Raw genomic sequence first — 55,179 nt, forward strand, 5'->3', positions numbered from 1 at the left:
TGACATATGGCCCGTTACAGAAGCGGAAGTTGACGGACAGCCGGGTGTTGCAGAGGGCGATGCGAATGACCCAAGTAGGTCGGTCGTAAGTCTCCAGGATCGACCCAACGAAATACCCTGCCAAGCGATCGGCGTCACGTTGCTCCATCGGAAATAGGATGGGACCTATTACTGTCGCGGTTTTACCCCACTTCCAAGAATGGCAGGCATGGGGACCTGGAAGCGGTCCCCCTTTCGGAATAGCTGATCCATTCCTTCAGCGACGGCGACGTTGAAGCCAGCTTCGTAACCCTCGGACACCGCGTTCCATCCGCTTCGCTCAAACTCTCGAAAGGCGTCCGGCTGGTTCGACACCTGAATTGGCATATCCCGCCCCCTATCAGGGTTTCATTGTCGCGTTTCGAAGATATCACCAACCTCTAGCGGACAGAAGCCGGGAGGTATCGGTGACTTCGGAAGGGCGAATGACCGTTCCTGGCCCTTCGCGTCGTTTGCTGCGCCAGCACAAAGGTGGTCGCTATCGGAGCGAAGCGGACATGATCGGAATTTATGAGCATGCGTCCCAGAGTGTCATCCGGCTTTGAACGTCGGTTGTTGGCTCCAGAAGCCGAACTCTTGCCGATCAATGCTTCTGACTCAAAGACGGATTTCGATATCCAAGTATCGCTTCAATCGTAGCTGGTCACCAAAAGGCCGGAAACCTCCTCCAGGTGAACGGCCGGATGCAAGGTTCCGAGCAGCCCGACAATGACGATGATACCCAGTCCGAGTGTTGTCTCGATCGCACTGTTGCGGATCAGCTGACGAAGCGCGACGGACGATTGTTCGTTTCCAGTGGAGGCAAGCTGCGGCGTCAAGCGAAAGCGGTTGATCGCAGCGAAGGCGAGCATCACGGCGAAGAGCGCCAGTTTGAGCATCAGCACGCGCCCATATTCGGTGGCGACGAGCCCATGCAGCGAGCCGACCAGAATGGCGGCGTTGACAACGCCGCTGAGCAGGATGGTTGCCACGCTGATGATCCCGAGCGTCGAAAACCGTTCGGTGGCATCGCGGACGAGCGGCATGTTTTCGCGGACCTGGGGAATAGCCAGGAAAGTGATCAGTGACACCAGGCCGCCGATCCAGGCTGCCGCAGCAACCGCGTGCAACGCATCGGCTGCGAGATGCAGATAGCCGGTGAGGCCAACGGTCGAGCCGGCATGGCCGGTCCAGGCAAGGCTGCCGGCAAGCGCGATCGCCGCCGCGACCCCCAGCCATTGGGCGGCCACCGCGCGGTCTGAGATGAGGCAGGTCGCCAGGCAGATCGCAAGACCCGCGCGGATGGTCGTCACCTCACCGAACTGGGTTTCGTTGACGACCTTCGATAGCACGTCTGCGGTCAGGGCCTCGTTGAGCGGCATTCCGCTCATCGACGCTGCCTGCAGCAGCAGCCAAATCGCGCCCGAGATCACCGAGAGGACGAGACAGGCCCAGATCTGCCGCCGCGTCCGGCTCCGGAACGGAAGTGCCGCCGCGGTGTGGTCCTGCAAGACCGGCATGGCGATGAAGCGGCCGAAAATGACGCTTCCGACCGTTATCGCCGTTGCCGCGAAGTGCACGGCGCGCGTCGCGATCAGCGGCGCTGCTGCTGCGGACCAATCCATCGCGATTCGGCCCTATGGGCCGACCTGGAAGGTGAAGCTCCCATCGGTCGTGTGGGTGTCTGCGGAAAGCACGTGCCAATTGACGTGATAGGTCCCGACACCGCCGCCTTTCAGTGAGACCGATATCTGGTTGCCGTTCACGCGTGCCTTTCCGGCATCGACCCGCTGCCCGGACGGACCGGTGACCGTTATCGTACTGAATGCGGCCTCCAGCTTCTGGGTGAAGGTGAGCGTCACCTCGCGCGGCGGCGTAGCCACCTTGTTGCCGACGCGCGGCTCGGCACGATCGAGAAAGGCGTGGGCGTCTGCCTTGCCGGCGGCAAGCAACAGCAAAACCGCGATGATCAGGGATGAGCGTCGCATGATCAATTCCTCGCAAAGGGGCTAGCGGGCTGCACCGGCCCGCCGAAGATCGGTTTGCCGATGCCGCGGGGATCGATGTCGTCGAGATAAAGATGAAGCTGGGCGATCACGCCGATATGCGTGCCGCTCTGCCGATTGATCGGGATCAGCGCCTCGACGCCGAGCTGATAGGTGTTTCCAACCCAGAGAACGCCGGGGTTGATGGTCCCGGTCGTCAGCGTGCCCGACGTCAGCGTGTTCGCGACCGGGGTCTGCAGCGTGGCCTCAACCAGGGGGATCAGATGATTGAAGACGTCAGGGAGACCGAGATCGACGACCGCGGATTTCAGATAGGGCATGCTGTACTGGATGGTGCCACCCCAGTTCAGCACCCTCGGGTGAAATTCGGTATCTACGGTCAAGTCACCAGTATCGGGATCGACACCGAGGGTCGTGGTGGATCGCCTTCCGGGTATGGCGTAGCCAACCTGTCCGGTGACCGCGATGGGGCGCAGCCATGACAACGTGTCGGGCAGGTCGCCAAAGCCTTTGCCGAAGAAGACGGTCGGCGTGTAGGTGTTGAACGGATCGGCTCCGACGCTGGCGGCGCCGGTGCCGCCCCATTCGATGCTCAGCCCGACCGACATGACGAATTCGTGCACGGGGTCCTTGAAGAGCCGATACTTGAAGGTGGTGTCGAGGTTCTGAAACCCGTGGGCGCCGATGCCGTTGGGGCCGCCCGGTGGGCTGAAGACACTGTAGGTCGAGCCGATCGAGATCGCGAACGCCTCGGTGATCCGCTTGGTAAATTCGCCGGAGAAGTCGCGCTGCCGGAATGACGGATCGTCGCCGGTGTTGAAGCTCGACACTGTCGGCAGTGAAAGCTCGTCATTCACACCGGGATCGTCGATGCTGAGGGTCGCCGGAAAGAAGCGGTTGCCGACGATCTCGTGGGCGCTGCTGCCAGAGAGAGGAACGAGCGCGACGGCGAGCCCCGATAAGGCTGCGCGCGCGTGACGGATGAGCATGGGAAGCTCCGCGGGCGTTGATGTGTAAAGGTCTCACCGGCCGGTGGCCGCGCGGCTTTACGACAGAAACGGCGGAGCGCGCGCCTGAGCCTCGGAAGCGGCTCCCGGACCGGACAGGCACGGCGCAAAATCCTGCCAGGCGACCTGGCGCGTCACGCGATCGACCGCGATCGCGGCTGATGTCTGTGGGGGATCGATCGGGGCGCCGGTCTGCAGCACGCTGCAGGCGGCGCAGCAGCCACCGTGCGCGCGGTGGCCGATCTGATCGTCCTGGCCGGTCCCTTGTGCCGCACCGCCGTGGCAGATGACCGCGCCTGCAAGCGGATCGGAGGCCGCAAGGCTTGCCGCCCAGCATGCGCCGATCGGTGCAAAGATCTGCACCAGAAGGGCAACCAGGACTACAGGTAGAAAACTCTTCAGCTGTCGGCGCATCGGTCCATCCTGCGACAATCTATCGCGAGGGAGAGCCGCCGTCGAGCCAAGTGACAATGCCGAGGCGCCGGAGGGAGGGGGACTGACGATTTCATGGAGTGTGTTGTGCGTCGGCAACGGTGCGCATTCGCGCGCCATGGTAGGCCTGAGGCGGGAATCCAGATGGCGCGGTTCGTTCTCAAACGACGGGTGGGCAGGGTGGCCGCATTCATTGCGGCCTATGCCCTCGTGTTCAATGTGGTCCTCACCAGCCTGCTCGCCGCCAGCATTTCCCCCACGCTCGCGGATGCGGGCCATGTGCTGTGCTTCAGCAGTGTGAGCGCCGATGCGGCGCAAGGTGATGCGGGCAAGAGCGGACAGAAGGCCGCGATCCATTGTCCGCTCTGTGTCGGACATCACGTCACCGGCACGCTTCCTCCGCCGCAGCCGGTCCTCGGCGATCGTGCCTACGTCCAGCTTCGCACCGTGCGCGCGTTCGAAGCACGGTTTGTCGCGCGCTACCGGTCGTACGACCACCAATCTCGCGGACCTCCCGTTCTGACCTGACCACCTGCGCAAGCCATTCGTCAGTTCAATCGGGAATTCCATCATGTCATCCGCTATCCGGCGGCTGCGCGGCTATGTGCTCGCCAGCTCCGCCATCATTCTGGTTTCACCTGCCAACGCGCAGTCAAATTCGCAACAAGGGCTGCCGCCCGTCACGGTCGAAGCGCCGCAACAGACCCGCGCGACGACCGCGCGTCCGCCGCAAAATGCCACGCGTTCGGCGCGCGCGGTTCGCCCGGCTCGGGCACCGGCCGCGCCCGTTCAGCCCGTGGCAGACCAGGGCAACGGCTCACGCGCCGCCTTGGCGGTGCTGTCAGCGCAGCAGGCGCTCAAAGAGATCAACAACACCCCGGGCGGCGTCGCGCTCGTCCCGGCCGAGGCCTATCGGAACTCGACGGTCGCCAACACCATTAAGGACATCCTGGACTATGTGCCCGGCGTATTCGCGCAGCCGAAATGGGGCGACGATACGCGGCTGTCGATCCGCGGCTCCGGCCTGTCGCGCAATTTCCATCTGCGCGGCATCCAGCTCTACATGGACGGCATTCCGATCAACACCTCGGACGGCTACGGCGATTTCCAGGAGATCGACCCGACGGCGTACAAATATGTCGAGGTCTACAAGGGCGGCAACGCGCTGCAGTTCGGCGCGAACTCGCTCGGTGGTGCGGTCAACTTCGTCACGCCCACGGGGCGCGATCCATATCCCAACGGCGTCTCGGTGGATTTCGGCGCGTTCAACACCCGTCGGCTGCAAGCCAATGTCGGTGGCGCGAACGGGCCCTGGGACGGCTTCGTCACGGCATCCACGCAAGCCTCCGACGGCTTTCGCGATCACAGTTTTGGGTCGAGCAACCGCGTCAGCGCCAATGTCGGCTACCAGATCTCGCCCGACGTCGAGACCCGGTTCTATCTGAACGCCAACGAGGTGCGGCAGCGCATCCCCGGCAGCGTCGATCGGACGACCGCGCTGACGTCACCGACCGCGGCCGCGCCCTTCAACGTCATCAATGATTGGCAGCGCAACATCGACACGGTGCGGGTCGCGAACAAGACGACGATCCGTTTCGAAGACACAAAGCTCGAATTCGGCGCGTTCGGGGTCGACCGGCATCTGATGCATCCGATCTTCCAATGGCTCGATTACCGCTACAAGGACTATGGCGGCTTCGCCAAGGTGACCGACGACCGGGTGATCGGCGGCTTCCGCAACCGTTTCGTCGCCGGCTTCAACATCCTCAACGGCAGCATCGACGCGCAGCAATTCGTGAATATCGGCGGCTTCAAGGGGACGCCGACGTCATCATTGCTGCAGAAGCCGGAGAACTATTCGGCGTTTGCGGAGAACTCGTTCTACTTCGTGCCCAACGTCGCCTTCATCGCCGGCACGCAATATCTGTTCGCGGCGCGCGACCAGCAGGTCAATTTCTCGACCAATGGCGACGTCAATGGTCGCAGCACGTTCAGTCTGTGGAGCCCCAAGGTCGGCTTGCTGTGGCAGGTCGATCCGACCTGGCAGGTGTTCGGCAACGTCTCGCGCAGCGCGGAGGTGCCGAGCTTCGGCGAGAGCGTCAGCCCCAACTTCCTCAATCCAACCCTGCCGAACATCCCGTTCTTCCTGATCAAGCCGCAGGTCGCCACGACCTACGAGATCAGCACGCGGATGAAGCGGCCCGATTACGCCTGGGAGATCGCGCTCTATCGCTCTGATATCACCGACGAGCTCTTGTGCCTGTACAGCGCGTTCGGCAATTGCAACGTCACCAACGCCAACAAAACCGTCCATCAGGGCATCGAAGCTGGTGCCGGTGCCGCGATCTTCCGCGATATCTTCGTGAGCGGAGCCGCGCCGGACCATATCTGGCTCAACCTGGCCTATACGCTGAACGATTTCCGCTTCGACAATGATCCGGTGTTCCACAACAACGTCCTGCCGGGCGCGCCGCGCCACTTTGTCCGCGCGGAGCTGTTGTACAAGCATCCGAACGGGATCTATTTCGGGCCCAATCTCGAGTGGGTGCCGCAGGCCTATTTCGTCGACAGCGCCAACACGCTGATGACCTCGGCCTATGCGATCTGGGGCCTCAAGGCCGGCTTCGACAATGGCGGTCCGTTCTCGGGCTACATCGAAGCGCGCAACATCGCCAACAAGGCCTATATCGCAAGCGCAAGCATCATCGACCGGGCGACCGCGACGTCGCCGCTGTTCGAGCCCGGCACGGGCAGGGCGATCTACGCCGGTGTGAGGTACCGATGGTGAGGACGATCATGATTGCCGCACCAATTGCCCGCATCGACTTCGGCCTGACGATCGCGGCCAGGTTGGCCGGCGAGGACGTCGCCAAGCGCATCCAGCTTCTGATCGAATACGACCCGAAGCCGCCATTCGACGCCGGTTCGCCGGAACAGGCCGGTGCGGGCCTCGCCAATGACGTCGTGATGCGGCGGAAGACGCTGATCGATGAGGCAGCGGAGGTCGCGCGATCGGCCGGAGCGGCTTTCCGGCGGCCGTAAGGGGCTCCCCGAGGGGGTGGGGCAGGCCGCCGGCACCCCCTCGCAACATCAGGCCATCCCCACCATATCTGGCATAATTGCGCTGCGCCGACCGCAATCGCTTGGCCTTGAGGGGGCGATGTGGTAACGCTCGGGGACCGCTTCGACCGCCACTCGTGACCGCCCGCATCCTCACCTAAAGGCTTGCGGCGGTGGAGATATTTCGACGATGACCACTTCGCCCAAGAACGCCGCGACTACCGCTTCCGCGCCCGACTCCTTCTTCACGGCGAGCCTTGCTGAGGCCGATCCGGAGATCGCCGCCGCGATCAAGGGCGAACTTGGCCGTCAACGCCACGAGATCGAGCTGATCGCCTCCGAGAACATCGTCAGCCGCGCCGTGCTGGAGGCGCAGGGCTCGGTGATGACCAACAAATACGCGGAAGGCTATCCGGGCGCGCGCTACTATGGCGGTTGCGAGTGGGTCGACGTCGCCGAGAACCTCGCGATCGACCGCGCCAAGAAGCTGTTCGGCGCCGGCTTTGCCAACGTCCAGCCGAACTCCGGCAGCCAGATGAACCAGGCGGTGTTCCTGGCGCTGCTGCAGCCCGGCGACACCTTCATGGGCCTCGACCTCGCCGCCGGCGGCCATCTCACCCATGGCTCGCCGGTCAACATGTCCGGCAAGTGGTTCAAGGCCGTGCACTACACCGTGCGCCGCGAGGACCAGATCATCGACATGGACGCGGTGGCGAAGCAGGCCGAGCAGGTGAAGCCGAAGCTGATCGTCGCCGGCGGCTCGGCCTATTCGCGCGCCTGGGACTTCAAGCGCTTCCGCGAGATCGCCGACTCGGTCGGCGCCTACCTGCTGGTCGACATGGCGCATTTCGCCGGCCTCGTCGCCGGCGGCGTGCACGCCTCGCCGGTGCCCTATGCCCACGTCACCACGACCACCACGCACAAGTCGCTGCGCGGTCCGCGCGGCGGGTTGATGCTGTGGAATGACGAGACGCTGACCAAGAAGCTGAACTCGGCGATCTTCCCCGGCCTGCAGGGCGGCCCGCTGATGCATGTGATCGCCGCCAAGGCGGTGGCATTTGGCGAAGCGCTGCGGCCGGACTTCAAGATCTACGCCAAGAACGTCGTCGAGAACGCCAAGGCGCTCGCCGAGACGCTGCGCGGCCACGGCTTCGACATCGTTTCCGGCGGCACCGACAACCATCTGATGCTGGTCGACCTGCGTCCGAAGGGGCTGAAGGGCAACGTCTCTGAGAAGGCGCTGGTGCGCGCCGCCATCACCTGCAACAAGAACGGCATTCCGTTCGACCCCGAAACCCCGTTCGTCACCTCGGGTCTGCGTCTCGGCACCCCGGCGGCGACCACGCGCGGCTTCGGTGTTGCCGAATTCAAGCAGGTCGGCGGCATGATCGCCGAGGTGCTGAACGCGCTCGCGCAATCGCCGGACGGCAAGGCGCCGCTGGTGGAGGCCGCGATCAAGGAGCGCGTGAAGGCCCTGACCGATCGCTTCCCGATCTATCAATAGGGTTTGCTGTAGAGGTCCCGTTGGATGCGTTGTCCGAGCTGCAACAGTCTTGATACGCAGGTGAAGGACTCGCGTCCGACCGAGGATTCCGCCGTGATCCGCAGGCGGCGCGTCTGCATCGCCTGCAACTTCCGCTTCACCACGTTCGAGCGGGTGCAGCTGCGCGAACTCACCGTCATCAAGCGCAACGGCCGCCGCGTGCCGTTCGACCGCGACAAGCTGGTGCGCTCGCTGCAGATCTCGCTGCGCAAGCGCCCGGTTGATTCCGAGCGGCTGGAGAAGATGGTGTCCGCGATCGTGCGCGAGCTCGAAAGCGGCGGCGAGGCCGAGGTGTCCTCGGAGGCGATCGGCGAGATCGTGATGGAGCATCTGCGCCAGCTCGACGACGTTGCCTATGTCCGCTTCGCCTCGGTCTACCGCAATTTCCGCGAGGCCAAGGACTTCGAGGCGGTGCTCGATGAGCTGACCGGCGAAGAAGATCCGCGGCTCGCGACGCTACGCAAATGATCTTCCGCATCCTGGAAGACCAGTTCGCGCAAAAATCCAAAGCGACGAAGGCGGCGGATCTGCGCTTCATGCAGCTTGCGCTCGCGCTCGGCCGGCGCGGGCCCGGGCGTACCTGCCCCAATCCGGCGGTCGGCGCCGTGATCGTCAAGGACGGCGTGATCGTCGGCCGCGGCTGGACGCAACCGGGCGGCCGGCCGCATGCCGAGGTCGAGGCACTCAGGCGCGCCGGCGAGGCCGCCCGCGGCGCCACGCTCTATGTCACCCTGGAACCCTGTTCGCATTTCGGCCGCTCGCCGCCCTGCGCCGATGCGGTGGTCGCCGCGGGTCTTGCGCGCGTGGTGTCGGCGATCGAGGACCCCAATCCGGAGGTCGCCGGGCAGGGGCACGCCAGGCTGCGCGCCGCCGGGATCGCGGTCGATGTCGGACTGTGTGCGGCGGAAGCTGCGCATGACCATGCCGGTCACTTCCGCCGGATCCGCGACAAGCGCCCGCATGTGATCCTGAAGCTCGCGGTGTCCGCCGACGACAGGATCGCTGCCGCCGGCTACCGGCCGGTCGCGATCACGGGCGATGCCGCCCGGACCCGCGTGCATCTGCTGCGCGCGCAGTGCGATGCGATCCTGGTCGGGATCGGTACCGTCAAGGCGGACGATCCGCTCCTGACCTGTCGCCTGCCGGGCATGGCGGGGCGATCGCCGGTGCGGGTGGTGCTGGACCGCGCGCTGCGGATGCCGGGGAACAGCCGGCTGGTGCGTTCCGCGCGCCAGACGCCGCTGTGGGTGATGACCTCTGATGTCGCCGAGGCGCCTGCGGCGATGAAGCTCGGGGCCGCCGGTGCCGAGGTGATCCGCGTCGCCTCGACCTCGACGCCGCCGGGCCTGGAGCTGCCGGCCGTGCTGCATGCGCTGGCCGACAGGGGCATCACGCGGCTGATGGTCGAGGGCGGGGCGCGGGTCGCAGGATCTTTCATCGCATCCGACCTGGTCGACGAAATCTGGCTGTTGCGCGGACCTGATACGGTCGGTGCCGACGGTGTTCCCGCGCTGGACGCATTGCCGCTGACCGCAATCACGCAGTCGCAGGCCTTCAGGCTTCGTGCTAGCGAGACGCTCGGAAAAGATATTTTGACCGTCTACGATCGTTCGTAGGTCGTCATGGCCGGGCTTGTCCCGGCCATCCACGACTTGCTTTGTCGTTCGTGGCCAAGACGTGGATGCCCGGGGCATAGGCGAGCGGAAGCGACGCCGTCCTTCGGACGGCTATGCCCGGGCATGACGAAGTGAGAGGTTTGTTGTGTTTACCGGAATAGTCACCGACGTCGGTGAGATCACCAGCCTGAAGCCGGTCGCGCAGGGGCAATTGCACCGGATGCGGATTGCCTGCGACTACGACCAGACCACGATCGCCGATGGCGCCTCGATCGCCTGCAACGGCGTCTGCCTCACGGTGGTCGCCTCGGGCACGTCAGACGGCAAGACCTGGTTCGATGTCGACGCCGCGGCGGAGACGCTCGGCATGACCACGGCGAAGCACTGGGTCGCTGGAACCCGCCTCAACCTCGAGCGCGCGCTCAAGATCGGTGACGAGCTCGGCGGCCACATCGTGGCAGGCCATGCCGACGGGATTGTGACCATTTCGAAGCGCGATGACCTGCCTGACATGGCGCGCTTCGAGCTCAAGACCACCCGCGAGCTTGCACGTTTCATCGCCGCCAAAGGCTCGATCACGCTGGACGGCGTGTCCTTGACCGTGAATACGGTCGATGACGTCATCTTTTCGGTGCTGATCATCCCGCATACGCTTCAAGTGACGACCCTGAGCGGCTGGAAGGCGGGCAGTGAGGTCAATATCGAGGTCGATCTGATGGCCCGCTACGCGGCGCGGCTCTCGGAAATGAAATAGCGACAACGACAAATGTGTCATACGCGGGCTTGACCCGCGTATCCATCCTCTTAACACAATGGGCCCCCGGCACGATGGACTGCCGGGGCAAGCCCGGCAATGACGACGAAGGTAGACTATGGCTGACGCGCGGCGCGCACCCCTGAAGGACCAGACCGACGTAACAGGCGCGCGCGCGCTGATCGTCGAGGCACGGTTCTATGACGACATCCAGGACGCGCTGTTGGAAGGCGCAGTTGCCGAGTTGAAGGCCGCCGGCGTCTCCCATGACGTGATCACGGTGACCGGCGCACTCGAGATCCCGGCGGCGATCGCGATCGCGATCGATGCGGCGGAAGCGAACGGCAGGCCGTATGATGCGGCGATTGCGCTCGGCTGCGTCGTGCGCGGCGACACCATCCATTTCGAGATCGTCTCGATGGAGTCCTCGCGCGGTCTGATGGATCTGGCGGTGAGCCGGAAATTCCCGCTCGGTAATGGCATCATCACCGTCAACACCGAGGAGCAGGCGTGGGCGCGGGCGCGCGCCAGCGAGTTGAACAAGGGCGGCGACGCCGCGCGCGCCGCGCTTGCGGTGCTGCGCATCAAGCGCCGGCTGACAAAGGCCTGACCATGGCTGAGAACAAGAAACCCCTGAAAGGCCCCGACCGCAAAGCCAACCGGCGCGGCGCAGCAAGGCTCGCGGCCGTGCAGGCGCTCTACCAGATGGATATCGCCGGCGCCGGGTTGAACGACATCTTCGCCGAGTTCGAGAGCTACTGGCTCGGCAACGAGGTCGAGGGCGAGAAATACCTGCCGGCCGAGGCCGCGTTCTTCCGCGACGTCGTCTCCGGCGTGGTGCGCGACCAGGCCAAGCTCGATCCCTTGATCGACGAGGCGCTCTCGAAGGGCTGGCCGCTGAAGCGGATCGACGCGATCCTGCGCGCCGTGCTGCGTGCCGGCTCCTACGAGCTCGAGCATCGCAAGGACGTGCCCGGCCGCGTCGTCGTGTCGGAATATGTCGACGTCGCGCACGCTTTCGTCGAGCAGGACGAGACCGGCATGGTCAACGCCGTGCTCGACCAGATCGCGCGCCAGTTCCGCGGCGACGAGTTCGTGCGGGGTAGTTAGAGCGATGCCACTCTCCGTAGCCGTCACCCCAGCGATGAGCGCAAAGCGCTCACGCTCGAGGTGCCGTAGCGCAGCGGAGGCCTCGAAGGGCGGCGGCGTGGCTCAGTGGTTGCGCCTCGGCCGCGCATCCTTCGAGGCTCGCAAGGGCTCGCACCTCAGGATGACGGGTCGATGACCGCGGCCAACAAACCGCTTTCCGCCGAAGACTCCCTTATCGCGCGCTATTTCAAGCCGCTTGCGACCGATCCGGGCGCGTTCAATCTCGATGACGACGCCGCCGCCCTGAAGGGGGCGGGCGAGGACATCGTGGTCACGACGGATGCGATCGTCGAGGGTGTGCATTTCCTCCCCAATGATCCGCCCGACACGCTGGCGCGCAAGGCGCTGCGGGTGAACCTCTCCGACATCGCGGCGAAGGGCGCGACACCCGCGGGCTTCGTGCTGACGCTGGCGCTGCGCGGCGCGGACGAGGCCTGGCTGAAGCCATTCGCCGAGGCGCTCGGCGCGGATGCCGCCCACTATGGCTGTCCGCTGCTCGGCGGCGATACCGTCTCGACGCCGGGGCCGCTGATGATCTCGATCACCGCGTTCGGGCGGGTGCCGCAGGGCAAGATGATCCACCGCTCCGGCGCCAAGGCGGGGGACCGGGTGGTGGTCACCGGGACCATCGGCGATGCCGCGCTCGGGCTCGACGTGCTCAAGGGGGGAGTTGCCGCCGGTGCGCTGGTCGCGGACGCCGGCGCCCGCGACGCGCTCGCCGCCCGTTACCGCGTGCCGCAGCCGCGCAATGCGCTGGCGCTCGCGGTGCGCGAGCATGCCAGCGCGGCCATGGACGTGTCGGATGGGCTTGCCGGCGATCTGGCAAAGCTCTGCGCAGCCTCCGGCGTGTCTGCTATCATCGATGTCCCGAGCGTCCCGCTTTCGCAGCCGGCGTCGGCCTTGGTGGCACGCAAGGTGGTCGGCTTCGATGCGCTGATCACCGGCGGCGACGATTACGAGCTGCTGTGTGCGATTCCCGACAACCGCCTGGCGTCCTTCACCTCGGCCGCCCGCCGCGCAGGGATTGCCGTGACTGCGATCGGCGGCATCATCGCCGGCTCGTCGCCGCCGAGCTTCCTCGACGGGCAGGGCAGGGAACTGACGCTTCAGCGGCTGTCCTACAGCCATTTCTAGGATTCGGTCCAAAAGCCCCGATTCGCTTGCCAAATTCCTGCCGAAATCGCCGCTTTCGGCCGTTGGTGCCGTTGCGCAGGGGTAACGATTTTGGCAAGGTCGCGCCCGATTTGAGGCCATCCCTTTTTGGGGAGGGATGATCCTCATGAAAAAAAGCGCCTGCCGCATCGAGCGGCACAAAAAGGCGCGGGGGTTACATCAAGGATCTGAGGCAACATTCAATGACAGCATTATGGGTGATTGTGCTCTGCGGGGCGCTTTCCATCGTTTACGCAATCTGGGCGACCTCGTCGGTCTTGAACGCGGATGCGGGCAATCCGCGCATGCAGGAGATCGCCGCCGCCGTGCGCGAAGGCGCGCAGGCCTATCTGCGCCGCCAGTACACCACGATCGGCATGGTCGGCGTCGTGATCTTCATCCTGCTCGCCTATTTCCTCGGCATGCAGGTCGCGATCGGCTTTGCGATCGGCGCCGTGCTGTCGGGCGCGGCCGGCTTCATCGGCATGAACGTCTCGGTGCGCGCCAACGTCCGCACCGCGCAGGCGGCGACCACCTCGCTCGCTGGCGGCCTCGAACTCGCCTTCAAGGCGGGCGCGATCACCGGCCTGCTGGTCGCCGGCCTCGCGCTGCTCGGCGTCACCATCTACTTCATGATCCTGGTCAAGTTCATGGGGCTCGCGGCGGATAGCCGCACGGTCGTCGACGCGATGGTGGCGCTCGGCTTCGGCGCCTCGCTGATCTCGATCTTCGCCCGTCTCGGCGGCGGTATCTTCACCAAGGGTGCGGACGTCGGCGGCGATCTCGTCGGCAAGGTCGAGGCCGGCATCCCCGAGGACGATCCGCGCAACCCGGCCACCATCGCCGACAACGTCGGCGACAATGTCGGCGACTGCGCCGGCATGGCGGCCGACCTGTTCGAGACCTATGCGGTGACCGCGGTCGCCACCATGGTGCTCGCGGCGATCTTCTTCGCCAAAACTCCGATCCTGGTGAACATGATGACGCTGCCGCTCGCGATCGGCGGTATCTGCATCATCACATCGATCATCGGCACCTTCTTCGTCAAGCTCGGCGCCAACCAGTCGATCATGGGCGCGCTGTACAAGGGCCTGATCGCCACCGGCGTGCTGTCGCTGGTCGGCGTCGCCGGCGCCATCAACTGGCTGATCGGCTTCGGCAAGCTCGACGGCGTCGAGTACACTGGCATGGCGCTGTTCTGGTGCGGCGTGGTCGGCCTGGTCGTCACCGGCCTGATCATCTGGATCACCGAGTACTACACCGGCACCGACTTCCGCCCGGTGAAGTCGATCGCCTCCGCCTCCGTCACCGGTCACGGCACCAACGTGATCCAGGGCCTCGCGGTCTCGATGGAAGCGACCGCGCTGCCCGCGATCGTCATCATCGCCGGCATCCTCGTCACCTACAGCCTTGCCGGCCTGTTCGGCATCGCGATCGCGACCGCCACCATGCTGGCGCTGGCCGGCATGATCGTGGCGCTCGACGCCTTCGGCCCGGTCACCGACAACGCCGGCGGCATCGCCGAAATGGCGGGACTGCCCAAGGAGGTGCGTAAGTCGACCGACGCGCTGGATGCGGTCGGCAACACCACCAAGGCGGTGACCAAGGGCTACGCGATCGGCTCGGCCGGTCTCGGCGCGCTGGTGCTGTTTGCGGCCTATAATCAGGACCTCAAATTCTTCATCGCCGACTCCAACGCCCACGCGTACTTCAAGGGCGTCAACCCGGACTTCTCGCTCAATAACCCCTACGTCGTGGTGGGCCTGCTGTTCGGCGGTCTGCTGCCGTATCTGTTCGGCGCGATGGGTATGACGGCGGTGGGACGTGCCGCCGGTGCGATCGTCGAGGAGGTCCGTCGCCAGTTCCGCGAGAAGCCCGGCATCATGCAGGGCACCGACAAGCCGGACTACGGTAAGGCGGTCGATCTGCTGACCAAGGCGGCGATCAAGGAGATGATCATCCCGTCGCTGCTGCCGGTGCTGTCGCCGATCGTGGTCTACTTCCTGATCTACGCGATCGCGGGCGGCGGCGCGGCCGGCAAGTCGGCGGCATTCTCCGCCGTCGGCGCCATGCTGCTCGGCGTGATCGTCACCGGCCTGTTCGTCGCGATCTCGATGACCTCGGGCGGCGGTGCTTGGGACAACGCCAAGAAGTACATCGAGGACGGCCACTACGGCGGCAAGGGGTCTGACGCCCACAAGTCCGCGGTGACCGGCGACACCGTCGGCGATCCCTACAAGGACACGGCGGGCCCGGCGGTGAACCCGATGATCAAGATCACCAACATCGTGGCGCTGCTGCTGCTGGCGATCCTCGCGCACTGAGCGGCGCGACAAGGCCAAGAACAGAAACCCCGCGGTGCGAGCCGCGGGGTTTTCTATTTTGGGCGGCGCGAGAATCTTACCGCGTCATTGCGAGGAGCTCGCGACAAAATTGCGAAGCTATTTTGCGCTGAAGCGACGAAGCAATCCATCGCGCCGCAAGTGGAGAAATGGATTGCTTCGGTTCGCTCGCAATGACGGTGGAAGCTATTTCACCTCCATCTGCAAGCCTTCCTTCTCGATAATGGCGGCGAATTTCCTAGTTTCCGCCTCGACGAAATCGGAGAACTGCTGCGGCGTGCCGTAGTCGGCGCGGGCGCCCATGCCACTGATGTTCTTCTTGATGTCGTCGCGCTCCAGGAGTGCCTTGACCTGCCGGTTGAGCTCGTCGAGCACGGGTGCCGGCGCCGTCTTCGGCAGGAACACGCCGAACCAGCTCGACACGTCGAATTTGGCAAGCTCGGCCGCGCCGTCGCGCATGGTCGGCAAATTGGGCGCGGAATCGCTGCGCTCCGGCGTGGTGACGCAGAGGCCGTTGAGCTTGCCGTCCAAGACCTGCGGCAGCGAGGGATAGAGGTTGTCGAACAGGATCTGGATGTCGCCGGCAAGCCCCGCCTGCAGCGCCGGGCCGGCGCCGCGGAACGGCACATGCGTCATCTTCAGCCCGGTCAGTTGCAGGAACCAGGCGCCGGTGAGGTGGGGGCTCTGTCCGGTGCCGGACGAGCCATAAGTCAGCTTGTCGGGGTTCTTCTGCAGGAACGCGATCAACTCGGGGATCGACTTGAGGCCGGTGGAGGGATGCGCCGAAACGATGTTCGGAATCCGGATCATGTTGGAGACCGGCTGCAGCTGGTCGGCCTTGTAGGTCAGGTTCCTGAAGATGCTGTAGGCGATCGCATTCGGTCCGGGATTGCCGATCAGGATGGTGTGGCCGTCGCCCTTGCTACGGGCGACCTCGGCGGTGCCGATGGTGCCACCTGCGCCGGAGCGGTTTTCCACGATCACCGACTGGCCCCAGATTGGCTGCAGGTGTGCCGCCAACAGGCGTCCCATCACGTCGGTCGAACCGCCCGCTGCCGCCGGCACGATGAGCCGCACGGTTTCGGTCGGCCGCCAGTCGCCGGCCCCGAGGCTTGCGCGCGGCAGGATGGCTGCGGCGGAGAGCGCCGTCGCGCCCGACAATACCGTACGGCGGGAAAATCGTTTACTGCTCATGCGCTTACCCCCTGCTCATGTGTCGTTTTGCGAGCAAGCGTAGAAAGCGCTTGCGACGCGGGCAAGCGGCGACTTGGCGCAGGCGAACCGCCTTTAGTTGAAGCTGAGCAGCTTGAACAGCGGCGTCAGGTAGGACATTTCCTGACCCGAGGTTGGCGTGGTGCGGCTGATGAAGTCGAAGATCTTGCCGTCCTGCAGGCCGTAATTGGCGAGGCGCCGCACCTGGCGGTTCTTGTCGAAATAGATCGCGATCACGCGCTGGTCGACCACCCGCTGGTTCATGAAGGCGACCGGCCGCTCGGAACGCTGCGAGATGTAATAGAACACCTCGCCGTCCAGCGTGGCGACGGTGGAGGGCGTGCCCATCACGATCAGCACCTGGTCCTGGCTGGCGCCGATCGGAATCTGCTCGAGCGCACCCTGCGGCAGGATGTAGCCCTTCTGGAATTGCTCGCCGGTGCAGGCGCCGAGCAGGGCGCAGACGAGGCCGATGGCTGCGACAGCGCGGAAGCGCGAGAGCGGACGGCGCGAAATGGCCGCGCGCAGGCGTCTTGGACTGAAGTCGGTCATCGGCGGAACTGATCCGTCCCCTTGCATCGCGCGAGGCGTTGACGTACCGGGCAGCTCAATGGATTGCAATACAGGCGAGCCTCCAACGGGCGACCGCTCCGGGCTCGCACGCGGAACCCACCATGCTTTGGCCGTTCAATCACTTCAGAAAACCCCGGATACCGCCGCACGGCACCATTGAGTCCATCTATGGCATGATCGTGACGCAGGCGCGAGAACCGTTATTTTACCGTGACTTGGGCGTTCCCGACACGGTTAACGGCCGTTTCGACCTGCTGTTGATGCATCTGTGGCTGGTGTTGCAGCGCTTCAAATCCGCCGAGGCCGGTTCGGACCTGTCCCAGGCCCTGTTCGACCATTTCTGCACCGACATGGACGACAATCTGCGCGAGATGGGGGTGGGAGATCTCACGGTGCCGAAGCGCATGCAGGCCTTCGGGGAGGCGTTTTACGGCCGCACCGCGGCCTACGACCTCGCGCTGACCGACAGCGACGAGGCGTTGGCGCAGGCGTTCTGCAAGAACATCCTCAACGGCGAGAACATCGAGAAGGCGCGCGCGCTCGCCGCCTATGCGCGGCGCGCGCTCGCCGAGCTGGCGCGGGTCGACCTGGCCGTGCTCAGGAGCGGGGCGTGGCGTTTTCCCGTCCCCCTGACCGCGGGGGCAAGCTGATGACAGACACATCGCGTACCCCTTTGCGTGATCCTTGGCGCGTCCCGGTCAACGTGGCGCAGATTCCGGAAACCGGGCTGCACCGCGAGATCGAGGCCGACGCCGCCGTGCGCAAGGCGATGGCCGAGATCGCGGAATTGCGCGAGGTGATCTCCGCGCGGGCATCCTTCGACCTGACGCCAAAGCGCGATGGCCGCTACCGTGTCACGGGCCATGTGCATGCACGGATCGGGCAGACCTGCGTGGTGACGCTCGATCCGATCGAGAACGACATCGACGAGCCGATCGACCTGATCTTCGCTCCGCCGGACCAGATTCCAGAGATGGCCGATCTGGTCGACGACGCCGAGGAGAGCAGCGAGGAGACGCCGGACCCGCCGGAGCCGATCGTGAATGGCTTCATCGACATCGGCCGGCTCGCCACCGACGCGCTGTTCCTCGCGATCGACCCGTATCCGCGCAAGCCGGACGCGGTTTTTGAGTCTCCGGTTGAAGCGCCTGATCCGGAAGATCATCCCTTTGCGGCGCTGAGAGCGCTGCAGGAAAAGCCCGCCGGCAAGAAGCCGAAAGGCAAATAGGCCGACATTGAAGTGGACGACGGGCCTGTAGCCCCGCGCGAGCTGCATCCGTCGTTGCCTCAAGTATCTTGAATAAGATATTGATAAGTATATATTTTGTCGCCAGGCGGGGTCGCGCTGGAGCGAAGTTCCAGGGCGCGACAGCATGCGGTCAAGAGGTTGTGTCGGATCAAGGACACGCTATTGTCGCGGCCCGGCCGGGACGCGCGTTGGCGTTTCGCCGCGCGCCGTTGACAGCGGCGGCATCAAGCGCGCGGCCCGTGTCGTAAGGGGCCGCTGGAGAGCAGGTTTCCGGGACGTTCATGCCTAAAAAGGTTCGAATCGCGCTTGACGCCATGGGTGGCGATGTCGGCGCATCGGTCGTCATTCCCGGCGCCGCAATCTCGTTGAGCCGTCATCCCGAGAGCGAATTCCTGCTGTTCGGGGACCAGGCGCGGATCGAGCCCGAGCTCGCCAAGCATCCGGCGCTGAAGGCGGCGTCGAAGGTGATCCACACCGACGTCGCCGTCAGCGGGGACGACAAGCCGAGCCAGGCGTTACGTCGCGGCCGCAAGACCTCCTCGATGTGGCTTGCGATCGACGCGGTGAAGAAGGGCGAGGCCGATGTGGCGGTCTCAGCCGGCAACACGGGTGCCTTGATGGCGATGGCGCGGTTCAACTTAAGGACCTTGCCCGGCGTCGATCGTCCGGCGCTCGCAGCGCTGTGGCCGACGACCCGCGGCGATTCCGTCGTGCTCGACCTCGGCGCCACCATCGGCGGCGACGCCCATCACCTCGCGACACTGGCGGTGATGGGCAGCGCCATGGCCAGTGTGCTGTTCAACCTCGAACGGCCCACCGTCGGCCTCCTCAACATCGGAGAGGAGGAGATCAAGGGCCATGAGGAAATCCGCGAGGCCGCCGAAATGCTGCGCGCCCTGCCTGACATCAACTATATCGGCTTCGTCGAAGGGGACGGCATCGGCCAGGGGCGTGCCGACGTGATCGTCTCCGAGGGATTCAGCGGCAATATCGCGCTAAAGGCCGCCGAAGGCACCGCCCGCCAGATGTTCGAGCTGTTGCGCGAGGCGATCGGTTCGAGCTGGATCTCGCGCATCGGCTATCTCCTGGCCCGTGGCGCCTTCAGGAAGCTGCGCGACAAGCTCGACCCCAACAAGGGGAACGGCGGGGTGCTGCTCGGCCTCAAGGGCGTGGTGGTCAAGAGCCATGGCGGGGCCAGCGTGGAAGGCTTTGCCTATGCGGTCGATGTTGGCTATGAGATGGCCCACTTCGATCTCCTCACCAAGATCAATCAGATGTTAAATCGCGACGGCAGCGTGCTGGTGCAGGCTCAGACCGCGCAGGAGGCTGTCTCGTGACTGCGATACGATCGGTCGTACTCGGCTGCGGCTCTTATTTGCCGGAGCGGGTTATGACCAATGCCGAACTGGCGTCCAGGATAGACACGTCGGATGAGTGGATCGTGCAGCGCACGGGCATCCGCGAGCGTCACATCGCGGCCGACGACGAATTCACCTCGCACCTTGCGATCAAGGCGGCGCGCGCCGCGCTCGCCCATGCGCGGATCGACGCGCAGGCGATCGACCTGATCGTGCTGGCGACCTCGACGCCCGACAACACCTTCCCGGCCACCGCGGTTGCGGTCCAGCACGGCCTCGGTATCAATCACGGCGCTGCCTTCGACCTGCAGGCGGTGTGCTCCGGCTTCGTGTTCGCGCTCGCGACCGCCGACAATTTCCTGCGCGGCGGCGCCTACAAGCGGGCGCTGGTGATCGGCGCCGAGACGTTCTCGCGCATCCTCGACTGGGAAGACCGCGGCACCTGCGTGCTGTTCGGCGACGGCGCCGGCGCCATCGTGCTCGAGGCGCAGACGCAGAAGGCGGGCGACGTCAGCGACCACGGCGTGCTGACCACGCATCTGCGCTCCGACGGCCGTCACAAGGCAAAACTGTTCGTGGACGGCGGACCGGGCTCGACCAGGACGGTCGGGTATCTGCGCATGGAAGGCAAAGAGGTGTTCAAGCACGCGGTCGGCATGATCACCGACGTGATCGTCGACGCCTTCAACGCCACCGGCGTCACCGCCGAGGACATCGACTGGTTCATTCCCCACCAGGCCAACAAGCGAATCATCGACGCGTCGGCGCACAAGCTTCATATTGCGCCGCAGAAGGTGGTGCTGACCGTCGACAAGCACGGCAACACCTCGGCGGCTTCGATCCCGCTCGCGCTGGCGGTCGCGGTGAAGGACGGACGCGTCAAGAAGGGCGACCTGCTGCTTCTGGAAGCCATGGGCGGCGGCTTCACCTGGGGTTCAGCGCTCGTGCGCTGGTAGGCGGATCGCTACAAAGCGCCAGCGTTTTGTCGGCTTCTTTCATGCGTCTGCATGATGGTGGCTGTTGACCATTGCGCGCTAAGCTTTTAATTTCAGTCAAGAAATTGTTCGCCGAGAGTGCGGGGCAGGCGATGACCACGGGAACCGGGAAAACAGTTACACGCGTCGATCTGTGCGAGGCGGTCTATCAGAAGGTAGGCCTGTCGCGCACCGAGTCGTCGGCGTTCGTCGAGCTAGTGCTGAAGGAAATCACCGATTGCCTGGAGAAGGGTGAGACGGTGAAGCTGTCGTCGTTCGGTTCGTTCATGGTGCGCAAAAAGGGACAGCGGATCGGACGCAATCCGAAGACCGGCACCGAGGTGCCGATCTCGCCGCGCCGCGTGATGGTGTTCAAGCCGTCAGCGATCCTGAAGCAGCGCATCAACGGTCACGTGCCGACCAATGGCGACGGCAGCAAGGCTGACTGATCCCATCAGATCATGACGCGATTACAGCGAATCGCACCATGATCTAATGTATTCAATCGAGCATGACCTCTCCGGAAGACCGGTTTTTGCGTTTCCGGATCATGCGCTGACACCAGAGGAGCGGGCGTTTGGACAAGGCGCCGGATGCGTTCCGTACCATCAGCGAGGTCGCTGATGAGCTCGACATTCCCCAGCACGTCCTGAGATTCTGGGAGACGCGCTTCGCGCAGATCAAGCCGATGAAGCGCAGCGGCGGCCGCCGCTACTACCGCCCCGACGACGTCGACCTGCTCAAGGGCATCCGCCGGCTGCTCTACGGCGAGGGCTATACGATCCGTGGCGTGCAGCGGATCCTGAAAGAGCATGGCATCAAGTCGGTGCAGGGTATCGCCGACCAGACCGCGGCCGTCTCGTTCGGCGCGGTCGAGGAAGCGGTCGGCCACAGCATGGCCGAGCCCGACGATGTCGAACTGGCGGACGGCGCCGGCGCCGATCTCGACGGCGACGACGAGGAGGGGAGCGGCATCGATTATCGATTCGTCGACCCCGACGAGGACGCCATCCTGTCGACCTACAAGGCGCGTGCCCAGCCGGCCAAGGCAGCCGCCGCGGCCGCTCCGGTGCGGGCCGGCGTGCCCGCCGTCGACCGCGAGCGGCTGGAACGCGCGCTGCAGGAGCTCGTCGCCTGCCGGCAGATGCTGGATGCAGCGATGAAGGACGGCTGAAGAATTGGGGGTAAAATGGTCGGAGCGAGAGGATTTGAACCTCCGACCCCTAGTCTCCCAGACTAGTGCGCTAACCGGGCTGCGCCACGCTCCGATGCCGTTCCATTAGCTGTGATCCTGCGTTCGCGCAAGGCGTCCGCCGAGGGTTCCAGGACGCTTATCGCGATCTCCGGAATTCGCGTCGCGGTCGAACTGGCGGCGACCAAAATGCACGTCAATCGGGGGGCGCGCATGGGCCCGGTTGGCCGAACGCCCTCTGTTTGGCCGCGAACCGCGCTTGGAGGAAACGGTCCCCGTCCTGCCGAGTTCGATGCCGTGGGACATGCCGGCTCTTTGGTGGAGCTAGCTGCGGCCGCGGAGGGCGCGGTCCCGGCCTAGGGTCAACCTGGGGATGGCCGAGACCGCGCTGACCTCGCGCTGGTGTGGACAATGTCACCACGGCGGAGCGGTCGTGGCAGGTGCCAAAAGTCATGTCAGGGGCGGGCTCCCCCGACGCAGCGCGACGCAGTGACCTGCCGACCGGGTCGCCAGAATGGCAAAAGGCCCGCCAACGTGGGCCTTCGCCATCTCGAGCGGGTGACGGAGTTCGCCCGCTCGCGCGTTGAACCAATATCCGCCCAGCCCATCTAGTCGTCGTCATCCCAACCAGAAACGCTGCGATAGTCATCGTTCCGGTACCGATATCGAGGCGCGTAATAGCCGTCGTCATAGCCGCTGTCGTAGCGGCGGTATGTCGGATATTCGCTGTAGCCCTGGTACGACGGATAGGAATGGTTGTCCTGCGCGGACGATGCGAGCGCGCCGCCGATCAGGCCGCCGATGATCAGGCCGCCGATCAGCGCGGCGTTCTGGCCGTCTCGCGCCTCGGCCGGCGCAGAGCCGGCGAACAGCGTGGCGACCACGGCGAGTGCGGCAAAGCCGCTTGCAAGGGATTTCTTCAGCGCAGACATTTGCCGCCTCCATTGGGATTGCGAGCTCGTTCTGCATTGCGGGCTTTGAACCCGTGCTGAATGTGTTGTTGTCGCTCGTTCATCTCCGGGAGCTGCGACGGAATGCGTGCCTGACGTTGGCGGCGTCGCGGAGGCCGCGCACCAAGGTGAACTCACTCAAACTCCCATCGCCTCAAAAATCAAAATCCGACGCGACCTTCAGGCATACCTTCTCAAGACGATTGTTGAGCGTGACGAGCTTCGCCGTGAACGCGGTCAGTTCCTTCTCGTCGAATTCCTCGAAGACGAATTTCCGGATCGCGCTGTATTGTTCGGCGAGGCTCGCCATGTGCTTGCGCGTCTTGTCCGTCAGCGACATCTGGACCACCCGCGCGTCGACAGGCGAGGACGCGCGGCGCAACAGGCCTTTCTGCTCGAGCAGCTTGGACTGGGTGGTCACGAACGACGGATCGACATGGAGCAGCTTCGACACGACATTGACCGGCACGCCGCCGTCCTTGTCGAGATCGGAGATGGCGATCAGGATCATCCATTGCGGGCCGCTGATGCCGAGTGTCTTGCCCCAGATCTGGCGAACCTCTTCCAGATGGCAGTTGATGGAGGAAATCTCCAACGTGAAGCGCTTGATGATATCAAGGCTTTCGATCGCGCGTTGGCGCGACGGGGCCTTCCTTGTTGCCGACACAGCTTCCCTTCCTCTTGCAGCCGATCAGCTTCACGCTGATTTGATTCTCGTTGCCCCTTGCGGTGGGCGTGATTGTTCACGGTACCCCGCCCTGACGCAAGTGCGGGCAGATTAATTGTAATACTTATGTGACAAGCTCTATCGTCTGACGGCGGCAAATATTCCCGCCCGGCCAATGGGGTGGACCGGGGTGCGTTGCTGCCGAGACACAGTGTGGCCCAATTCGTATAGCTGACTTTATAAACTATTTTGATTAGCAAAAACGCCCATGCATATTGAACCCCGGCGGTAGGGGAATCTCGATCGTCCCGTTGCGTTGTTCGCTGAAGTCCCTCGCGCGTCTCGTGGGTGTATCCGAGGGCGCGAAGCGGCTCGGCGGTTCCGATTAGGCGGGAGATCTCGGGGCGCTCGCGGCCCGGACTCTCCGCATATGAGCAACTTGGAGGTTTAATATGAAATTGGTGAAGAGCCTTATCCTGGGCTCGGCGGCTGCTCTAATGGCGGTCGGCGGGGCTCAGGCGGCCGATCTTCCCGTCAAGGCCAAAGCGGTCGAATACGTGAAGGTTTGCTCCCTGTATGGTCCGGGCTTCTACTACATCCCGGGCACCGACACCTGTATCAAGCTCGGCGGCTATCTGCGCGCTGACGTTGTCGTGAACGGCAACAGCGTCTACGGCCCGAACTACAACGGCGCTGGCGGTGCCAACAACCGCTTCACCAACGGCTACACTTGGCGTTCGCGTGAAGACCTGAACATCGACACCCGTACCGCGACCGAATACGGCGTGGTCCGCACCTACTTCGACGCGGTGTTCACCTGGACGTCGGACACCTACGCCGCGAACGGCGCCGGCGGCAGCGTTTACTCGTCGATCGGCGGCGTTCAGGCGCCGAACAATGCCAACGCTGGCGCTGTTGCCGGCGGCACGGTCGGCGTCTACTACGCCTTCATCCAGTTCGCCGGCTTCACCATCGGTAAGGCGGTCTCACAGTTCGCTGCTCCCTGGACCGGCTATCCGGGCAACAACTTCGACGCGCTCGTCGGTGGCGTCAACACGACCACCGGTGTGAACCAGTTCACCTACACCGCCCAGTTCGGCAACGGCGTGTCGCTGGCTCTGTCGGCTCAGGACCAGGTCCAGTACTCCCAGGCTGGCGTGAACAACCTCAGCGCTGGTGGTGCATACGGCACGAGCGACTACGCCGGCACGATCGCGCCGGACCTGATCGCTTCGCTCAAGGTCGAGCAGGCTTGGGGTCTGTTCCAGGCGTCGTTCGCGGCGCATGACAACCACGCGGCTTACTACGGTGCCCTCGGCGAGCTGAGCGGTCATCCGGATGACAAGTGGGGCTGGGCTGGTGCGCTGGCCTTGTCGATCAAGAACATCCCGACCGGACCTGGCGACACGATCAACGTCCAGGGCGTCTACACGGATGGTGCGACCCGCTACAACATCCAGGATCTGGCCAGCCAGGCCGGCGCGATCGCCATCTTCGGCGGTTCGAGCCTGCCGGGCGTGTATCAGAGCGTTGGCTTCGGCACTGCGCCTGACACGGTGTTCGTCGCTGGCGGTCAGCAGCAGACGATCAAGACCTGGGGTATGCGCGGCGCGTACACCCACAACTGGGATCCCTACTGGAACTCCAGCATCTACGGCGCCTATGCCGCGATCATGTACAACGACACGTCCAAGACGCTCATCTGCGGCGTTGGTGGCGTGGGTGGCACGTTCCGTACCGCCTTCGGTGGCGGCGCTGGCGTGACGTCCTGCAACCCCGACTACAACATCGCGCAGCTCGGCTTCATCACCCGGTGGACCCCGGTCAAGAACCTGACCTTCTCGGCAGACGTGACCTACACCCACCTCGATCAGAAGTATGCGGGCACGATCACCACGTCCTCCGCTGCGATCGGCAAGCCGACCGCGACCTACGAGCTGAAGGATCAGGACACGGTGATGCTGCTCCTCCGCGCTCAGCGCAACTGGTAAGACCGGTTGATCTGATCACGATCCAACAGAACCCCGGCAGGCGACTGCCGGGGTTTTTGTTTGCCAAGGCTTGAACGGTAAATTCGGCCGCTGCGGTTGTGGTCTACGCGCATGACGAAGGTTAGCCATGCGATTCATCCGTCGCCAAACTTATTTACTTACCTGATTTACTAAACTATATCTGTCGCGGCCAACAAAATGCGTAGTGGCTCTTGGCTTGATGCTAAGCCTCCCAAACCTCCGGCAATGCCCTGCCGGAGGTTTTTGATTCAGCGATCATCCGCCTCGCATCGCGATCATCGCGCCGGGGTGTTTCGATCGGTAGCGTCAGTGCGTGCAATCGATTCGGTGCCGTCAAGATTTGACGGAATCGATCCGCAATGCATTCTCAGCCCATATGGGGCGCTTCAAGAACAGCCGGCTAGCGCGCATGAGCAGCGGCCACTATTGCCTGATCCGGGATCTCGGCCTGGTCAAGGGCGGCAAGGGGCTGCGGCACCACGAGGTCATCCTCGATTTCTCGTGGCGCGGCCTGCTCAGGTTGTTCATTCCGTAGCATGGGCATCCGTCGGCGAGGCGGCCGTGTCGTCAGCACGGCGGCGATCATCCTGTTGAGGGTTGTCATGGGCATCATCTCCGATTGCTGGATACCGGTTTGTTCGTGAGACGGAATGAATTCGTTACGCCGGCAGCGGTCTCGATGTGCAGCAAGCGGCTCAGTTGCGCGTGAGGATCGCGCGCCGCCGGCGCGGCGTTGATGGGCACGGATTCCGTGATGTAGAGTGCAGCCGACGAGCGGCTGGAGCTGCGATCTGCGCGCCGGCCGACAGGAAAAAAAGAAGCAGGGAAGAAACGGAACTCACATGAAGGATTTTGCTGGAAAGATTGCCGTGATCACCGGGGGCGGCACCGGGATGGGGCGCGAGCTTGCGCGCCAGCTCGTCGCGGAAGGCTGCAACGTCGCGATGTGCGACGTCTCGGCCGAGGCGATGGCCGAGACCAAGCGGCTGTGCGAGGTCGAGAAGCTGCCGCAGGGCTTGCGTATCACCACCCACATCGCCGACGTCTCGATCGAGGATCACTACAAGCGGTTTCGCGATGAGCTGATCGAGCAGCAGGCAACCGACAAGATCCATCTGTTGTTCAACAATGCCGGCATCGGCGGCGGCGGCAGCCTGTTCACCAACACGCGCGAGCAGTGGGAGTGCACCTTCAACATCTGCTGGGGCGGCGTCTATCTCGGCGTCCGCACCTTCCTGCCGCTGCTCGTGAAGGCCGACGAGGCGCACATCGTCAACACCTCGAGCGTCAACGGCTTCTGGGCTTCGGTCGGCATGGGCGTCTCGCACACCGCCTACAGCGCGGCGAAGTTCGCGGTGAAGGGGTTTACCGAGGCGCTGATCAACGACCTTCGGCTCAATGCGCCGCACGTCAAATGCTCGGTCGTGATGCCCGGCCATATCGGCACCGCGATCGTGTCGAACTCGCGCAAGGTGCAGAATGGCTCCGACCAGCTCAACGCCGACGAGCTCAAGCAGGCCCGCCAGCGCCTACACGGGCAGGGCGTCGACGTCGCAGCGCTGTCGGATGACGCCATCCAGCAGATCGCACTCGACCGCGCGCGCATCTTCCATGATGAGGCGCCGACCACGGCCGCCGCCGCCGCCAAGATCATCCTCGACGGCGTGAAGGCCGACCGCTGGCGCATCCTGGTGGGCGACGACGCGCAAAAGCTCGACGCGCGTGTCCGCCAGGCGCCGGAGCAAGCGTATACGGAGCAGTTCTACAAGAGCTTCGTCGAGGAGGCCGGCTGGCGGATCGGCTGATTATCTGTAAGCGGCGCGCTGGCGCGAGCCCACTTGATAGGCGAGGCGGTAATGCCCTGAGCAATAGGGCATGCCGCCGAGCGGCGTGTTGCCGCAGAAACAGAAGTCGGCGGCGCCGGGCGTGCTGATCGGCCAGCGGCAGCGCTGTTCGCTGAGCTCGAACAGGGAGCAATTGTTGGTGCTGACGACGGGCGCGTCGTCGGCCGGTTGCTCGTAGGTCTCCTGCAGCATCAGGAGCTGTTGCTTCGCCGCCGGCTTCCGCGCTGGCTCGGAGGATTTTTTGCGCGGCCGGCGCTCGCCGCGCGTGAGATTGAGCCGCGACAGCTTGCCGATCACGGCATTGCGGCTGATGCCGATATTGAGCGCGATATCGCGGCAGGAGAGACCGGCTTCAAAGTAGCTCTTGAGCTGTTCGACGCGCTCCGGCGTCCAGGTCGGTTGGATGGCGATCATCTGACGGTTCCACGTTCTGTTGAACCGCCGCGCGCCGGTCGTGCGCCCTGAGATAAGGGTGCGATTACAAGAATCGCATCATGATCTCATTCGTCTTGAGCATGATCTATTCGGAAAACCGGTTTCCACTTTTCCGGATCATGATCTAGGGCGTGCGGCCGTTGTCGCGGATCGCAAGCAGCCCGTCCTTGATGGCGAGCCGAATGCCTTCCTCGATCAGGGTCCGTGCAACGCCGGGAACGCTCGTGCCGTGGGTGCCCTGTCGCACCAGCTTCTCGAGATACCCGATGGTCGAGAGCGCCAGGGTGACCGGTACGCGGTCGGTTTCGGCCTTTTCCGTAGCCATGGGGAACGCTAACTCTGAACTCGTGTACTGAAAAGTATCTATTTAGAGTCTATTTAGGAATGAGGCAGCAAGTCAAGCCGGGTCGGGCCGGGATCCAAACGGCCAAGCGCAGGCTGCGGCTCCGCTGTGGGGCGGAGCCGTCGACATCCCGAAATGTCGAGTGGACGTAAGGTCTTAGGCTTCGAGCTCGACCTTGACCGGAAACTTCTTGAGCAGCCGCTCGGCGGTCACGGCCTTATCGGGTGCGGCCTTGACCCGCAGGTACAGGCCGCGGGAGGGATCCGTGATCGCCTCCACGCTGACCTCCTTCGACAGCCCCTCGGCCGCCAGCAGCTCACGCGCGGCTTCGCCAGCGGCGATCTCGCGCAGCTTCGGCTTGAAGATCTTGCCGACGGGGGTGACCGGCATCTCCGCGATTACTGAGACCGAGCGCGGCCGCGCCGGCGGCTCGGGGATGTTGTCCTGCACGAAGGCGGCGAGCGCCAGCGGATCGATCTGCGTGCCCGGCTGTGCGGAGACGAACAGCATCGGGACTTCACCCGCATAGGCATCCGGACGGCCGACCGCGGCCGCGAGCGCAACGCCGGGGAATTGCAGCGCGGCGTCCTCGATCGCGCGCGGATCGATGTTGTGGCCGCCGCGGATGATAACGTCCTTGGCGCGGCCCATGATGTAGACGAAGCCGTCGGCATCGATGCGGCAGATATCGCCGGTGCGCAGCCAGCCGTCGAGGAACGCCTCCTCGGTCTGCTTCTTGTCTGCATAGCCGGCAAACACCTGCGGTCCCCGCGTCAGCAATTCGCCGACCGGCGAGGGCCAGGGGCCAGTGTTGAGTTTGCCGCCGTCGAGGATCGCAAGCTCGACCAGCGGATTGCGCGTGCCGACGCTTTCGGCGCGCGGCTTGACGCCGTGGACATCGTGGGTGATCGCGCCTGCAAGCTCGGTCATGCCGTAGAGCTGCTGGATGCAGGGACCGCCCCAGGTCGCAAGGTAGCGGCGCTCGATTTCCGGCGGGCAGATCGAGGCGCCTGTGGCGGTGACGCGCAGGCTGGATATATCGCTCTCGCCGACGGGAATGTCGGCGATGGCACCGAGCGCGGTCGGCACGTTGCCGGCGATGTTGATCCGGTACGTCTCGATGATCTTCCAGAAGTTCACGATCAGCGCCGGGTCGCGTGCGCCGGCGGGGCCGGGAACGAACATCGTGGTGCCCGACGCCATGCAGTTGGCCGAGGTGCAGAACAGGCCGCCGACATGAAACAGCGGCAGCGTGATCATGGCGCGCTCGCCGCGGCGGAAGTCGAGCGCCATCCGCGAGGAGACGGTGGACGCGACCATCGCGCGGTTGGTGAGACGGGCAACCTTGGGATGGCCTGTGGTGCCGCCGGTCGGCAGCAGCACCGCGACGCGGTCGGCCTCGCTCATATCCTTCGACTTGCCGTAGTCGTCGCGCCAGGCAGGATCGGGCCGCAGGACTTCGCCGTCGAAGGCGATGCTGCCGTCGAGCGGGACGGTCACGATGCGCTTGAGCGTGGGGACGTCGCGCTCAAGGCCCTCGACCCGCTCATAGAGCCCACCCGGCATGCCCGGCAGCGGTGCCAGCAACAGCTTCGCGTTGATGGCGTTGAGCTGGGCGATGATCGCCTCGCGCGTGAACAGGAGGTTGAGCGGTTCGGCGACGCCGCACGCTGCCGCGCCGAAAATCGCGGCGACGGTGGCGGGACCGGTCGGCAGCAGGATGGCGACCGCATCGTCCTTGCCGATGCCCTGGCGGCGGAAGTAGGTCTCGGCGGCCTTGACGTAACCCATCAGGTGATCGTTCGAGATCACGACCTGGTTCGGATCGAGCGGTGAGCGCAGATAGATGATGCCCTCCGCATCGGGCGCGCCCAGGGGACCGCGGGCAATGAGGTCAAGGATGCGCGGGCAGGCCGCTAGAGTCTCCTGCATCTCCTTGTCGCGCAGCGCCTCATCGGCCGGTGATAGCCTGTCCTTCAGCATGTTCTTCCCCGTGGCTTTTTTGGTCATTGGTCGGGGATTGTATCGAGCCGCACTTGCGAAACACAAGTGCGGCGTATCGACCGTGCGTTACCCGTGCACGACCGATTTGGCGATCATGCAGTGAATGCCCTTCGAGCCGTTCACCGTTTGCGTCACGCGCAGGTCGGCGGCGAGGCTGCACAGCGTGTAGGCGTCCTCGCGCGACAGATTCCGTTTCTCGCCGAGCAGCGCAATCATGTCGCGCAGCGCGCGCACCACGCACTGGTCGAGGTCGGGATCCATCGCCATCGTGATGTAGTGACTGGCCGTCTCCGCGCGCGGATAGGTGAATTTGAGATCCTTGCGCAGCGTCAGGCAGAAGCGGCCGGTCAGCGCGGTTTCGATCGCGGTGACACAGACCTCGCCATCGCCCTGCACGCCATGGCCGTCGCCGCAGGAGAACAGCGCGCCCGGCACGAACACCGGCAGATAAAGCTTGGCGCCGGCGCCGAGCTCCTTGTTGTCGAGATTGCCGCCCATCGCACGCGGGATCAGCGAGGAGATGCGGCCCCAGGCCGGCGGCGGCGCAACGCCCATCACGCCGAAGAACGGCTTCAGCGGCAAATCGAGGCCCCAGGGCATGCGCCCGACCATGCGGTCGCGGTCGAGCGGGATGTTGAGGATGCGCATCTCGTGGAAATCGTCGGGCAGGGTGCCCGACAAAGGCTTGATCAAATTGTAGCCCCAGTCCTGCCGGAGCTGGACGTCGAGGATGTCGACCTCCAGCACGTCGCCGGGCGCAGCTCCTTCGACGGCGACCGGGCCGGTCAGGATGTGCCCGGGCACCATCCGTTCGGATCTCGCATGGATGTCGGCCAATTCCAGCGGAACGTAAAACCGGCTGCGGTCCGGCACCACGTCGGGACCGCCGCTGACCGTCTCGATCGTCACCTCGTCGCCGCTCGCAATGGTCAGGACCGGCTTCAGCTTCGCTTCAAAGAAGCCCCAATGGCAGGTTTCGGGGCTCGACTTGAGGAGATGGTGGGGCATGTGACGTCTTTTGATTGCTGCCGTTGCAGCGTATGACGTAGCAGAACTTCGCAGAGGCTTCCCCTTGTTTTTTGTACTCTCCAAGACGCTCGGCATCGTGCTGATGCCGGTCAACCTCCTGATCGGCATTGGCCTCGTTGGCGCCATCCTGCTGCTGACGCGGTTTGCGACGCTGGGTCGCAGGCTGATGGTGCTGTCGCTGGTCGTGCTCGCGATCTGTGCCTTTTCGCCGCTCGGCAACACCTTGCTCTATCCGCTGGAGCAGCGTTTTCCACCCTGGGACGCCTCGCGCGGCGCGCCTGACGGCATCATCGTCCTCGGCGGGTCGATCGATGCCGACCAGTCGGTTGCACATGGGACGCCCGTGGTTCGCAGCGCACCCGACCGCGTCATCGCGGCGGCGGCGCTCGCGCTGCGCTATCCGAATGCGCGCCTCGTGTTCTCGGGCGGCAGCGCGAACCTAATCTCGAACGACGCGCGCGAGGCCGACTATGCCGGCGAGATCTACGAGAGCCTCGGCATTCCCAAGTCGCGCCTGATCATGGAGCGCCGCTCGCGCAACACGGTGGAGAACGCCGAATTCTCCAAGGCGCTGCTCGATCCGAAGCCCGGCGAGCGCTGGCTGCTCGTCACCTCGGCCTATCACATGCCGCGCGCGGTCGGGCTGTTCCGCAAGATCGGTTTCGACGTCGAGGCCTATCCGGTCGACTGGCGCACCGGAGACGCCGGCCGTCCATTCGGCTTCAGCAACATGGCGATCGAGGGCCTGTGGCGAACCGATGTCAGCGTGCGGGAGTGGATGGGCATCCTGGCCTATCATCTCGCCGGCAAGACCGATGAGCTATTGCCCGGACCGGCCAAGCGCTAGACAATCGCCTCCGCCGGGCAATCCGGCTAACCTCGCAGCAACAGGCGGGATGAGCCGCCGATCACGGGAGTTCACGCCATGCAACAGCAGACGCCGCCGGAACAATTCGACCTCGCCGCGATGGTGGCCGATTTGAACAGCCTGTTGCGGCTGAAGACCACGGTCACCGGCATCAAGATGTTCGCGCGTGTCGAGGACATGGAGGCGATCCCGAAGATCCGCCGCCCGTCGGCGATCCACACCACCGACCAGATCATCAGCATGGCGTCGCGTCTCGGCTGGACCGTCGGCATCACCGCCGACGATCTCGTCGGTGCGCAGTGCCGCGCCGTGATCGGGCTCGCGCCGCAGGACGAGAAATGGCTCGCCGGTGAGAACTACGTCGGCGTCTGGCACGGCACCGCCGAGGACGCGCGCAAGCGCCAGGAGGCGCTCGACGTCGTGCCCTATGGCCGCTACCAGGCGATGGCGGTGAGCCCGCTGACCAGCGGTAGGCTCAATCCGCCGGACATCTGCCTGGTCTATGCGACGCCGGGACAGATGGTGATCCTGATCAACGGCCTGCAATATACCGGCTACAAGAAGTTCGAATGGGGCGTGGTCGGCGAAACCGCCTGCGCCGACTCCTGGGGCAGGGCGCTGAAGACCGGCGAGCCGAGCCTGTCGCTGCCGTGCTTTGCCGAGCGGCGTTACGGCGGCGTGCCCGACGAGGAAATGCTGATGGCGCTGCCGCCGGCCTATCTCGCCAAGGCGATCGCCGGCATGAAGCAGCTTGCCAAGAACGGCCTGCGCTACCCGATCGCGCCGTATGGCATTCAGGCCGACGTGCGCGCCGGGATGGGGGTCTCGTACGCAAAGAAATAGCGTCGAAACGGCGATTGCGAACGCGGTTTTATGGATTGCTTCGCTTTGCTCGCAATGACAAAAGGGGCCAAATCCGCTCTGTAGGAACCCACGATCATGGCCTCGTCGAAATTCGACATCGTCGTCTATGGCGCGACCGGCTTCACCGGCCAGCTCGTCGCCGAATATCTCGCCGCGCATTACAAGGGCGACCGTGCGCTCAAATGGGCGATGGCCGGACGCAGCAAGGAGAAGCTCGCCTCCGTCCGCGACGCGATCGGCGCGCCGGCCGACACGCCGTTGATCGTCGCCGATGCCAGCGACGTCGCGTCGCTGAAGGCGATGGTCGCGCAGACCAAGTCGGTGATCTCGACGGTCGGCCCGTATCAGCTCTACGGCAACGACCTGATCGCGGCCTGCGTCGAGGCCGGGACGGATTATCTCGATCTCTGCGGCGAGCCGGTCTGGATGCGGCAGATGATCGACAGGCACGAGGCGGCGGCGAAAGCGAGCGGCGCGCGCATCGTGTTCTCTTGCGGTTTCGACTCGGTGCCGTTCGAGCTCGGCACGTTCTTCGTGCAGGAGGAGGCCAAGCGCGTGTTCGGCGCGCCGGCATCCCGCGTCAAGGGCCGCGTGCGCGACATGCGGGGCACGCTGTCGGGCGGCACGGCGGCGAGCGCCAAGGCCACCTTCGATGCGGTCGCGCAGGACCTCAGCCTCGTCGCGATCCTCAACAATCCGTTTGCGCTGACGCCGGGATTTGAAGGCGTGAAGCAGCCGCGCGGCAACAAGCCGGCCTTCGAGGAGGACCTGCAGTCCTGGACCGCGCCGTTCATGATGGCGCTGATCAACACGCGCAACGTCCATCGCTCCAACATGCTGATGGGATTCCCCTACGGGAAGGAATTCGTCTACGACGAAATGGTGCTCACCGGCCCCGGCGAGAAGGGCGAGGCCAACGCCAAACGCGTAATGGCCGCGAACTCCGAGAAGACCGGCCCGAACGCGCCGAAGCCGGGCGAGGGACCGTCAAAGGAAGAGCGCGAGAACGGGCTCTATGACCTGCTGTATGTCGCGGTCGCGCCCGACGGCCGCCACGTCCGCGCCGGCATCACGGGCGACCGCGATCCAGGTTACGGCTCGACCTCGAAGATGATCTCGGAATGCGCGATCTGCCTGTTGCGCGATACGCCCGACGTGCCGGCCGGCTTCTGGACGCCGGGCGCGGCGATGCAGCACAAGCTGATCAAGCGGTTGGTCGACAACGCCGGTTTGACGTTTGAGGTGGAGAAGTAGAATCGTAGGGTGGGCAAAGGCGCTCTTGCGCCGTGCCCACCTTCCGCGCCGTGCTCGTGATGGTGGGCACGCTTCGCTTTGCCCACCCTACGCGATTGTTGTCGACTTTCGCCTCACGCCGCGCGCGCGTCGTATGCATACATGAAGTCCATGCCCTTGGACGTCAGCGGCAGCAATAGCTTCAGTATGTGATCGCGGATCCAGGCGCCGGTCGGGCCGAACTCGCGCTTGCTGTTGCCGTTGCGGCGGGCGATGGCCACGATCTTCTCCGCGCGCGGCCGCCGTTCCTGTTCGAAGGCCTGGAAGGTGACGCCGAGCTCCTGGCGTTCCAGCATCAGACGGCCGAGCCGCATCGCATCCTCCAGCGCGAGCGAAGCGCCCATGCCGGCATGCGGGGTCGTCGCGTGCGCGGCGTCGCCGATCAGAAGCGTGCGCTTGCGCGACCAGGTCGGCAGCGTCGCGACGTCGAGCGTGTCCGTCACCACGATGTTCCGGGCCGCCTCGATGATCGCGGGGATCGGATCGTGCCAGCCGGCGTGGAAGTCGCGCAGATGCTGCTTGATCGCGTCCTGGCTCTGCAGGCGGTAGGCCGCGGCCGTCATGCCGTGCGACGGCTGCGTGCTCCACCACATCGCGCCGTCGTCGGGATTGGAGCTGCAGAAGCCGTAGCCGAAGAAGCCGCTCTGCCCAAAGGTGGTCTCGATCCGCTGGCCGATCGGCAGATTCTCGATCACCGCGCGCGGCACGAAGCCACCGAAGCCGATCAGCCCGGTATCGAACGGCACGGGTCCGTCGGGGATCACGTGCCGCCGCACCGCCGAATGCACGCCGTCGGCGCCGATCACGAAATCGCCCTCGGCCTCCGATCCGTCGGCGAAATGCGCGATCACGGGCTGGTCGGCGCGATCCTCGATCTTCACCAGCCGCTTCTCGAAATGCACCGAAACGTTCGACGACCAGGCCTTGTCGACCAGCGTCTCGTTCAGGGTCGCGCGGCACATGTTCACCGCGGGCAGGCCAAACCGTTTCGCCATGTCGCGATTGATCGAGCCGAGCTTCTTGCCGCCTTGCGAATAGAAGTCGAAGGATTCCGCGATCGAGCCAAGGCCGATCAACTCGTCGGCGAGGCCGAGCTCGGCCAGCACCCGCATGCCGTTCGGCGCGATCTGCAGGCCGCCGCCGATGCCGTTGGAATAGGGCCAGGCCTCATAGATGTCGGCCTCGATGCCGGCGCGCTTCATGAACATTGCAGCCACTGGGCCTGCGATACCGGCGCCGATGATCAGGGCTTTACGGGGACGTCGCGTCATGCCTTGCTCCATGCATCCGTGTGGGTTAGGAAAGGTTAGTGACTAATTCTCTTAGTTACTAAGATGTCAGTTCGGTAAGATATAGGATTGGCTTTGTCAAGAGCGAAATCGCGCGCGGCGCTGCTGCAGGAACTCGAGGAAGCGATGCGGCGGTCGTCGGCGCAGGGGGTGATGTTCGGCCAAGCCGTTGCGAACGTGGCCGGAATTTCCAACTCGGACCTCGAATGCATGGACATCCTCTTTCTCGAGGGCCGCGTGACCGCCGGCCGTCTCGCAGAAGTGACCGGGCTGACGACGGGGGCCATCACCGGGGTCGTCGATCGGATGGAAAAGGCGGGCTATGTCCGCCGCGAGCGCGACGCGGTCGACCGCCGCAAGGTCTTCATCTCGGTCGTGGAGGAGAAGGCCGCCGAGATCGGCAAGCTCTACGTGCCGATGCAGCAGGCGATGCAGAAGGTCTGGAGCGGCTACACCGACGACGAACTGCGGCTGCTGCTGCGCTTCGCCAATGACGGCTACAGGGGCGTGCTGGAAGCGACCGAGGCGCTGAAGGGTGTGATCGCCACGCCGCCGGAGCAGCGCGCGAGCCTCAAGATGCCGCCGCCCCGTCGCTGATCGATGCCGTCCGGCGGTAGCGCTCGGCCGCGGCATACATACCCCACATCGTGCCGAGCATCATCCAGAAATGCCGCCAATGGTCGGTATCGATGATGAAGCTCTCGCCGACGGTGCCGAGGAACGCCGTGAACACAGCCAGATAGGTACGCTGCCAGGGCACCCGCGTGAACATGTAGCGGAAGCCTGTGATTGCGCTGGTGAACACCAGCGCCGGATAGCAGATGCCGGAGATCCAGCCGCCCGACATGAAGGCGTTGAGGTAGGAATTGTGGGTGTCCTCGGGGAAGTAGCTGCGGAACTGCAGCGGGCCGATGCCGAAGGGCACGTCGAGCGCCATCTGGGCGCCGAGGATGTGCCGGCCGAAGCGTCCGAAGCGACCTTCGTCGTAGCTCTGGTCAAAGCTCGCGCGCTGCTTGAACATCTGTGCAACGGAGTCGAGTGACAGCAGCACGGCGACCAGCGCCACGGCGATGACAACAGCGATCAGCGCCATCACGATGATCCGCGTGCGCTGCGTCTGCGACCGGCTGGTGAGCACCATCAGGAGCAGCGTGACGGCGGAGGTGATGATCAGCGCGCCCCAGGCCGCGCGCGAGAACGCCAGCAGGATCGCAAGCGCCATGATGCCGAAGGCGATCGCATTGCGAAACGCCTTGCCGAGGGGATCGGAGACGACGCTCTGCAGCGCGAACAGCGCCGGCAGAATCAGGAACGCGCCGAGCACGTTCGGATCCTTGAAGGTGCCGCGGGCGCGATCATACAGCGTGAGCAGGTCGTAGCCGCCGGGCACCAGGTGGAAATAGCCGGCGACGCCGGCGATCGAGGCGATCATTCCGCCGACCACGAGGCCGCGGCGGAGCATGTCGAGCCGGGCTTCGGTGTCTTCCGAGATCACCATCGCGAAGAAGATCACCGTCACGGCCATGTACCAGGAGGTGAATATCCAGTTCATCACCTCCGGCTTATCGATGAACGGGATGGCGCCGATGCTGTAGCCGACGTTGAGCACGATCAGCGCGAACAACAGCGGCACGAAGACGAGCCGCATCCGCAGGCCCGTGGCAAAGAACACGACGGACGCGATCAGCGTGACGATTTCATAAGGGCTCGGCTCGATGAAGACGATGGCGCCGGACGCACCTGCCAGCCACACCAGCGCCCGCTGCAGCGCCAGCACGCCAGGCGCCGCCGGGATCGACGGATGGGAAGTCCCGGCTGTCGCCGCATAGGCCATGACGCACTCACGCAACTCGACGGATCAGAAGGCCTGCCGGCGGTCCCGGCGAAACGGACTAGTACGCGTTCTCATTCTTGGTCAGCAGCGAGAACGGCGTCTTGAGCAGAATGTAGAGGTCGAACAGCACCGACCAGTTCTCGATGTAGTAGAGGTCGAATTCGACGCGCTTCTGGATCTTCTCGTCGGTGTCGACCTCGCCGCGCCAGCCGTTGATCTGGGCCCAGCCGGTGATGCCGGGCTTGACGCGGTGACGGGCGAAATAGCCGTCGACGGCCTCGTCGAACAGCCGGTTCTCCAGCTTGCTCTGTACCGCGTGCGGGCGCGGGCCGACCAGCGAGAGGTTGCCCTCGAGCACCACATTGAAGAGCTGCGGCAGTTCGTCGAGCGAGGTCTTGCGGATGAAGCGGCCGACGCGGGTGACGCGCGGATCGTTCTTGGTCACCACCTTGGAGGCGGTGGGATCGGCCTGGTGGTGATACAGCGAGCGGAACTTGTAGACGTCGATGCGCTCATTGTTGAAGCCGAAGCGCTTCTGGCGGAACAGCACCGGGCCCGGACTGTCGAGCTTCACCGCCAGCGCCACCAGCCCCATCACTGGAAGCGCTGCGAGCAGGATCAGGCCGCCGACCACGCGGTCGAACAGCCATTTCATCACCAGATCCCAGTCGGTGATCGGCGCCTCGAACACATCAAGCGTCGGGACGCTGCCGAGATAGGAGTAGGAGCGGGGGCGGAAGCGCAGCTTGTTGGTGTGCGCCGACAGGCGGATGTCGACCGGCAGCACCCACAGCTTCTTCAGCATCTCCAGGATGCGCGTCTCCGCCGAGATCGGCAGTGCGAACAGCACGAGATCGACGCGGGTGCGGCGGGCGAATTCGACGATGTCGTCGACCTTGCCGAGCTTCGGACTGCCGGCGCAGGTGTCCATGGCGCGGCTGTCGTTGCGGTCGTCGAACACGCCGAGCACGTGGATATCCGAGTCCTCCTCGGCCTTCAGCGCCTCGACGAGCTGCTCGCCGTTCTGGTCGGCGCCGACGATGACGGTGCGGCGGTCGAGGCGGCCGTCATGCGCCCAGCGACGCACCAGCGTGCGCAGCGTGAGACGTTCGACGATCAGCGCCGCGAGGCCGACGAAGAAGAACGACGACAGCCAGACGCGCGACACTTCGCCGCCGAGCTTGGCCAGGAAGGAGACGCCGATGAACAGCAGAAACACGAACGCCCATGACGAGATCATCAGCGTCATCTGGCGCAGTTGGCCGCGGAAGACCTGCACCTGGTAGATATCGGCGGCCTGGAAGCAGACCACGGCTGCGACCGTCATGCCGAGGATCGCCGCGACATATTCCCAATGGAAGCCGGAGAGCGGCATCACGTAGCCGAGATAGAGACCGACGCCGACCAGGCTGAGCAGGATGAAATCGGCGAGGCGGACCGCGCCCGCGATCACGATCGGCGAGTAGGCGCCGCCAACTTTCTGGTTGGTGACGGCGAGCGCAGCCGGCGACAGGCGCCGGCGTCGTTCGCCTTGCGGGCGGGCGGCCGTTGTGGTTGCCGTAGCGGCATCCAGCATCGAGCGTGCGTTGAGCGGTTCCACGTGTCCACGTCCATTCCTGCGCATGCAGATAGGCATGCGGGCGCAGGGCCAAAATTCCCCAGGGCGCGACTTAACGGGAGAAATCGGAAGAAACGGTTACGCGGGTAAGGAATGGTTAATGTTTGGCAAATGCGTCGCGGTAGCCGGCCAGCACGCCCTCGACCATCGCCTGCTGCGAAAAATGTTCGGAAATGCGTTCGCGCAAGCGCTGCGCGCGCGCCGCGGTCGCCGCCGGATTGTCGAGTGCGGCCTTGATGGCGTCGGCCATCGCCGCGACGTTGCTCGGCGCGAACAGCGCATCGGTGTGGGTATCGAAGATCTCGGGGATGCCGCCGACATTGGCGGCGACCATCGGGACGCCGGCGGCAGCCGCCTCGATCACCACATAGGGCATGGAATCGCCGCGCGAGGGGACGACCAGCAGGCTGCCCTTGGAGAAGCCGTAGCGCGCCTTGACGTGGCCGATGAAGCGCACCGCATCGCCGAGCGCAAGCCGCTTGGCCTGGGCCTTGAGCGTCTCGGTTTCCTCGCCGTCGCCGCCGAGCGTCAGCGTCACCGACGTGCCTTCGGCGCGCAGCTTGGCCACCGCGTCGATCAGGAGGTCGGCGCCCTTGATGTGCCGGAACTCGCCGACATAGACCACGTCGGTGGCATCGTCGGCCTTGGTCACGGGCTCGAATTCCTCCGACGTGACGCCGTTGAACACGCATCGCACGAGGCCGCTCGGCACGCCGACCGTGCGCTGGTAGGTGTCGCGGGCAAATGCGCTCTCGAACAGGAACAGGTCGGTGCTGTTCATCAGCGCGCGCTCGAGATAGCTGTAGAAATTGCCCTTGAAGGTATCGAGCGGGTAGTGCAGCGAGCCGCCATGCGGCGTGTAGACCCGGATCGTCCTCTTCGAGCGCGGCCGCAGCCGGATATAGGCGCCGGCCTTGGCGCCGTGGCCGTGCACCACGTCTGGCTTGAGCTTCCAGATCAGGCCCGCAATCCTTGCGGCGACGGCGACGTCGACGATGCGCGGCTCGCGGCGGATCGCCACGCGGCGGACCCCGAGCTTGAGGCGCGGCGCGATCTCGGCGAGCGCGGCCTGCGCGCGTTCGCCGCCGGTGAGGCTGTCGGCGATGATGCCGACGTGATGGCCGCGCACGATCTGGCCGTTGGCGACGTCGAGGATGTGGCGGAAGATGCCGCCCACGGGCGCGCGGACGACGTGCAGGATGCGAAGCGGTTGGTCCTGGTTCCGATCTTCGGTCATGGAACTAGAACCAGCGCTCGTTGACGAACACCGTGTCGCCCGGGCCGATCGGCGTGCCCAGCGGCACCACGAAGCGGCCGGAGCCGGACGCGTCCGTATGGGTCAGCGTGACGCTGTCGCGCTTCGCGCGTGGCGAGAACCCGCCGGCGATCGCAATCGCGCTCTCCACCGTCATGTTCGGCACGTAGGGATACTGGCCGGGGGCGGCGACTTCGCCGAGGATGAAGAACGGGCGATAGGCCTCGATCTCGACCGCGACCGAGGGCTCGCGGATAAATCCGTTGCGGAGTTTCGCTGATATCTCGCTGGCGAGCCCCGCAGGCGTGCGGCCGCGCGCCGGCACCGTGCCGATCAGCGGCATCGTGATCGCGCCGGCGGCGTCGATCGCATAGGTGTTGGTGAGGCCTTCCTGGCCGTAGACCACGACGCGGAGCCGGTCGCCGGCGTCGAGATGGTAGGCACTGTCGTAGCGCGCTGGCGCGGGGGCGGCATAGGCGACGGCGTCGAGGACGGGCTGCGGCGCCGTGGCGACGGGCGCAGTGCGTCCCATGCAGCCCGACAGAGCGAGCGCAGCGACCAGACAAGCAATGGGGGTGCGCGCGCGGCGCATTTGAAGAATCCTGCAGAATATCGGTCTCGATTAAGGGGGGCTCATGGTTAACAAAACATGACCGTGTGCGCGGGATGCCGGATGCCGTCGCCCCCACAAAGATGGCCAATTAACCCGGCAGCAACCTTAATGGAGTGTAATCGCAGCAGGTTCAGGTGGAGTCGCGGCGTCCGCGGGAGTGTGTGATGCGTTCAGCGTTCTGGCGTTCAGGCACGGCCGTGGTGCAGCGGGCGCTGTCGAAGTCTGCGCCTGCTGTCGCCGCATCCGGCTCTGCCAAGCCCGTCCCGGCAACGGCCATTGCAGCGGGCTCCGCTCCCGACACGCCCGTGCCTGCATCGGAGGCGGGCGATCTCGATCTGCATGCGCTCGGTCAGGCCCTGGTGCGCAAGCGGACGTGGATCATCGTTCCGACGGTGCTGGCGCTGACGTTGTCGCTCGCCGCCGTCAACATGGTCACGCCGCGCTACAAGTCCGAGGCCCGCATTCTGGTCGATGGCCGCGAGAGCGTCTTCCTTCGTCCCAACGGCGAGCGCGATCTGGAGCGCACCGGACCCGATCCGGAGGCGGTGACGAGCCAGGTTCAGCTGTTGCTGTCGCGCGATCTCGCCCGCGAGATCATCAAGAAGAACAAGCTCGCCGAGCGTCCGGAGTTCGATCCGGTGCTGCAGGGCTTCTCGCCGTTGAAATCGCTGCTTGCGCTGGTCGGCATCGGCCGCGACCCGTTCACGCTGACGCCGGAAGAGCGCGTGCTCGAGGCCTATTACGACCGCTTCACCGCCTACGCGGTCGACAAGTCGCGCGTCATCGTCATCGAATTCCAGTCGCGCGATCCGGAGCTTGCCGCGCGGGTCGCCAATTCGATCGCCGAAGGCTATCTCGTGCTGCAGCAGTCGGCGCGGCAGGACCAGGCCAAGTCGGCCTCGACCTGGCTCTCCGGCGAGATCGACAATCTGCGCAAGAAGGTCGCCGACGCCGACTCCCGGGTCGAGGATTTTCGCTCGAAATCGGGCCTGTTCATCGGCACCAACAACACCACGCTGTCGAACCAGCAGATGGGCGAGCTCAACACGCAGCTCAACAATGCCCGTGCGCTGAAGGCGGATACCGAGACCAAGGCGCGGCTGGTCCGCGAAATGCTCCAGAGCGGCAAGCCGATCGAAGCATCGGAAGTGCTCAATTCCGAGCTGATCCGCCGGCTCTCCGAGCAGCGCGTGACGCTGCGGGCGCAACTCGCCGAGCAGTCGTCGACATTGCTCGACAACCATCCGCGCATCAAGGAATTGAAGGCGCAGCTTGCCGATCTCGACCGTCAGCTGCGCGAGGAAGCGAGCAAGGTCTCGCGTTCGCTGGACAACGATGCCCGCGTCGCCGGCGCTCGCGTCGAGGCGCTCTCCGCAAGCCTCGAGCAGTTGAAGAAGCAGGCGTCCTCCTCGAACGGCCAGGACGTGCAGCTCCGCGCGCTGGAGCGCGAGGCCAAGGCGCAGCGCGACCTGCTCGAGACCTATCTCGCAAAATACCGCGAGGCGACCGCCCGCGAGAATATCGAGACCGCGCCGGCCGATGGGCGGATCATTTCGCGCGCCACCGTCTCCAACACGCCGGCCTATCCGAAGAAGCTGCCGATCGTGCTGATCGCGACCTTGGCCGCGCTCCTGCTCTCGTCCGGCCTCATCATCACCGGCGAGCTGCTGCGCATGTCGGCGCCGCGCGCGGTCGCCCGGGCCTTCGCGCCGGTCGCTGCCACCGTCCGCCGCCGCGAGCCGGTCATGGAGACCGCGGTCGAGGATGAGCCGGAGCCCGAACTGGCGCCGGAACCCGTGGTCGCGCCAGCATCTCCACCAGCTCCCGCGCGTGCGATCAGCGAGCCGCAGCCGGAAACTGCTCCCTCGGTCAGCGAAATCGACGAACTCGCAACGCGGCTTTGTGCCGCCGGCGCCGCCGCCCACAAGGTCACGATCCTCGGCACGGCCACCGGCGAGAGCGTTACGCTGACGGCATTGACCCTGGCCCGCCTGATGGCGCGGCATGCCAAGGTCGTGGTGGTCGATCTCGTTGGGACCTCGCCTGCGATGACCGCGGCCTCGGTCGATCCGGGCGCGGCCGGCCTTGCCGAACTGATGCAGGGCGAGGCGCCGTTCGCGCAGATCATCACCAAGGACCGGTTGTCGCGTGTGCAACTCGTCAGCGCTGGTCGCCCGGGCTTCGACCGCGCGCAGCTGCAGTCGCCACGGCTGACGCTCGCGATCGACGCGCTGCTCAGGGTCTATGACCACGTGCTGCTTGACGCCGGCTCGGCGGTCGACCTGCCGGCGGAGCTCTTGACTGCGCAGGCCCGGGCTGTCGTCGTGCCCGACGCGTCGATGGCGCAGGACGCACGGAGGCAGATGGTCGATCAGCTCAAGGCCGTCGGCTTCTCCGAGGTGACGATGCTGAATAGGCCGTGCGAACCTCCGCATCCGATCGAGCGCGGCCCGCGGGTGGTGGCGGCCTGAGAAGGTTGTCACCTTAACCCATTGCCGTCATTGCGAGGAGCGATAGCGACGAAGCAATCCATCTCTCCGCTTGCGGTAAGATGGATTGCTTCGCTTCGCTCGCAATGACGGAGAGATAGGAGTTTGCGTTAGCGGAACATGCTGCGCAGGTTCTGCGCGATCTCGAAGAGCGCCGGGTTGTGCTTCACGGTCCGCTTGGCGCGGTTGAGGGCTGACAGGGCGTTCGCCGCCAGCCTGCCGCGCAGGCTGAGCGGGACGAAGCTGTCGAAGATCGCCTCGTCGCTCTTGCAGAACAGCCGCTTGTACTCGTCCGATCCGATGCCGAGATCGAGCGCCCGGTAGTTCTGGGCGGCATGCCGGTCGATGATGTCGCGCATCAGGATCAGGCCGGGGCTGAATTTGGCGTTGCCGGACATCGTGTAGGTGTTGAACATCATCGAGAAGCGATGACCGTCGGCGACACCGGCATAGATCGCGATGACTTCGTCGTCGCATTCCAGCGCGTGGATATCGATGACGTGGCCGTTGCCGTCGGCCAGCGGCGTCAGGCAGGCGGTGCGGATGAACTGCTCGATGCCGGGCTCGGCGAAGACATCAGGCAGCTTTTGCTCCGCCATGCGCTGCGGCTTGACGCGGAAGAACCAGTCGAGCAGGCGGCTGATATCCGCGCTCTCGGTCGCGACGTAGTAGCGGTAGCCGGAGAGCGCCTGCAGCTTGCGTTCCTTGCCCTTGAGCCGGCGGCGGAACGAGTTGCTGATCAGCGCGGTGGGCGCAGCGCCTGCCTCCAACACCAGCAGCGGGCAATCGTTGACCGAGGGCTGACGCGGCAGCAGCGCCATCGGGTTCGGCAGCTCCTGCCAGTTCAGCGGCTGCTGATGCAGCGCCAAAGCGTCGACGCGCGAGCGCTCGGCGATCGAACCGAGCAACGTCGCAAGATCGGCCTCGGTTGCGTTCGCGGCGAAATCCCGGTCGTACAGCGCCATGTTGAAGGTCGAATGCTTGCCGCCCATGAAGCTCGCGCAACGCGCGCCGAGCCTCGACTCGATGGCTAGCGGCAACAGCATCAGCGGCCGGCGTTCGCTGTCGTGGCCGACAACGATGAAAGGGCGCAGGCCCTCGCGCTCGCCGACCTGCCGCTGCCAGGCGGCGACGAAGTCGAAGCGCTGATAGGGCGTGTAGAACTGCTTCGACGTCTCGAAGCCGCGCCAGACGGTTTCGGCTGCGGCGAGGTCATGGAAAATATCGACGCCGGCAATGCGGCTTGCCTTCGACCACGCCCGTGCATCCGCCGTCTGGCTTTCGATTGCCGCCGCCATGGTCATTTCAGAACCCGTTTTTGTAGCTATTTATTAATAGTTCTCGGCTCGGCCGACCTTCGCAGGGAAATGTCAACAAAGAGTAATAACAATGCCGCAGCGGCGCGTGGGAACCCGCCGTTCGGGGGCGGGGGCCTTGGCATCAGACAACAGGTTTTGGCGGCGGGCGCGGATGGAGCTCGCCTACTTCAGCGGGGCTTTCCGGCTGAAGCAGCGCCAGTCCGGCGGCGCCGGCGCCATCCTGCGTTTCGAGCGGGTGCGTCCGCGCCGCTCCGCGCGATTCCAGCCGTTGCGCACGCGAGAGATCACGCCAAAATTCCTGGATCGGACGATCCGTGCGCTGAAGCGCTGGCGCTACGACATCGTCGGGATCGACGAAGCCTGTCGGCGTGCGGTCACGCTGCCCGAGCGCAGGCGCTTTGTCTGTCTGACGTTCGACGGCGGTTACAAGGATCTCGTCACGCACGCGTATCCGGTGCTCGCGAAGCACGGCATTCCCTTCACCGTCTATCTGCCGACGGCATTTCCGGACGGTCTGGGCGAAGCCTGGTGGCTGGCGCTGGAGGACATCATCGCGCGCGAGCGCCGGGTCAGCCTGGTGATCGACGGCAGGGAGCAGCATTTCACGGTCGCGGAGCTGTCAGACAAATACGCGTTGTTCGCATTCCTGTCCGGCTGGATGCGTACGCTGGCGCCGCCGGAGTTGTCGCTGGCCATCAACGATCTGTGCCGGCGCTATTCGGTCGACCTCGCGCAGATGTCGCGCAGCGCGGCGATGGACTGGAACGATCTGGCGAGGCTTGCGGCCGATCCGAACGTGACATTCGGCAGCGCCACCGTGAACTATCCGGTGCTGTCGAACCTGAAGGACGCTGACGCGCGGCGCGAGATGGCGATGGGGCAGGCGGTTGCGCAGGCAGCGTTTCGCCGCGACGTCAGGCATTTCGCATTTCCCTTTGGCGACCGGGATTCATTCCGTCGCCGGCACGTCGTGCTGGCGGAGGAGGCCGGCTTTGCCAGCGCGGTCTCGACCATCTCCGGGATCGTCGAGGCTGAGGGACGCACCAACCTCCATGCGCTGCCGCGGATCGCCTGGGACGGGCGCGAGCGGTCGCTGCGGATGATGCGCGTGCTGCTGTCAGGGATCATGTTCGCGCCGGTGCAGCCGACGCGGGCGTCGCGAAACTAGATACGGTCGGGCCGCGACATCCAGGCGACGATCGGCATCGCCGGCAAGACCCAGCCGAGGCCGGCGACGACATAGAAGATCGCTTGCAGCCATCCCGAATTGGCAAGCCACGGCGTCTGCGCCACCGTCATGCCGAGCAGCGACCAGACCAGGACCAGGACGAGCAGGGCGATGGTTCCAAGCAGTTTGCGGGTACGTATGGCCATGGCTGTTATGTGCGACTCGTAATCTCTGCGGCGCTTGCGCGGCTAATTGGGCGGACTATAAGGGGCGCGAAAATCCAATCAAGTCAGGGCGAAATGGCCGGTATTTCCGCAAAGACATCGCAGCTCCGCGCCGTCAGGGTGTGGCTGTTTTCGGTCGCCGCCCTGATCGTGCTGATGGTGCTGGTCGGCGGCGCCACGCGGCTGACCGAATCCGGACTGTCGATCGTGGAATGGAAGCCCGTCACCGGCGCGCTGCCGCCCCTGACGGAGGTGCAATGGGCCCAAGCGTTCGAGGGCTACAAGGCCATTCCGCAATATCGCGAGCTCAATGCCGGAATGACGCTTGAGGAGTTCAAGACCATCTTCTGGTGGGAGTGGAGCCATCGGCTGCTCGGCCGCGTGATCGGCGCCGCCTATCTGCTGCCGTTCCTGTACTTCCTGTGGCGCGGCGCGGTGAGTGGCGAACTGGGGCGACGGCTGTGGCTGATCTTCGCCCTCGGCGCGCTGCAGGGCGGCGTCGGCTGGTGGATGGTCGCCTCGGGCCTGTCGCAGCGCGTCGAGGTGTCGCAATATCGGCTGGCGACGCACCTCGTGCTGGCGCTTTTGATCTTCGCCGCGATCGTCTGGACACTGCGGCGGCTGACGGAGCGTCCGCCCGTGGTCGCGTTGGCGCGGTTGAAGATCACGAGCGTGGTGCTCTTGGTGCTTACCTTCGTGCAGCTCTATTTCGGTGCGCTGGTCGCGGGCCTGCGCGCGGGCAGGGTCTACAACACCTGGCCCGGAATTGACGGCGCGTTGATTCCTTCGATCGATCGGCTGCTGTTCGAGACGCCGTGGTGGCGCAATTTGTGCGACAATACGCTGACCGTGCAGTTCGAGCATCGCATGACCGCCTATCTGCTGTTTGCGCTCGCGGTCGTGCACGCACTCGGCGCCCTCCGTTCACGCGCCGGCCGCGCCGTAATCTCCGGCGCGTGGTGGCTGGCCGCGGCGATCACGGTGCAGGCGACGCTCGGCATCCTGACGCTGCTGCACCAGGTGCCGATCGATCTGGCGCTGACGCACCAGGCGGTGGCGATCGTCGTGCTGACGCTCGCCGTCCTGCAGGTCGAGCGGTTGGCCGCGCGGCGGACCGAGCGGGATCAGCCGACGCTCGTGCCCGTCGGCCAGCACGGCTGACCGGCTAGGACAGATAGTCCAACCCGATATCGAGCGCCGCCGAGCTGTGCGTTACCCACCCGACCGAGATCAGGTCAACGCCGGTGGCAGCGATGGCCGGCGCAGTCGCCGCGGTGATGCGGCCGGAGGCTTCGGTGATCACCTTGCCATCGGCCATCTTCACCGCCTGCGCAAGCTGCTCGATCGTCATGTTGTCGAGCAGCACGGCGTCGACCCCGAGCGACAACGCCTCGTCGAGTTGCGCCAGCGTATCGACCTCGATCTCGATCTTGACCATGTGACCCGCGTTCGCCTTCGCGCGTTGAATGGCCGTTGCGATGCTGCCCGCGATCGCGATGTGGTTGTCCTTGATCAGCACCGCATCGTCGAGCCCGAAGCGGTGATTGCCGCCGCCGCCGGCGCGAACCGCATATTTTTCAAGGGCACGCAAGCCGGGCGTCGTCTTGCGGGTGCAGACGATCTGCGCGCTTGTGCCCTTGACGGCTCTGACGAGCGTCGCGGTCGCGCTCGCAACACCGCTGAGATGGCAGAGGAAGTTGAGCGCGGTCCGCTCGCCGGTCAGCAGGCCGCGGGCCGGGCCGTCGATGGTCGCGATGACCTGCCCGGGCTCGACCGCGCTGCCGTCTGGCCGCTCGGCGCGAAGGTTGATGTGCGGCGATACCGTCTGAAAGGCGCAGCGCGCGACGTCGAGCCCGGCGACGACGCCGGTCTGGCGTGCTCGCATCTCGAGCCTCGCCTGCTGGTTGGCAGGCACGATGGCGTCAGCGGTGATGTCGCCGGCGCGGCCGAGGTCTTCGAGCAGGGCGGTTCGCACCAGCGGCTCGTACATCAGCGGCAGCAATGGATTGAGGGTCATGACCGGGCACTCCTGACTGACATCGTGGATTCGATGATCTCGCGCGCCGCGCCAAGCGCCTCGGCGAGCGAGAGCGAGGATGGGACAGCCTGGGGCAGGCTGTCCGGAAAATCGCTGCGGAAGTGGCCGCCGCGGCTTTCCTCGCGCCGGTAGGCTCCAACCGCAATCATCAGGCCGACCTGCGCCGGATCCGATGCGGCGCCGTGGCTGCGCGCAAGTGGGTAGAGGTTATGGATCGCGCCTTCGATCCCGTCGCGGTCGCGCAACACGCCGAGCCCTTGCGTCAGGATCGGACGAACGGCCGAGGGATCGGCAGCCGGCGCAATGGCCTCGGCTTGCAGCATGACTCGCGGACCTGCCGTGACGCCGCCGACATCGGCGGCGACCCAGCGCGCACAGACGATCGCTTCCATCAGCGAATTGCTGGCGAGCCGGTTTGCGCCGTGCAGCCCGGTGCGGGCCGCTTCGCCGCAGGCCCACAGGCCGTTCACCGTGCTGCGTCCTTCGCCGTCAACGGCGATGCCGCCCATGTGGTAGTGGACCGCCGGCCGAATCGGAATCGGATCGCTGATGGGATCGATGCCCGCCATTTTGCAGAAGGCGCTGATCACGGGATAGCGCTGTGCGAAATCGGCGCCAGGATGTTTGCGCGCATCGAGGAATGTGCGGTGCCCCGCGGCGCGGTGGTGCCAGACGGCACGCGCGACGATATCGCGCGGCGCAAGCTCGGCGCCGGGCTGATCGGCCATGAAGCGCCGGCCCGCCTCGTCGATCAGCACGGCGCCGTCGCCGCGGATCGCCTCGGTCAACAGCGGCATCGGCCGCGACGGTCCGTCGAAGGCGGTCGGATGGAACTGGACGAATTCGAGATCGGAGAGTTCTGCGCCGGCATGCGCGGCAAGCGCAAGCCCCTGGCCGAAACATCCGCCCGGATTGGTGCTGTCGGCGAACAGCCCACCGATCCCGCCGGTTGCGATCACGACGCGATTGGTGATGATGGTCAGCGCGCCGCGGTCGCTTGCCGCCAGCACGCCCCTGATGGCGTGATCCTCGACAAGCAGCCGGCGCGCCTCGACGCCTTCCAGCAACGTGATCGACGGTGTGCGCCGGACGGCCGCGATCAGGGCGCGCATGATCTCGCGCCCGGTGCCGTCGCCGGTGGCGTGCAGGATTCGATTACGGCCATGCGCGGCCTCGAGCCCGAGACAATAGCGTCCGTCGGTGCGCCGATCGAACGCGACGCCGAGCTCGACAAGGCGCTCGACCGCCGCCGGCGCGTCATGGACGATCCTGCTTGCTGCGGTTTCGTCGCTCAGTCCGGCGCCGGCTGCGATCGTGTCGGAGAGATGCAGGGCAGGGGTGTCGTCCTCGCCGACGGCGGCGGCAAGCCCGCCCTGCGCCCACATGCTGGAGGCTTCGGCGCCCAACGGCGACTTCGACACCAGTACCACCGGCTCCGGTGCCAGTTCAAGCGCGGTCATCAGCCCGGCAGCGCCGCCGCCGATGATGACGGGGCGGCCGTTCAGATTGGAAACGTTGGTGCTCATACCGCCAGCATCCTTTCGACAGCCTGCCGTGCGCGGCCGGCGACGGCGGGATCGATCGTCACCTCGTGCCGGTTCGTCTCCAGCGCGTGGCGGATGTTCTTCAGCGTGATCCGCTTCATGTGCGGGCAGAGATTGCAGGGGCGCACGAACTCGATATCGGGATGCTGGGCGGACACGTTGTCGCTCATCGAGCATTCCGTCAGCAGCACGACGTGCGCCGGACGTTTCGTCTCGACGAAGTCAGACATCGCGGCCGTGGAGCCGGCGAAATCGGCCTCGGCGACCACCTCGGGCGGGCATTCCGGATGTGCTAGGATGGTGATGCCGGGATGATCCTCGCGGATCTGCCTGACGTCAGCGGCGGTGAACAGCTCGTGCACCTCGCAGTGGCCCTTCCAGGCGATGATCTTCGTCTTGGTCTGGGCCGCGATGTTCTGCGCCAGATATTCGTCCGGCAGCATGATGACGCGCTCGGCGCCGAGAGACTCGACGACCTTCAGTGCGTTGCCGGAGGTGCAGCAGATGTCAGATTCGGCCTTCACTGCGGCCGATGTGTTGACGTAGGTCACGACAGGCGCGTCCGGATAGCGCGCACGCATCAGCCGCACGTCCTCGGCGGTGATGGAATCCGCGAGCGAACAGCCGGCCGCAAGATTGGGGATCAGCACGGTCTTGGCGGGGTTCAGGAGCTTTGCCGTCTCGGCCATGAAGTGCACGCCGGCGAGCACGATGATGTCGGCATCGACCTTGGTCGCTTCGCGCGCGAGCAGAAGGCTGTCACCGACAATGTCGGCGACGCCGTGGAAGATTTCCGGCGTCTGGTAGTTGTGCGCCAGCACCACGGCGTTGCGCTGGCGTTTCAACGCGAGGATCGTGTCGACGTCCTCGGCGAAGGTGGCCCATTCGAACGGCGGGATGACGCGTTTGACCCGCTCATAGAGCGGTGCGGTGCGGGCGAGAAGCTCGGCGTTGGCGGCGGCCATTTATACTCTCCTTGAGCATAAGATGGCTTATACTTATCCTGAGCATAAAGCCTGTCAAGTGCGGGAGAGCGGGAGCTTGGTACCGGCGACGGCCCGTTCGGCCAGGACGGCATGGCGGAAGCGGAACAGCTTGGCCGGCCGCCCGACCGCCTCGGTGGCGATTGCGCCAGTCTCTTCAACGAGTTCCTGCTGCTCGATGAGCCGGCGGAAGTTCTGCTTGTGGACCAGCCGGCCTGCGAGCGCCTCAACACTGCGTTGCAGCTGCAGCAGGGTGAACTCGGCCGGCATCAGCTCGAACACCACGGGGCGGTATTTGATCTTGGCGCGCAACCGCGCAATCCCGGTGGCGAGGATGCGCCGATGATCCGAGGTCATCGGCTTGCCCGGTACGATCGCCGCCTCGCGGCCGTTGTCGCGGACGGCCTCCGGAATGAGCGCGGCTTCGTAAAGCGTCTCATAACGCTGCAGGACCAGTTCCTCGTTCCAGTCGCGGCCGTCGAGGCCGAAATTGATGGCGCAGCGCTGCCAGCGCTCGCGCTGCAACGTCGGCGAGGACGCCGATTTCGCCCACGCCTTGAGCCGCGGCGTCAGCACCTTTGTGAGCATGGGGGGCGGACCTGCACGATGATCTTCCCACGGGAAGTAGTCGTACCAGCCGGACCAGTGTGCCTCGAAACCCTCGCCGACGCGGTCCTCGCGGGTGAGGCCGAGATAGCTGATGGAGATGCTCGGCGGCGCCTTGACATCGCCGGCGCGGCCGCGATCGGCGAAGGTGTAGAGCTGCTCGACATAGCCGAGCGGGTGACCGGTCTGAGCCTCGACCCAGGCCCGCAAGCCCGTCTGCAGCGAGCGGTGGGCGAATTCGAACGGGCCGCTTGGCAGCGCGCTGCCGCCGGCGATGGTCATGATCTTCGGTTCGCCCTCGGTGACGGCGACCAGCACCGCGACGAGGTCGGCGGTGATCGCGTTTCCCGCACGCGGAGCGCTGATTGTTTGCGGCGACCGTGCCAACCGTCTCGTCCGCGCTAGCAGTAGCCGTAGACGCCGCAGGCATACGGTAGGCGATCCCAGTAATGCACATAGGCGCCGCCGTAATAGGGGCCGTCATAGCTGTAGGAATGGGTCGTGCCGTAATAGCCGGGAAGCGTCGACGATCCCGGCAGCAACGGCGTGCCGCGGACCCACGGAATGTACGGCACCGCGTTGAGCGGGATCACCTCGGGTTCGACGACGAGCTGGCGTCCGTGCCTGACATAGGCGGGAGTGATCGTCGTGCGGTAGGCGTAGTGCTTGTGCGGCAGGCCTGGCGGGAGCTGGCGGGCGGCGCGATGCGCAGCGCGCTTGGTGGCCGTCGGGCCGTCGGCGGCGTCGGCCGGCGGAATCGCTGATAGCGCGACCGCAAGCGGCAATATCCAGCGCAGCATCAATGCCCTCCCGAATCGTCCGGAGCCAATCAATGCCATTTTATGCCGGAATGAGCGTTAACGAGAGGCTTGTTCTATCAGCCAAATGTCCGGGGCGACGCGGCGCGCCGCCCCGGACAGGGATCAGGCGCTGAGCGCCTGCTCGAGATCCGCGATCAGGTCTTCCTTGTCCTCGATGCCGATCGAGAGGCGGACTACGTCGGGCGCCGCCCCCGACTTCACCTTGGCGGCATCGTCGAGCTGGCTGTGGGTGGTGGAGGCCGGGTGGATCACCAGCGAGCGGGTGTCGCCGACATTGGCGAGATGCGAGAACAGCTTCAGGTTCGACACCAGGTTGACGCCGGCGTCGTAGCCGCCCTTGAGGCTGAAGGTGAACACCGCGCCCGCGCCCTTCGGAGAATATTTGCGCTGGAGTTGGTTGTACCGGTCGCCGGGCAGGCCGGCGTAGTTCACCGCCGAGACCGCCGGGTGGCCGGCGAGAAATTCGGCGACCGCCTTGGCATTGTCGCAGTGCTTCTGCATGCGCAGCGGCAGCGTCTCGATGCCGGTCAGGATCATGAAGGCGTTGAACGGCGACAGCGCCGGGCCGAGGTCGCGCAGGCCGAGCACGCGGCAGGCGATCGCGAAGGCGAAGTTGCCGAACGTCTCCTGGATCTTGATGCCGTGATATTCCGGGCGCGGCTCGCTCAGCATCGGATATTTGTTGTCCTTCGACCAGTCGAAGGTGCCGGCATCGACGATGATGCCGCCGAGCGAGTTGCCGTGGCCGCCGAGGAATTTCGTGAGCGAGTGCACGACAATGTCGGCGCCGTGATCGATCGGCTTGATCAGGTAGGGCGTCGCCAGCGTGTTGTCGACGATCAGCGGCACGCCGGCCTTGCGCGCGACCGCTGCGATCGCCTCGATATCGGTGATGCTGCCGGCGGGGTTTGCGATCGACTCGATGAAGATCGCCTTGGTATGCGGCGTCACCGCGCGCTCGAAGGTCGAGATCTCGTCGGGATCGGCCCACGCGACGTTCCAGCCAAACGCCTTGAAGGCGTGGGTGAACTGGTTGATCGACCCGCCATAGAGCTTGCGCGCCGCGATGATTTCGTCGCCGGGCCGGAGCAGCTGCTGCAGCACCACGAGCTGCGCGGCATGGCCGGAGGCAACCGCAAGCGCCGCCGTGCCGCCTTCGAGAGCTGCGACGCGCTCTTCCAGCACCGCATTGGTCGGGTTGCCGATCCGCGTGTAGATGTTGCCGAACGCCTGCAGGCCGAACAGCGAGGCGGCATGGTCGGCGTCGTTGAACACGAATGACGTGGTCTGATAGATCGGCGTCGCCCGCGCGCCGGTGGTGGGATCGGGCTGCGCACCGGCGTGCACGGCGAGGGTGGCAAATCCCGGAAGACGATCAGTCATTCGTTAAGTCCTGTCTGGCTTGGTCAAAAACGCGCGGCATGCTGATGGCAGTGCGCTCCGTCGTCAAGGCAGGTCGGAAAGCCATCGGCGGGTTTGAAACCGCGTGCTTCGTTAGAGTACGTGATCGAAACAATTATTCCGCAATTGCGTCAGTTCGTCTCGGTTCTGTTTTTCGCGGCGCGGTCGGAGGCTGCGGTCTGGCCGCCGCCGAAGCTCGTGCGATTGAGCGACAGCCGCATACCCTGCGTCGGAATCGGCGCGCGCTTGGAGGAGAGCGTTCGCGAATTGACGCCCATCCAGGAAATCTCCGATGACAGCCGGCCATATTCGATCTTCGGACATCGGTTCATCACGACCTTGAGGCCGGCGGCTTCCGCCTTCTCGGCGGCCGCATCGTCGCGCGCGCCAAGCTGCATCCAGATCACCTTGGGCGGCGGCGACAGCTGCAGCGCCTCGTCCACGACAGGCATGATGTGGCTCGAATTGCGGAAGATGTCGACCATGTCGATCGGGCGGCCGATGTCGGCGAGTGAGGCCACGAACGGCTTGCCCATCAGTGTCTTGCCGACATGGCCGGGATTGACCGGGATCATGTCGTAGCCGCGTTGCGCGAGATATTTGAACGCGAAGTAGCTCGGCCGCACATTGACAGGCGACGCGCCGACCATCGCGATCGATTTCACGTTGTTGAGGATGCTGCGGATGTAATTGTCGTCGTAGGCGTCGTGGTTCATCACTCGTCTTTTCCAATTGCGTCATTGCGAGGAGCGAAGCGACGAAGCAATCCAGACTTTCTTGTTGCCCGATGGATTGCTTCGCTTCGCTCGCAGTGACGGGAGACTATTTATCCTGCCACTTCGGCTCGCGCTTCTCGATGAAGGCGCCGATGCCTTCCTCGGCGTCGCGCGCCATCATGTTCTCGGTCATTACCTCGGCCGCGTAGCGATAGGCCTCGGCGAGGCTCATTTCGGCCTGGCGGTAGAAGGCTTCCTTGCCGAGCTTGATGGTGTAGGCGGATTTCAATGCGACCTTTTGCGCGAGCGCAATCGCGGCGTCGCGCTCGGTGCCCGCAGGCACCACGCGGTTGATCAGGCCGATATCTTTCGCGGTTGCCGCCGCGATCGGCTCGCCGGTGAGCAGCATCTCCATGGCCTGCTTGCGCGGCACGTTGCGCGACAGCGCCACCATCGGTGTCGAGCAGAACAGGCCGATGTCGACGCCTGGTGTCGCGAAGGTCGCTGCCTCGGACGCGACCGCCAGGTCGCAGCTTGCGACGAGCTGGCAGCCGGCCGCGGTCGCGATGCCCTGGACGGCCGCGACCACCGGCTTCGGCAGATGCACCACGGCCTGCATCATCGCGCTGCAGGCGTTCATGATCTGCGCGAAATAGGCGCGGCCGCGATCGGGATCGCTGCGGCGCGCCGTGAGTTCCTTCATGTCATGGCCGGCCGAGAAGGCCGGGCCGTTCGCCGCGATCACGACGCCGCGGATGCCCTTGTCGCCGGCGATCTCTTTCAGAGCACCGTGCAGTTCCGCGATCAGGCCTTCGGAGAGACTATTGCGTGCCGCGGGGCGATTGAGAGTCAGGACCGCGATACTGCCCACGGTCTCGCGCAGCAGGATCGGGGATTGCGGCGCTTGCACGCGGGCGGCTTGGGCAGACATGTCGAAATTCCATTTTGGCGTCTGTGACAACTTAATGTAACAGGCAGGCTGAAGCGAGGGCAGGGACGGCATGGCAATTGCGAAAATGAGCGTGGCTGATCTGGAGGAGTTCCTGCGCCGGGAATTCCCGCAGGCGTTCACCTATGACGACATCAAGATCGAAAGTGCCGACGGCCAAACCAGCCTTTTGCGGCAGCGCTTCAGCGAGCGCATGCTGCGTCCCGGGGGCACCGTATCGGGGCCGACGCTGATGGCGCTGGCCGATTTCGCGATGTATGTGGTGCTGCTGTCGGCGATCGGCCCCATCGGCCTTGCCGTGACGACCAATCTCAACATCAATTTCCTGCGCAAGGGCCAGCCGGGCCAGGACGTGCTCGCGGTGGC

At 65.1% G+C, this 55,179-nt stretch carries 55 protein-coding genes and 1 tRNA gene (1 of these 56 only partly in view); 28 read left to right on the forward strand and 28 right to left on the reverse strand.

Annotation, left to right across the window (positions count from 1 at the left end):
• Positions 1-668 precede the first annotated feature (668 nt).
• From copD to ACFFWD_RS32410, 4 genes are read right to left on the reverse strand one after another with little or no spacing between them, the layout of a single operon-like run.
• A complete protein-coding gene (gene copD, locus ACFFWD_RS32395) occupies positions 669-1,643 on the reverse strand; it encodes a copper homeostasis membrane protein CopD (RefSeq protein ID WP_376972369.1) in 975 nt (324 codons plus the stop codon).
• Positions 1,644-1,655: 12 nt separating this feature from the next.
• Complete coding sequence (locus ACFFWD_RS32400) at positions 1,656-2,006, reverse strand: copper resistance CopC family protein (protein WP_376972371.1); 351 nt, start codon at positions 2,004-2,006, stop codon at positions 1,656-1,658.
• A gap of 2 nt (positions 2,007-2,008) precedes the next feature.
• Positions 2,009-3,013 (reverse strand): hypothetical protein, encoded by a 1,005-nt coding sequence (locus tag ACFFWD_RS32405; RefSeq protein ID WP_376972373.1) that lies wholly within the window; start codon positions 3,011-3,013, stop codon positions 2,009-2,011.
• A 57-nt stretch (positions 3,014-3,070) separates the two neighbouring features.
• Positions 3,071-3,445 carry a DUF2946 family protein gene (locus ACFFWD_RS32410; RefSeq protein ID WP_376972375.1) on the reverse strand — a complete coding sequence of 125 codons (375 nt, stop codon included), beginning with the start codon at positions 3,443-3,445 and terminating at the stop codon, positions 3,071-3,073.
• A gap of 162 nt (positions 3,446-3,607) precedes the next feature.
• Between ACFFWD_RS32410 and ACFFWD_RS32415 the strand changes: the two genes are divergently transcribed.
• The 11 genes from ACFFWD_RS32415 (at position 3,608) to ACFFWD_RS32465 (ending at position 15,061) form a co-directional block, all read left to right on the forward strand.
• The gene (locus ACFFWD_RS32415) at positions 3,608-3,991 is read left to right on the forward strand and encodes a DUF2946 family protein (protein WP_376972377.1); all 384 of its coding nucleotides are present in this window, start codon (positions 3,608-3,610) and stop codon (positions 3,989-3,991) included.
• A gap of 43 nt (positions 3,992-4,034) precedes the next feature.
• Positions 4,035-6,251 (forward strand): TonB-dependent receptor family protein, encoded by a 2,217-nt coding sequence (locus ACFFWD_RS32420; RefSeq protein ID WP_376972379.1) that lies wholly within the window; start codon positions 4,035-4,037, stop codon positions 6,249-6,251.
• A gap of 8 nt (positions 6,252-6,259) precedes the next feature.
• Positions 6,260-6,505, forward strand: coding sequence for a hypothetical protein (locus ACFFWD_RS32425; protein WP_376972380.1), 246 nt, complete (start codon positions 6,260-6,262; stop codon positions 6,503-6,505).
• Positions 6,506-6,713: 208 nt separating this feature from the next.
• Positions 6,714-8,027, forward strand: coding sequence for a serine hydroxymethyltransferase (glyA, locus tag ACFFWD_RS32430; RefSeq protein WP_376972382.1), 1,314 nt, complete (start codon positions 6,714-6,716; stop codon positions 8,025-8,027).
• A gap of 24 nt (positions 8,028-8,051) precedes the next feature.
• On the forward strand, positions 8,052-8,534 hold the full coding sequence (nrdR, locus tag ACFFWD_RS32435; protein ID WP_376972383.1) for a transcriptional regulator NrdR: 483 nt from the start codon (positions 8,052-8,054) through the stop codon (positions 8,532-8,534).
• The gene (gene ribD, locus ACFFWD_RS32440; RefSeq protein WP_376972384.1) at positions 8,531-9,682 is read left to right on the forward strand and encodes a bifunctional diaminohydroxyphosphoribosylaminopyrimidine deaminase/5-amino-6-(5-phosphoribosylamino)uracil reductase RibD; all 1,152 of its coding nucleotides are present in this window, start codon (positions 8,531-8,533) and stop codon (positions 9,680-9,682) included. The genes nrdR and ribD overlap by 4 nt, the downstream gene beginning before the upstream one ends.
• A gap of 145 nt (positions 9,683-9,827) precedes the next feature.
• A complete protein-coding gene (locus ACFFWD_RS32445) occupies positions 9,828-10,436 on the forward strand; it encodes a riboflavin synthase (RefSeq protein ID WP_376972386.1) in 609 nt (202 codons plus the stop codon).
• 118 nt (positions 10,437-10,554) lie between these two features.
• Complete coding sequence (ribH, locus tag ACFFWD_RS32450) at positions 10,555-11,046, forward strand: 6,7-dimethyl-8-ribityllumazine synthase (RefSeq protein WP_376972388.1); 492 nt, start codon at positions 10,555-10,557, stop codon at positions 11,044-11,046.
• Positions 11,047-11,048: 2 nt separating this feature from the next.
• Positions 11,049-11,546, forward strand: a complete 498-nt coding sequence (gene nusB, locus ACFFWD_RS32455; protein ID WP_376972390.1) for a transcription antitermination factor NusB — start codon at positions 11,049-11,051, stop codon at positions 11,544-11,546.
• A gap of 171 nt (positions 11,547-11,717) precedes the next feature.
• Positions 11,718-12,719: a thiamine-phosphate kinase gene (gene thiL, locus ACFFWD_RS32460; protein WP_376972392.1), complete on the forward strand. Its 1,002-nt coding sequence runs from the start codon at positions 11,718-11,720 to the stop codon at positions 12,717-12,719.
• Between the two features lie 221 nt (positions 12,720-12,940).
• The gene (locus tag ACFFWD_RS32465) at positions 12,941-15,061 is read left to right on the forward strand and encodes a sodium-translocating pyrophosphatase (RefSeq protein WP_376972394.1); all 2,121 of its coding nucleotides are present in this window, start codon (positions 12,941-12,943) and stop codon (positions 15,059-15,061) included.
• A 204-nt stretch (positions 15,062-15,265) separates the two neighbouring features.
• Here ACFFWD_RS32465 and ACFFWD_RS32470 read toward each other — a convergent pair whose 3' ends face one another.
• Both ACFFWD_RS32470 and ACFFWD_RS32475 read right to left on the reverse strand, forming a co-directional pair.
• Positions 15,266-16,273 (reverse strand): Bug family tripartite tricarboxylate transporter substrate binding protein, encoded by a 1,008-nt coding sequence (locus ACFFWD_RS32470; protein ID WP_376972396.1) that lies wholly within the window; start codon positions 16,271-16,273, stop codon positions 15,266-15,268.
• Between the two features lie 93 nt (positions 16,274-16,366).
• The gene (locus ACFFWD_RS32475; RefSeq protein WP_376972398.1) at positions 16,367-16,843 is read right to left on the reverse strand and encodes an outer membrane protein assembly factor BamE; all 477 of its coding nucleotides are present in this window, start codon (positions 16,841-16,843) and stop codon (positions 16,367-16,369) included.
• A 122-nt stretch (positions 16,844-16,965) separates the two neighbouring features.
• Between ACFFWD_RS32475 and ACFFWD_RS32480 the strand changes: the two genes are divergently transcribed.
• The 6 genes from ACFFWD_RS32480 to ACFFWD_RS32505 all read left to right on the forward strand — a co-directional run bounded on the left by ACFFWD_RS32480 (position 16,966) and on the right by ACFFWD_RS32505 (position 21,619).
• Positions 16,966-17,514 (forward strand): ubiquinol-cytochrome C chaperone family protein, encoded by a 549-nt coding sequence (locus tag ACFFWD_RS32480; protein ID WP_376972400.1) that lies wholly within the window; start codon positions 16,966-16,968, stop codon positions 17,512-17,514.
• Positions 17,514-18,092, forward strand: a complete 579-nt coding sequence (locus ACFFWD_RS32485; RefSeq protein ID WP_376972402.1) for a YceD family protein — start codon at positions 17,514-17,516, stop codon at positions 18,090-18,092. The genes ACFFWD_RS32480 and ACFFWD_RS32485 overlap by 1 nt, the downstream gene beginning before the upstream one ends.
• Positions 18,093-18,394: 302 nt before the next feature.
• Complete coding sequence (gene plsX / locus ACFFWD_RS32490) at positions 18,395-19,450, forward strand: phosphate acyltransferase PlsX (protein ID WP_376972404.1); 1,056 nt, start codon at positions 18,395-18,397, stop codon at positions 19,448-19,450.
• Positions 19,447-20,427 carry a beta-ketoacyl-ACP synthase III gene (locus tag ACFFWD_RS32495; RefSeq protein WP_376972406.1) on the forward strand — a complete coding sequence of 327 codons (981 nt, stop codon included), beginning with the start codon at positions 19,447-19,449 and terminating at the stop codon, positions 20,425-20,427. The genes plsX and ACFFWD_RS32495 overlap by 4 nt, the downstream gene beginning before the upstream one ends.
• A 131-nt stretch (positions 20,428-20,558) precedes the next feature.
• A complete protein-coding gene (locus ACFFWD_RS32500; protein ID WP_376972408.1) occupies positions 20,559-20,894 on the forward strand; it encodes an integration host factor subunit alpha in 336 nt (111 codons plus the stop codon).
• A 128-nt stretch (positions 20,895-21,022) separates the two neighbouring features.
• A complete protein-coding gene (locus ACFFWD_RS32505) occupies positions 21,023-21,619 on the forward strand; it encodes a MerR family transcriptional regulator (RefSeq protein WP_376972410.1) in 597 nt (198 codons plus the stop codon).
• Between the two features lie 16 nt (positions 21,620-21,635).
• Here the strand turns inward: ACFFWD_RS32505 and ACFFWD_RS32510 are convergent.
• The 3 genes from ACFFWD_RS32510 to ACFFWD_RS32520 form a co-directional block, all read right to left on the reverse strand.
• A tRNA-Pro gene (locus ACFFWD_RS32510) sits at positions 21,636-21,713 on the reverse strand.
• Positions 21,714-22,245: 532 nt separating this feature from the next.
• Complete coding sequence (locus ACFFWD_RS32515; RefSeq protein ID WP_376972412.1) at positions 22,246-22,569, reverse strand: hypothetical protein; 324 nt, start codon at positions 22,567-22,569, stop codon at positions 22,246-22,248.
• Between the two features lie 172 nt (positions 22,570-22,741).
• Positions 22,742-23,254 carry a MarR family winged helix-turn-helix transcriptional regulator gene (locus ACFFWD_RS32520; RefSeq protein ID WP_376972414.1) on the reverse strand — a complete coding sequence of 171 codons (513 nt, stop codon included), beginning with the start codon at positions 23,252-23,254 and terminating at the stop codon, positions 22,742-22,744.
• 452 nt (positions 23,255-23,706) lie between these two features.
• On the opposite strand from ACFFWD_RS32520, the gene ACFFWD_RS32525 reads away from it, so the two are divergent.
• The 3 genes from ACFFWD_RS32525 to ACFFWD_RS32535 all read left to right on the forward strand — a co-directional run bounded on the left by ACFFWD_RS32525 (position 23,707) and on the right by ACFFWD_RS32535 (position 27,071).
• Entirely contained in the window at positions 23,707-25,245 is a 1,539-nt protein-coding gene (locus ACFFWD_RS32525) for a porin (RefSeq protein ID WP_376972416.1), read from the forward strand.
• Positions 25,246-25,675: 430 nt separating this feature from the next.
• Positions 25,676-25,801 carry a hypothetical protein gene (locus ACFFWD_RS32530; protein ID WP_376973099.1) on the forward strand — a complete coding sequence of 42 codons (126 nt, stop codon included), beginning with the start codon at positions 25,676-25,678 and terminating at the stop codon, positions 25,799-25,801.
• A 307-nt stretch (positions 25,802-26,108) separates the two neighbouring features.
• Entirely contained in the window at positions 26,109-27,071 is a 963-nt protein-coding gene (locus tag ACFFWD_RS32535; protein WP_376972418.1) for an SDR family NAD(P)-dependent oxidoreductase, read from the forward strand.
• Here the strand turns inward: ACFFWD_RS32535 and ACFFWD_RS32540 are convergent, their stop codons facing one another.
• From ACFFWD_RS32540 to ACFFWD_RS32555, 4 genes are all read right to left on the reverse strand, one after another.
• A complete protein-coding gene (locus ACFFWD_RS32540) occupies positions 27,072-27,524 on the reverse strand; it encodes a GcrA family cell cycle regulator (RefSeq protein WP_376972420.1) in 453 nt (150 codons plus the stop codon).
• A gap of 145 nt (positions 27,525-27,669) precedes the next feature.
• Positions 27,670-27,870, reverse strand: coding sequence for a hypothetical protein (locus ACFFWD_RS32545; protein WP_016844973.1), 201 nt, complete (start codon positions 27,868-27,870; stop codon positions 27,670-27,672).
• Between the two features lie 174 nt (positions 27,871-28,044).
• A complete protein-coding gene (locus ACFFWD_RS32550; RefSeq protein WP_376972424.1) occupies positions 28,045-29,898 on the reverse strand; it encodes an AMP-binding protein in 1,854 nt (617 codons plus the stop codon).
• Between the two features lie 60 nt (positions 29,899-29,958).
• Positions 29,959-30,900 (reverse strand): acetamidase/formamidase family protein, encoded by a 942-nt coding sequence (locus ACFFWD_RS32555; protein WP_376972426.1) that lies wholly within the window; start codon positions 30,898-30,900, stop codon positions 29,959-29,961.
• 64 nt (positions 30,901-30,964) lie between these two features.
• Here ACFFWD_RS32555 and ACFFWD_RS32560 point away from each other — a divergent pair, with 64 nt between their 5' ends.
• The 3 genes from ACFFWD_RS32560 to ACFFWD_RS32570 all read left to right on the forward strand — a co-directional run bounded on the left by ACFFWD_RS32560 (position 30,965) and on the right by ACFFWD_RS32570 (position 33,907).
• Positions 30,965-31,768, forward strand: coding sequence for a YdcF family protein (locus ACFFWD_RS32560; protein WP_376972428.1), 804 nt, complete (start codon positions 30,965-30,967; stop codon positions 31,766-31,768).
• Positions 31,769-31,846: 78 nt separating this feature from the next.
• Complete coding sequence (locus ACFFWD_RS32565; protein ID WP_376972430.1) at positions 31,847-32,632, forward strand: DUF169 domain-containing protein; 786 nt, start codon at positions 31,847-31,849, stop codon at positions 32,630-32,632.
• Between the two features lie 96 nt (positions 32,633-32,728).
• Entirely contained in the window at positions 32,729-33,907 is a 1,179-nt protein-coding gene (locus ACFFWD_RS32570) for a saccharopine dehydrogenase family protein (protein WP_376972432.1), read from the forward strand.
• 113 nt (positions 33,908-34,020) lie between these two features.
• Here the strand turns inward: ACFFWD_RS32570 and ACFFWD_RS32575 are convergent, their stop codons facing one another.
• On the reverse strand, positions 34,021-35,217 hold the full coding sequence (locus tag ACFFWD_RS32575; protein WP_376972434.1) for an FAD-dependent oxidoreductase: 1,197 nt from the start codon (positions 35,215-35,217) through the stop codon (positions 34,021-34,023).
• A 144-nt stretch (positions 35,218-35,361) separates the two neighbouring features.
• On the opposite strand from ACFFWD_RS32575, the gene ACFFWD_RS32580 reads away from it, so the two are divergent.
• Positions 35,362-35,832, forward strand: a complete 471-nt coding sequence (locus ACFFWD_RS32580) for a MarR family transcriptional regulator (protein WP_376973058.1) — start codon at positions 35,362-35,364, stop codon at positions 35,830-35,832.
• Here the strand turns inward: ACFFWD_RS32580 and ACFFWD_RS32585 are convergent.
• The 4 genes from ACFFWD_RS32585 to ACFFWD_RS32600 form a co-directional block, all read right to left on the reverse strand.
• A complete protein-coding gene (locus ACFFWD_RS32585) occupies positions 35,807-37,069 on the reverse strand; it encodes an O-antigen ligase family protein (RefSeq protein WP_376972436.1) in 1,263 nt (420 codons plus the stop codon). The genes ACFFWD_RS32580 and ACFFWD_RS32585 overlap by 26 nt on opposite strands.
• 58 nt (positions 37,070-37,127) lie before the next feature.
• Positions 37,128-38,669: an undecaprenyl-phosphate glucose phosphotransferase gene (locus ACFFWD_RS32590; RefSeq protein WP_376972438.1), complete on the reverse strand. Its 1,542-nt coding sequence runs from the start codon at positions 38,667-38,669 to the stop codon at positions 37,128-37,130.
• Between the two features lie 115 nt (positions 38,670-38,784).
• Positions 38,785-39,924 (reverse strand): glycosyltransferase family 4 protein, encoded by a 1,140-nt coding sequence (locus ACFFWD_RS32595; RefSeq protein WP_376972440.1) that lies wholly within the window; start codon positions 39,922-39,924, stop codon positions 38,785-38,787.
• Positions 39,925-39,928: 4 nt separating this feature from the next.
• Positions 39,929-40,534: a polysaccharide biosynthesis/export family protein gene (locus tag ACFFWD_RS32600; protein WP_376972442.1), complete on the reverse strand. Its 606-nt coding sequence runs from the start codon at positions 40,532-40,534 to the stop codon at positions 39,929-39,931.
• Between the two features lie 185 nt (positions 40,535-40,719).
• On the opposite strand from ACFFWD_RS32600, the gene ACFFWD_RS32605 reads away from it, so the two are divergent.
• On the forward strand, positions 40,720-43,026 hold the full coding sequence (locus ACFFWD_RS32605; RefSeq protein ID WP_376972444.1) for a GumC family protein: 2,307 nt from the start codon (positions 40,720-40,722) through the stop codon (positions 43,024-43,026).
• A 128-nt stretch (positions 43,027-43,154) separates the two neighbouring features.
• Here ACFFWD_RS32605 and ACFFWD_RS32610 read toward each other — a convergent pair whose 3' ends face one another.
• Positions 43,155-44,348 (reverse strand): GNAT family N-acetyltransferase, encoded by a 1,194-nt coding sequence (locus tag ACFFWD_RS32610; RefSeq protein ID WP_376972446.1) that lies wholly within the window; start codon positions 44,346-44,348, stop codon positions 43,155-43,157.
• A gap of 130 nt (positions 44,349-44,478) precedes the next feature.
• On the opposite strand from ACFFWD_RS32610, the gene ACFFWD_RS32615 reads away from it, so the two are divergent.
• On the forward strand, positions 44,479-45,531 hold the full coding sequence (locus ACFFWD_RS32615) for a polysaccharide deacetylase family protein (protein ID WP_376972448.1): 1,053 nt from the start codon (positions 44,479-44,481) through the stop codon (positions 45,529-45,531).
• On the opposite strand, the gene ACFFWD_RS32620 is transcribed toward ACFFWD_RS32615, so the two are convergent.
• Positions 45,528-45,737 (reverse strand): DUF2842 domain-containing protein, encoded by a 210-nt coding sequence (locus ACFFWD_RS32620; RefSeq protein ID WP_376972450.1) that lies wholly within the window; start codon positions 45,735-45,737, stop codon positions 45,528-45,530. The genes ACFFWD_RS32615 and ACFFWD_RS32620 overlap by 4 nt on opposite strands.
• Before the next feature lie 93 nt (positions 45,738-45,830).
• Between ACFFWD_RS32620 and ACFFWD_RS32625 the strand changes: the two genes are divergently transcribed.
• Positions 45,831-46,916 (forward strand): COX15/CtaA family protein, encoded by a 1,086-nt coding sequence (locus tag ACFFWD_RS32625; protein ID WP_376972452.1) that lies wholly within the window; start codon positions 45,831-45,833, stop codon positions 46,914-46,916.
• Between the two features lie 4 nt (positions 46,917-46,920).
• Here ACFFWD_RS32625 and nadC read toward each other — a convergent pair whose 3' ends face one another.
• From nadC to ACFFWD_RS32665, 8 genes are all read right to left on the reverse strand, one after another.
• On the reverse strand, positions 46,921-47,772 hold the full coding sequence (gene nadC, locus ACFFWD_RS32630; RefSeq protein WP_376972454.1) for a carboxylating nicotinate-nucleotide diphosphorylase: 852 nt from the start codon (positions 47,770-47,772) through the stop codon (positions 46,921-46,923).
• A complete protein-coding gene (locus tag ACFFWD_RS32635; protein WP_376972456.1) occupies positions 47,769-49,319 on the reverse strand; it encodes an L-aspartate oxidase in 1,551 nt (516 codons plus the stop codon). The genes nadC and ACFFWD_RS32635 overlap by 4 nt, the downstream gene beginning before the upstream one ends.
• A complete protein-coding gene (nadA, locus tag ACFFWD_RS32640; RefSeq protein ID WP_376972458.1) occupies positions 49,316-50,302 on the reverse strand; it encodes a quinolinate synthase NadA in 987 nt (328 codons plus the stop codon). The genes ACFFWD_RS32635 and nadA overlap by 4 nt, the downstream gene beginning before the upstream one ends.
• A gap of 54 nt (positions 50,303-50,356) precedes the next feature.
• Complete coding sequence (locus ACFFWD_RS32645) at positions 50,357-51,313, reverse strand: NUDIX hydrolase (RefSeq protein ID WP_376972460.1); 957 nt, start codon at positions 51,311-51,313, stop codon at positions 50,357-50,359.
• Positions 51,314-51,327: 14 nt separating this feature from the next.
• Positions 51,328-51,726: a hypothetical protein gene (locus ACFFWD_RS32650; protein WP_376972462.1), complete on the reverse strand. Its 399-nt coding sequence runs from the start codon at positions 51,724-51,726 to the stop codon at positions 51,328-51,330.
• A 123-nt stretch (positions 51,727-51,849) separates the two neighbouring features.
• Positions 51,850-53,130 carry an O-acetylhomoserine aminocarboxypropyltransferase gene (locus ACFFWD_RS32655; RefSeq protein ID WP_376972464.1) on the reverse strand — a complete coding sequence of 427 codons (1,281 nt, stop codon included), beginning with the start codon at positions 53,128-53,130 and terminating at the stop codon, positions 51,850-51,852.
• Positions 53,131-53,279: 149 nt separating this feature from the next.
• Positions 53,280-53,864, reverse strand: a complete 585-nt coding sequence (locus tag ACFFWD_RS32660) for a CoA-binding protein (RefSeq protein WP_376973060.1) — start codon at positions 53,862-53,864, stop codon at positions 53,280-53,282.
• Between the two features lie 106 nt (positions 53,865-53,970).
• A complete protein-coding gene (locus ACFFWD_RS32665) occupies positions 53,971-54,795 on the reverse strand; it encodes an enoyl-CoA hydratase (RefSeq protein WP_376972466.1) in 825 nt (274 codons plus the stop codon).
• Between the two features lie 70 nt (positions 54,796-54,865).
• Between ACFFWD_RS32665 and ACFFWD_RS32670 the strand changes: the two genes are divergently transcribed.
• A protein-coding gene (locus tag ACFFWD_RS32670; protein WP_376972468.1) for a PaaI family thioesterase crosses the window boundary here: on the forward strand, positions 54,866-55,179 show its 5' portion. Its footprint extends 115 nt past the window's final position; only the first 314 of its 429 coding nucleotides appear in the window; the start codon lies at positions 54,866-54,868; its stop codon lies beyond the right edge, outside the window.

It is taken from the genome of Bradyrhizobium erythrophlei, assembly GCF_042430365.1.
GTDB classification, from domain to species: Bacteria; Pseudomonadota; Alphaproteobacteria; order Rhizobiales; family Xanthobacteraceae; genus Bradyrhizobium; species Bradyrhizobium erythrophlei.

What these genes read in the sequence shown, in the direction of transcription:
- copD (WP_376972369.1), bottom strand. Translation starts at nt 1,643, where the DNA reads ATGGATTGGTCCGCAGCAGCAGCGCCGCTGATCGCGACGCGCGCCGTG.
- ACFFWD_RS32400 (WP_376972371.1), bottom strand. Translation starts at nt 2,006, where the DNA reads ATGCGACGCTCATCCCTGATCATCGCGGTTTTGCTGTTGCTTGCCGCC.
- ACFFWD_RS32405 (WP_376972373.1), bottom strand. Translation starts at nt 3,013, where the DNA reads ATGCTCATCCGTCACGCGCGCGCAGCCTTATCGGGGCTCGCCGTCGCG.
- ACFFWD_RS32410 (WP_376972375.1), bottom strand. Translation starts at nt 3,445, where the DNA reads ATGCGCCGACAGCTGAAGAGTTTTCTACCTGTAGTCCTGGTTGCCCTT.
- ACFFWD_RS32415 (WP_376972377.1), top strand. Translation starts at nt 3,608, where the DNA reads ATGGCGCGGTTCGTTCTCAAACGACGGGTGGGCAGGGTGGCCGCATTC.
- ACFFWD_RS32420 (WP_376972379.1), top strand. Translation starts at nt 4,035, where the DNA reads ATGTCATCCGCTATCCGGCGGCTGCGCGGCTATGTGCTCGCCAGCTCC.
- ACFFWD_RS32425 (WP_376972380.1), top strand. Translation starts at nt 6,260, where the DNA reads ATGATTGCCGCACCAATTGCCCGCATCGACTTCGGCCTGACGATCGCG.
- glyA (WP_376972382.1), top strand. Translation starts at nt 6,714, where the DNA reads ATGACCACTTCGCCCAAGAACGCCGCGACTACCGCTTCCGCGCCCGAC.
- nrdR (WP_376972383.1), top strand. Translation starts at nt 8,052, where the DNA reads ATGCGTTGTCCGAGCTGCAACAGTCTTGATACGCAGGTGAAGGACTCG.
- ribD (WP_376972384.1), top strand. Translation starts at nt 8,531, where the DNA reads ATGATCTTCCGCATCCTGGAAGACCAGTTCGCGCAAAAATCCAAAGCG.
- ribH (WP_376972388.1), top strand. Translation starts at nt 10,555, where the DNA reads ATGGCTGACGCGCGGCGCGCACCCCTGAAGGACCAGACCGACGTAACA.
- nusB (WP_376972390.1), top strand. Translation starts at nt 11,049, where the DNA reads ATGGCTGAGAACAAGAAACCCCTGAAAGGCCCCGACCGCAAAGCCAAC.
- thiL (WP_376972392.1), top strand. Translation starts at nt 11,718, where the DNA reads ATGACCGCGGCCAACAAACCGCTTTCCGCCGAAGACTCCCTTATCGCG.
- ACFFWD_RS32465 (WP_376972394.1), top strand. Translation starts at nt 12,941, where the DNA reads ATGACAGCATTATGGGTGATTGTGCTCTGCGGGGCGCTTTCCATCGTT.
- ACFFWD_RS32470 (WP_376972396.1), bottom strand. Translation starts at nt 16,273, where the DNA reads ATGAGCAGTAAACGATTTTCCCGCCGTACGGTATTGTCGGGCGCGACG.
- ACFFWD_RS32475 (WP_376972398.1), bottom strand. Translation starts at nt 16,843, where the DNA reads ATGACCGACTTCAGTCCAAGACGCCTGCGCGCGGCCATTTCGCGCCGT.
- ACFFWD_RS32480 (WP_376972400.1), top strand. Translation starts at nt 16,966, where the DNA reads ATGCTTTGGCCGTTCAATCACTTCAGAAAACCCCGGATACCGCCGCAC.
- ACFFWD_RS32485 (WP_376972402.1), top strand. Translation starts at nt 17,514, where the DNA reads ATGACAGACACATCGCGTACCCCTTTGCGTGATCCTTGGCGCGTCCCG.
- plsX (WP_376972404.1), top strand. Translation starts at nt 18,395, where the DNA reads ATGCCTAAAAAGGTTCGAATCGCGCTTGACGCCATGGGTGGCGATGTC.
- ACFFWD_RS32500 (WP_376972408.1), top strand. Translation starts at nt 20,559, where the DNA reads ATGACCACGGGAACCGGGAAAACAGTTACACGCGTCGATCTGTGCGAG.
- ACFFWD_RS32515 (WP_376972412.1), bottom strand. Translation starts at nt 22,569, where the DNA reads ATGTCTGCGCTGAAGAAATCCCTTGCAAGCGGCTTTGCCGCACTCGCC.
- ACFFWD_RS32525 (WP_376972416.1), top strand. Translation starts at nt 23,707, where the DNA reads ATGAAATTGGTGAAGAGCCTTATCCTGGGCTCGGCGGCTGCTCTAATG.
- ACFFWD_RS32530 (WP_376973099.1), top strand. Translation starts at nt 25,676, where the DNA reads ATGAGCAGCGGCCACTATTGCCTGATCCGGGATCTCGGCCTGGTCAAG.
- ACFFWD_RS32535 (WP_376972418.1), top strand. Translation starts at nt 26,109, where the DNA reads ATGAAGGATTTTGCTGGAAAGATTGCCGTGATCACCGGGGGCGGCACC.
- ACFFWD_RS32540 (WP_376972420.1), bottom strand. Translation starts at nt 27,524, where the DNA reads ATGATCGCCATCCAACCGACCTGGACGCCGGAGCGCGTCGAACAGCTC.
- ACFFWD_RS32545 (WP_016844973.1), bottom strand. Translation starts at nt 27,870, where the DNA reads ATGGCTACGGAAAAGGCCGAAACCGACCGCGTACCGGTCACCCTGGCG.
- ACFFWD_RS32550 (WP_376972424.1), bottom strand. Translation starts at nt 29,898, where the DNA reads ATGACCAAAAAAGCCACGGGGAAGAACATGCTGAAGGACAGGCTATCA.
- ACFFWD_RS32555 (WP_376972426.1), bottom strand. Translation starts at nt 30,900, where the DNA reads ATGCCCCACCATCTCCTCAAGTCGAGCCCCGAAACCTGCCATTGGGGC.
- ACFFWD_RS32565 (WP_376972430.1), top strand. Translation starts at nt 31,847, where the DNA reads ATGCAACAGCAGACGCCGCCGGAACAATTCGACCTCGCCGCGATGGTG.
- ACFFWD_RS32570 (WP_376972432.1), top strand. Translation starts at nt 32,729, where the DNA reads ATGGCCTCGTCGAAATTCGACATCGTCGTCTATGGCGCGACCGGCTTC.
- ACFFWD_RS32575 (WP_376972434.1), bottom strand. Translation starts at nt 35,217, where the DNA reads ATGACGCGACGTCCCCGTAAAGCCCTGATCATCGGCGCCGGTATCGCA.
- ACFFWD_RS32580 (WP_376973058.1), top strand. Translation starts at nt 35,362, where the DNA reads ATGCGGCGGTCGTCGGCGCAGGGGGTGATGTTCGGCCAAGCCGTTGCG.
- ACFFWD_RS32585 (WP_376972436.1), bottom strand. Translation starts at nt 37,069, where the DNA reads ATGGCCTATGCGGCGACAGCCGGGACTTCCCATCCGTCGATCCCGGCG.
- ACFFWD_RS32595 (WP_376972440.1), bottom strand. Translation starts at nt 39,924, where the DNA reads ATGACCGAAGATCGGAACCAGGACCAACCGCTTCGCATCCTGCACGTC.
- ACFFWD_RS32600 (WP_376972442.1), bottom strand. Translation starts at nt 40,534, where the DNA reads ATGCGCCGCGCGCGCACCCCCATTGCTTGTCTGGTCGCTGCGCTCGCT.
- ACFFWD_RS32605 (WP_376972444.1), top strand. Translation starts at nt 40,720, where the DNA reads ATGCGTTCAGCGTTCTGGCGTTCAGGCACGGCCGTGGTGCAGCGGGCG.
- ACFFWD_RS32610 (WP_376972446.1), bottom strand. Translation starts at nt 44,348, where the DNA reads ATGACCATGGCGGCGGCAATCGAAAGCCAGACGGCGGATGCACGGGCG.
- ACFFWD_RS32620 (WP_376972450.1), bottom strand. Translation starts at nt 45,737, where the DNA reads ATGGCCATACGTACCCGCAAACTGCTTGGAACCATCGCCCTGCTCGTC.
- ACFFWD_RS32625 (WP_376972452.1), top strand. Translation starts at nt 45,831, where the DNA reads ATGGCCGGTATTTCCGCAAAGACATCGCAGCTCCGCGCCGTCAGGGTG.
- nadC (WP_376972454.1), bottom strand. Translation starts at nt 47,772, where the DNA reads ATGACCCTCAATCCATTGCTGCCGCTGATGTACGAGCCGCTGGTGCGA.
- ACFFWD_RS32635 (WP_376972456.1), bottom strand. Translation starts at nt 49,319, where the DNA reads ATGAGCACCAACGTTTCCAATCTGAACGGCCGCCCCGTCATCATCGGC.
- nadA (WP_376972458.1), bottom strand. Translation starts at nt 50,302, where the DNA reads ATGGCCGCCGCCAACGCCGAGCTTCTCGCCCGCACCGCACCGCTCTAT.
- ACFFWD_RS32650 (WP_376972462.1), bottom strand. Translation starts at nt 51,726, where the DNA reads ATGCTGCGCTGGATATTGCCGCTTGCGGTCGCGCTATCAGCGATTCCG.
- ACFFWD_RS32655 (WP_376972464.1), bottom strand. Translation starts at nt 53,130, where the DNA reads ATGACTGATCGTCTTCCGGGATTTGCCACCCTCGCCGTGCACGCCGGT.
- ACFFWD_RS32660 (WP_376973060.1), bottom strand. Translation starts at nt 53,864, where the DNA reads ATGAACCACGACGCCTACGACGACAATTACATCCGCAGCATCCTCAAC.
- ACFFWD_RS32665 (WP_376972466.1), bottom strand. Translation starts at nt 54,795, where the DNA reads ATGTCTGCCCAAGCCGCCCGCGTGCAAGCGCCGCAATCCCCGATCCTG.